This is a genomic window from Paenibacillus rhizolycopersici, from assembly GCF_014947195.2.
Lineage (GTDB): Bacteria > Bacillota > Bacilli > Paenibacillales > Paenibacillaceae > Fontibacillus > Fontibacillus rhizolycopersici.
In genome coordinates this window covers 171,162-226,451 of sequence record NZ_JADCNN020000007.1, presented here as the reverse complement: position 1 = coordinate 226,451, position 55,290 = coordinate 171,162, and the positions used below count along the sequence as shown (strand labels likewise).

The window sequence follows — 55,290 nt, the reverse complement described above, 5'->3', positions numbered from 1 at the left end:
TAAAACAAAAAAGACCCGCTTTACCGGGTCTTTAGTTAGTTGGCTATTCGTACAGTACGAGTTGTAACACCAATTTGCACCATCTTATCTGCATCGCAAAAACCGGGCATTCGCCCATGGTATTCGATTTTTCGCATACAGAACGGTGCCTACGGCCAAAAATCCGAATTCTATTCGGTTAATCCTACACCTTCTCCCGTTATGCCCCCTGAGCGGCGAATAGATATGAAAATTCAGATCCATTCGGATGAAATTACCGAAATGGCCCGATTGTATTCGGTTCTTCATATACAATACCGCCTTGCGGACGGATCCTATGTTACCCTCCGGTTTCTACGATGGGGAAGATACGTAGTCGGTGAACCGACCCGGTTCAGTTCTTTATGCTGCGACGGCTTGCGGTTGGAGTCTTAGCCTCAGCATTCCCGGCGCGAACGATGTTCACCCAACGGTCCGCAACGTGCTCCCAGCGGTAATGGCGGCGAACGATCTCTCGGCCGGCGCGGCCCAAAACTTGGCTAACCTCCTCATCTTGCAGCAGCAGAACGATCCGGTCCATTAAACTCGCATCTGGCCCTCCTGCAAGGAGGCCGTCAGCCGCAAACTCGACCACCGGGGAGTCGCTGGCATCCAGCGTCGGAACGCCTGCGGCCATCGCCTCAAGACGGGTTAACATCGACGTCGTTTCATCGCCAGGCAACAGAACCAGACAATCCCCCAAGAGATATCCATCCGCTAGCGTGCAGGTTGGGGCGGCCGGTAGACGAACGATCCGTTCCGGGAAATATGCGGCAAGCTCATGAATGGCTCGCGGCGAACTGGGGACGTCGGAAGCAAGAAACATCAGCATGGCCTCCGGCATACGATTCAAAACGTCGGAGAGCGCCGAGACAATTCGGTTCTCTTCGCCAATCGATGGCAAGCAACCGGCCAACAGGATGATCTTCCGGTCCGACCACCCCAGCTCCGCCAGCCGATGCCGGCGTTGCCGTTCCCCGTCCGGCGTCCAGCGCGGTACGTGATCCTCCAAGTTGGCCCCCGGCAGATTTACCCAAACCGGGGTGAGCAGAGAGGGGAAATGCGTTAGTAGCTCCACCTTGGCTCGTTCGCTGTTGACGATCAGGCCGTCCACGCTTTCCAGGACATGTGGGGTGCACGCTTTGGGGTGACAGGAGGGGGAGAAGACCGGAGCGGAGGGCATGGTCAACAATACGCGAGAAAGCGGAAGCCGCCCCTTCAACTGGCAGGCTAGCATCGGCCGGCCGTGTACGTCCACCGTGTCCGGACGCCACTTGCGCAGATGCCGCAGCAGCGACTCCAGGTAGTTCCGCCCCCCCGGCAGACGGTAAAAGGGGACGCTGCCGATCCAGCCTTGGGACGGCAAATGTCCGTCCGCGATGCCGAAGATGCGAATGTGCAACTGCTCCGCCGCATGAGGAATCATCCGCTCAAGCACCCTCTCCACCGGCCGGTGTTTTCCTGAAGTTGCTGCAAGGGCGCCGGGTGCGATGACCGCGACTTTTTCCCGATCCATGTGAAGTCTCCCTTCTTCCCGTTACGCTAATTTCATTACCCTAAATATACGAAACCGATCCGGCAAATGTGACACCTTTACGGAAGAAGAGCCCAATTTGCCACAGACGCGCCTCTCCCGGTGATCGCCCGAAAACAGGCGGCTGTCGCAGCACAGTCGTCCACTCTTTTTACCCGGGACAACATACATTGGAGGAAGAAGCACGGGAAGGAGGACACCCACTTGAGTCAGGACACTGTCGGAATCTTGCTGAACTCCAGCATGTACCGAGGGATCCCAACGCACAGAACCGGCCAAGAGTGGATCGCAGGGTATGAAGAAACCGCGCGGGAATACGGATTAATCCCCATTTTCTTGCGTCTTGGGGGCATCGATTCGGCAGGGGATCGCTGTGTCGCGTATGTATACAACGGTATCGAATATGTAGAACAAGAGCTGCCTTTGCCGTCGGTGATCCATAATCGAGCGCTCTATCCCAGACTCGCGGCTCACAAAAAACTCCAATCCCTAAAGGACCGGGGGATCACGGTCTTTAACGTGAACAATCGTTACGGAAAAGACTTCATCCACCGCCTGCTCTGGAATGCTCCCCATCTGCGGGCGTACCTTCCGGCGGCGATGCCGCTGACCTCCGAAAACTTGCGGAGGATGATGTCTCGGCATCCTGATCTCATCTTAAAGCCGATCCGCGGCTCCGTCGGTCACGGCGTCATGCGATTGCAGTACGCACGGTCGACCGGTTGGGAACTTACTTACGCTTCGCCTATAGGCAAGAGGAGATGGAACACGGTACGGCTCCACCAAAGGGAACTGCCGGCATGGACTCGGCGTATGCTCCGGCGCACGCCTTATCTGGTGCAGGAGCGTATTCCGCTGGCGGAGTACGAAGGGCGCCCCATCGATCTGCGGATCACCGTACAGCGAGGGAGCGGAGGCGACTGGGGTGTCACGGGACGTTTCGCCAAAGTCGCCGCCGCAGGGAGCTTCGTTTGCAACATCGCCAAAGGCGGAGAGGCCCTGCCCGCCGAAGAACTGCTAGCCAAGGCTCTCCCGGAGGGGAGCGTTCCTTCGGCATTGGCTCACGTTGAGAACCTGGCCTTGGCGATCTCGCACCACCTGGGCGGCCGACTGCCGCTCCTCGCCGACCTGGGGCTAGACATCGGTCTAACCGAAAGCGGGCGTCCTTACTTTATCGAATGCAACGGGCGTGATCAGCGTTACGGCTTTCGCAAAGCCGGACTGCCCGAGATTTGGAAAGATTCCTATCGCCAACCCATGGCCTACGCTCGTTATTTGCTCGGGCAGCCCGAGCAGCGGAACGTTACACCTCAACGTTCATCCGAATAAGTAGGTGTTGGAGCATACCAAAGGGGCTTATACCTCGGAACCGGTCATGAGTGGTTCTCGGGAATAAGCCCCTTCGATTCATTGCATGATGATTAACGGTAACGTACATCCGCGATGCCAAACGGCGGGTAAACGACCGCAAGCGTATATGCCGCAACGGCAACGATGGCCAAGAGCAAGAGCACCAGCACATCGTACCGCGAGTAAGCAGTGCGGTAATAATAGGTGCGAGGCCGATTTCCGCTGAATGCCTTGGCTTCCATCGCAACGGCGACACGATGCGCCCGGCGAATGCTCTGAGATAACAGCGGCACGGCGTAAAGCTTGGCTTGGACGACGAGTCCGGGCAGCCCGTGCGGCCTGCGAACGCCGCGGATCAGCAACGCATTGCGACGGACAAGCAGCTCCTCCCATACCATGGGGAGTAACCGGACCGAGGCCATAAAGCTGTACGCATATTTCGGCGGCAGTTTCGCCTGTTGCATCAGCGCGTAAAACAAGGAAACCGACGGCGTAGTCAACACAAACAGCAGCCCTTCGGCGGCAAATGCCACCGCTTTGAACCCGATATGGATCCCTCGGAAGAAGCTTTCCTCGGAGATCCGGAACAATCCCCATGCCCACCAAACCTGTTCGCCTTTGCCGAACAGGATCATCGTTGCCGCCGAGGAAGCGAAGATCAACGCGAAGGGGAGAATAAGCAGGGCGATTTTCCAAAGCTCATACCCGCTAAACAGGAATAACAGCACCGTAAACAAGATCGCCTGATAAAAGATGAAGTCCAGCCGATGGGTGAATAACGTTAGCAGAAACAACAAGATCATCAAAGCCAGCTTGGCAGCCGGGTTCGCCCGGTGCAGCCACGTCTGCCGCTTCGGCGTTAGGAACCGCCTCATTTCGCCATCACCGCCTCAGTCTCGGATGGTCCAATCGGTCCGGTCGGTGTACCCGCGTTCGCCAGACGGTTCGCGGCCCGCGGGGTGATCCGCTGCGATAGGATCCGCCCCTCCCGCACCTCCCAATGTTGGGTTGCGACTCGTTCGGCGATCCGTTCCTCGTGCGTGACCATGAGGATGGCTATTCCACGGCGGCGCAGCTCTTCGCATAACTGCAGGATGGCGAACGTGTTTGCTGCGTCCTGGCCGAAGGTCGGCTCATCGAGCAACAGCAGCCGCTGCTCGCGCACCGCCGCCGCGGCCACGCTGAGGCGCCGTTTCTGGCCCAGCGACAACTGATAAGGATGACGACCCTCCAAGCCGGTTAGGCCAAATCGATTCAAGCACTCCGCCACCCGTTCGCGGATGGCTTCAACACCAAGTCCGTCTTCCCGTAGGGAAAAGGCCACTTCATCCGCCACCCGATCCGCGACGAACTGGAATTCGGGATTTTGGAAAACGAATCCGATCTCGCGAGCAGACCGCTCCAGCTGCCGTTTACGGGAACGGCGGCGCAGCTTCCCCGTCTCCATCCGCTTTCCCTGGAGCACGTACGTGCCCTCTGCCGGAAGCAGACCGATCAGGCTAAGCAGCAACGAGCTCTTCCCTGCACCATTGGGTCCCGTGACCGCGATCCAATCGCCGGGATACACGGCAGCTTGCCCGACTTCAATGACCGGACGTCCTTGCCGAAATCCGCGAAAATCCTTCAACTCCACCATGACGGGCCCATTCGCCTCCCGGACATTCTCCGTCGGCTCAAGCAAGCGACGGCCGCCTTCCGAGGCCAAGTATTCCTCCCACACGCCAGGATACCAAATCCCAAACTCCACAAGAGCGGAACGATACGTGTCAAACACCACCTCCGGTGCGCCTTCGCCGAGTACCCGTCCGTCCGGTCCGAATAACACGACCCGGTCAACAAGTCCTTGCGCCGTCAATTCTTCGATCCGATGCTCCACGATCATTAAGGTCCGCCCCTCGGCTACCTTGGCGATCGCTTGCCAGATTTGCTCGCGCCCCAGCGGGTCCAGCAGGGCGGAAGGCTCGTCGAGCAGCAGCACCTCCGGATCGCCCAACAGGATCGAAGCGAGCGCTAATCGCTGTTTCATCCCCTGGGACAGCGAATCGATCGACACGTGGAGCTCGGGCAAATCGAGGCCCACCTCAGCCAAGGCGGCTTCCATCCGCGCGGACATCTCGGGCTGCGGTATGCCGAGGTTTTCCAGGGCAAAGGCTAGCTCCTCGTCAACATAAGGCATACAGAATTGGGTCTCGGGGTCCTGAAACAGGAAGCGCCACGATGTCGGGAGCTGCTGCGCGGACGTCCGCATCGGGATTTCCACCAAGTCCGGGATGATGCCGGACAAGACCTGAAGCAGCGTCGATTTCCCGCATCCGCTGGGGCCCAATAGCAGCACATGTTCTCCGCGCACAACCGAGAAATCCAAATCCTTGAACACGAAATCGGCTTCACCGGGGAACTTCAACCGCAGCCCCTGCACCTCTGCGGCCGCCATGTCCTTCCGCATCAGTCGTTCAGCGCCGCGTAGTCCTTCGGATCAACCGGCCGCAGCAGGGTGGTGACTCCTGTCGCTTCTACGGCTTTTACCACGGCGTAAGCGAAGTAACCGCAGATCAGCGCAGAGCTGACCGCGCGCATGGCATATTTGGCAGTCAAGAGCCAAGGCTCATAATCCTGCACGTAGCCATAGAAGAAATCCGGAATCACCGATCCAACAGCGGCCCCAATTCCGGCCAGCGCTGCGACGGAGCCGGAGAACTTCCGGTATCGGAACGCGGCGAATACCAGTTCCGCTCCCAAGCCTTGCAGCACGCTGTATAGAACGAGCTGAATGCCCCATTCGCTGCCGAACAGAATCTCCACATGGGCCGCCGCAATCTCGGCAATCAACGCTACCCCCGGTTTACGAATCAGCAGGAATACCAGTGTTGCGGCCAGGAACCACATCCCGTACACCAGTTCATCCGCCTGGAAGAACAGGGGCGAGAACAAATTGTACACCGAACTCCAGAAGTGGTACACCACGCCAAGCACAAGCGAGACCAACACCGTTACCAACAAGTCGCTTAGCTTCAAACCGCGGCCCATTTTTTTCTGAATAACCTCCGACATTTCCATCTCTCCTCTTGATTCCTCAATTTAAATTCCCATCGCATACGTAAAAAAACCGCCTGAATAAGCTCAGACGGTGGTCAGGTCACGAGGTGCGTAAAAAACGCAAGACATCCCGGACGATCGATTCTCTACGCTGGCATTATCCAGATCAGATTAACGGTCCGCGGCGCCATATGCCGCTATCTCAGCCTGATTTGCTCAAGCCCCCGTATCCCTATGCGATTGTTATTAACATACACCAACCTAGCCTCGGCATCAAGCATCAATTTGTACAAATTTGTCATCCGGGGTTACAGGCCGCTGTATTGATTTCGGCCCTGTTCTGTGTCAAGATTAGCGGAAGTGGCAACGAATTCATCAAACCAACGCAGCACTAACGGACAGACTAGGAGGATGCTATTTGGCCGCGAAATGGATGAAATGGATGACGGAACTCTCCTCCCGAAAATGGCTATCCCGATGGATGGGCAAGTTCTCCCATTCGGGCTTGAGCCGGGCGATGATTCCTTTTTTCGCCAAATCCTACGGCATTCCGCTCCATGAAGCGGAGAAGGAGCTTCGGGAATACCGGACACTGAATGAGTTCTTCACCCGAAAATTAAAACCAGGCATGCGCCCGCTGCACGCGGAGCCAGGGACGATGATCAGTCCGGTGGACGCCCTAATTACCTTTATGGGCGAGGTCCAAACCGGCACGATTCTGAACGTCAAAGGACAGGATTACACACTTGACGAGCTGCTGTCGCGCTCCCCCCGCGTAGAAACGTACAAACACGGTTATGCCCTTGTCCTTTATCTTAGTCCTACTGATTATCACCGAATTCATGCGCCCGTGACCGGGAAAAAGTTGGAAAGCGAGCATGTGAAGGGCCGGGTCTACCCCGTGAACGACTTCGGCATGCGCCACATGAAGAAGGTCTTATGCCGGAATGAACGCCTGATTACTTATATTTCCCACAGTTGCGGAGAGATCGCCCTCATCAAAGTGGGAGCCATGAACGTCAGCAGCATCCAATACACGGACCCCTCGGCCAAAAGCTGGGAACAAGGCGACGATCTTGCTTACTTTGAATTTGGATCCACTGTCGTCCTTCTCACCCAGAATGGAACCTTCACCCCTCTGCCCGGTCTCGAGCCCGGTCGGAAGGTAAGGATGGGTGAAGCGCTAGGCCACTTCAAACCCGCAGGAAAATGCTAATGGCTTGCTGAAGCCGCCGGTTTCTCTCCCGGCGGCTTTTCTCCGTTATTGCACCGTGATGCTGCCGATGGATGTCTCTAACGCGACCAGCGGCCCTCCGCCGCCCCTCTCACTGCTTCCTTCCGGCACCCCATGAATTGCCCCAAGTTCGCTTCTCGTTTCCAGATCGCAGGCTACTGATGGATCCAGCGTCGCTGTGATGCTGCCGACATCGGCTCTAGCCTGTAACCGGCTGCCGGAGTCCATCGCGAGAATACCTAGATTCAAGCTGCCGGTTGCCGTAGTGATCGAGGATTCGCCCGACAAACGGGCGTCTTCGACCTTGATTGACCCGACATCGCCAGTCAGCCGATACGTTCCCGTCAGCCCGCTCGCCGTGATTTCGCCGACATTGTTCGTAACTTCGAACTCTTGGATCCCGGCAGGGACCTCTACGACATAATCGATGCGGAATTCGGTAAAATGCAGCTCCTTCTGAGCCCAATCCCACAGGTTTTGATCGGATTTACCCTTGGCGTGTACGCGCACCTGGGCAACGTTCCCCTGAGGGATGACCGAAACCTCACTCTGTTCGAACAACCGATCCAGCTTTTCCGAGCGTGCGGGCAGGTCAGCTGCCTGGATGGTCGCTCTCACCACGATTTGATCGGAAGTACCCTTCTTTATCTCGAGACGACCCACGGCATTCTCCAACTGCAATTTACCGGTGGTGCCGATTTCCCCTGTCGTCGAAAGCTCGTGTGAGCGTCCCGTAAACGTCAGATCGTCCTTCCACTCCCCGGCGGCCAACGCCACCGACTGCTGTACGGATGCCGCAGTATCGCTGAGCGATTGACTCACCGAATCGACGGTGTTTCCCACCGTCTGCTCCCATTGCTGCTGCAGCGTTTGTTTCTCGGCCGGGCCGCAGCCAGCGGCTAGGGCCAACAGCACGGCCGATGCCGCTAACCACGCGATTTTGGATGTAGGTTTCATGAAATAGGTTTCCTCCTTAAATTTCCACCTATCCTGAATTATACCGAGTTGATCCGGAACAACCACAGGCGTGGGACCGGTTCGCTTCCTAGACTTTGGTCAAGGAAAGTTCAGCTTTACGTACGCAGTTAAGCAAAAAGCCGCCGAAGCTTAAGCTCGGCGGTGAACGGAAACGGAATTCGTAAGTGTTGGGTTGTTGGGCATATCCCGACTAACGAATTTCCGATGGGCTTTTTCCCGTATATTGTTTGAACTGACGGCTGAAGAAAAAGATGTCCCGGTAACCCAACGCGTCGGCAACCTCGGTTACATTCATGCCGGCATGCAGCAGCAGATGCTGTGCCCGGTCGATTCTGGACTTGATAATGTAGGACTGTACCGACATCCCGATGATTTCCTTAAACTTGATGGAGAAATACCGCGGGGACAAGCCTGCCCGAGCGGCTAAATCCTGCACCTTGTGCGGCAACCCCGGGTGCTGCAAGACGTAATTGGCCACCTCATGGATGACTTCATGCAACTGGTTGCTGACCTTCTTCTCCATCGGCACCTGGCGTTCTTCACGCAGCAAATGGATCAACAGCTGCTTGAGAATCAGCTGCGCCTCTTCTTCGGCAGCATACGCCTTCATTAAGAATAAACGGACGTAGCGAGACAGCATGTATTCGAAATCCAACGTATCCTCCAGCACACGATAAGAGCCTGGGACTTCCATCACGGACTCATGGACGTCGAAATGGATATACGTCAGCACCAGCGGACGCTGCGGATTATGCGTGGCACTCGTATGATCCCCTTTGCGAAACAGAAAACAACTGCCTTTGCTGACCGGAATAGGCTGGTCGTTCAGGACAACCGTACCTTCTCCACTCCAAACATAGAACAGGTCGTAGTTCTGCAGCGGCTTCTCCCGTTTGTGCCATTTCCACCCGGGTTCGCAGACGATTTTGGCGAATGCCGGCTTCAATTCGAATGAAGACGGTGAAACGTGAAGCATTGTCCTTCCCTCCCAAAAAAAATTCCTAACGGCACCTTTTTCTGCCTCATCCATGCAAGGTTCGCGCTACACCTCAATCAAAGACAAGCTATTCACCTCTATTATACCCTTAAAGCCTATGGGTTTGAATATCTTCCCAAGCCGCTTTCATTCGAAATACACCTTCAATGAGCATCTTATCGTCCAAATGGGAAAAAGCAAAGCAGGCCGCAGGCGCTCCTGGCGTGATTTGGTAGGCGGCAGCATCTCGAAAATGGACGCCACGGGCAGCGGCGGCCTCGCGAAAAGCGTTGTAATCCTCCGGTGTGCGGCGCCATTCGGCGTACAGCAGCAATCCGGCATCGGCAGGGCGGAGGCGGAAGACTCCGCCCAGCTCGCGTTCCAGGCAGCGGCGGAACGCCTCCTGTTTGGCGCCGTAGTGGCGCCGCATCCGGCGCAGATGGCGCTCGTAGCCGCCCGTGCGCATGAACCGGGCGAGCGCCCGTTGCTCCTGCCGCGCCGGCGGCACCGGCTCGTAGAGCGCCTTTGCGCTCGCGACGGGCCGGACCAGGGCGCGCGGCAGCACAGCATAGCCGACCCGCAGGGCGGCGAACATCGTCTTGGAGAAGGAGCCGACGTACACGACGCGCTCCTCGCGGTCCAGCGCCTTGAGCGGCTCCAGCGGGCGGCCGCCCCAGCGGAACTCGCTGTCATAGTCGTCCTCGACGATGACCGCGTTCCGCCGCGAGGCCCACGCCAGCAGCTCGCGCCGCCGGGCGTGGGAGAGCACGGCGCCGGTCGGGAACTGCCGACCCGGCGTGACGAACAGAAGCCGCGCCTCCCAGTCGCGCGGCACGATGCCGTCTACGTCCAGCGCAGCCGGGACGACGACGCCCCCGCAGGCGGCCACCGCCCGCGAGATCCCGTAGTAACACGGGTTCTCCAGCGCCGCGGGCTCGCCTTCCCCCAGCAGCAGTTGGGTCAGCAGCGTAATCGCCTGCATCGAGCCGTTAAAGAGGCAGATGTGCTCCGCCTCTGCCGCAATGCCGCGGCTGCGCCGCAAATGCGCGGCGATCGCCGCGCGCAGCTCCGGCTCGCCGGCCGGGTCCGCGCCTTCGCCCGAGCCGGTGCCGGGCTTGCTGCGCGCCGCCCAGGCGAGGGCGCTGTTCCATTCCGCCTCCGGGAACAGCGCCTCCCACGGCCCGCCGTCCCGGTATGAGATCGGGACGGCGGCGGCTTCCGGCGGCGGTGCGGTGCGCGCTCCGCCCAGCCCGTCCGCTGCGGCGAGCGGCGCTTCGCCTGCATCTCCACCGATGGCCATCGCGGCTGACACGCGCTGCCCCCAGCGGGACAGCGCGATCGGCGCCTTCGGGCCATCGTCTGCTTGCGGCGGCTGCAGGCCGCCAGCGACAAACGTACCGCTACCGACCGCGGTCCGCACATAGCCGTCGGCATGCAGCATGTCATACGCCTGCGAAACGCTCCCGCGGGAGAGGCCGTATAATTCGGCCAGCTCCCGGGTTGCCGGCAGGCGTGTGCCCTCCGGCAGCGTGCCGTCGAGGATCGCCGCACGAAGGGCATGGTACACCGCTAAGTATTTGTAGCGGTATTTCTCGCCAAACGACGCCAACGGGATCGTAAAATCCGGCAACCCCATCCCTCCCTTTTTCGTACAGGTTCGTCCCTTATAAATGGACCATTAAAATTAATGTAAATTGGTTCTTTTTTATTGTCAATTTCCGGCGTAAGCTGGGAGTCAATCAAACGGAGGGGGAAGCGGCAATGCGTAGAAGAGAATTTGGAATGACGGAAGAAAGCGAAATTCGCGAGTTTTTGCAGGAGATGACCTTCGGGTTCCTTGGTACGGTGGGCGAGGATGGTTGGAGCCGGGTCACGCCGCTAAATTTCGTATATGATGGCGAGGTTTTCTATTTTCATGGCAGCCTCGCTGGAGAAAAAATGAAGCACCTCGCCCGCGATCCTCGAGTTAGCTTCACCGTGGCCAAGGAGTATGCGATCATTCCGTCGTATTTCACCGATCCCAAACAGGCCTGCCCGGCTTCAGCTTATTTCAAAAGCGTAATGGTGCGCGGCCTGGTCGAGAAGGTAGATGATCTGGAAGAAAAGTCCAAGGCATTCACTCTGTTTATGGAGAAGCTGCAGCCCGAGGGCGGCTATGCGCCGATTACACCGCAGGACCCCACTTACGCCGGAGAGCTAAAAGCGGTGGCGTTATGCCGGATCGTACCGGAAGCGATCAGCGCCAAATTTAAGTTCGGACAAAACCTGAAGGAACCGAAGTTGTCCGCGGTTACCTCCGGTCTGGAACAGCGGGGCGGTGAGCTTGATACGGAGACGATCGCTCTCATGAAGAAATACTGTCCAGCTCATCATGAAAGTTAGGCGGAAAACCTCGCGATTTCACCGTGACGCGCCCCGATCGAAATGATATAATGTTAGGCAGTTTAAGACGGTACTGTCCTAAAATATCAAACCGATTTGGAAGGATGAATGAGATGAACCCACTCGCGGAGCAGTTAAACGAGAGCGTCAAATCCGGCAACAGGCACGTGTATGACATGCTGTCGACGCTGGGCAAGGAAATTTATTTCCCGAAGGAAGGCATTTTGAGCCAATCTGCCGAAGCTTCGGCCCACGCCAAAAAATACAACGCCACGATCGGCATTGCCATCGAAAACGGCGGTCCGATGCATCTGGCGGCTATTCAGGACACGCTGTCCGCCTATAAACCGCAGGATTTGTACCCTTATGCCCCGCCCGCCGGTAAACCCGAGCTACGTAGCGTTTGGCGCGAAAAAATGATCCAGGAGAACCCGTCGCTGACCGGTAAGAGCTTCGGCCAACCGATCGTGACGAACGCGCTGACCCACGGGCTCAGCATCGTCGCCGACCTGTTCGTCGATGAAGGCGATGTCGTCATTTATCCGGACAAAAACTGGGAGAATTACGAGCTCACCTTCGGCATCCGTCGTCATGCTGACATCGTTAATTTCCCGCTATTCACGGATGACATGACCTTCAATAGCGCCGGGTTGCAGGAAGCCCTGCTCGCTCAGAAAGGGAAAGGCAAGGCCGTCGTCATCTTGAACTTCCCGAATAATCCGACCGGTTATACTCCGGGCGCCAAGGAAGGCGGCGAGATCGTCGCGGCGATTCAAGCGGCTGCGGAAGAAGGGATTAATGTAGTCGTCGTCACCGACGATGCCTATTACGGCTTGTTCTTCGAAGACTCGCTCAAGGAATCATTATTCGGCAAAATGGCCGGCCTGCATCCGCGCATTTTGCCGATTAAGGTGGACGGTGCGACGAAGGAAGAATATGTTTGGGGGTTCCGTGTCGGATTTATCACCTATGCGGCAGAGGATCAGGCTTTGCTGGCCGCACTGGAACAAAAAACGCTGGGGATCATCCGCGCCACCATATCCAGCGGCGCTCACCCCTCGCAGACGTTCGTGCTGCATGCATTAAAATCAGCGGAATTCGCCGTTCAAAAAGAAGAAAAATTCCGGATCATGAAAGGCCGGGCCAACAAGGTTAAAGCCTTGCTGGACAGCGGCAAGTACGGGGACGTTTGGGAATACTATCCGTTCAATTCCGGCTATTTCATGTGTCTCAAGCTCAAGACCGTTGCAGCCGAGTCGCTCCGTCTGCATCTGATCCAACAGTACGGCATCGGTACGATCGCACTCGGCGATACCGACCTGCGGATTGCCTTCTCCTGCATCTCGGAGGAGAATCTGGAGGAATTGTTTGATCTGATATACCAAGGCGTACAAGACCTGCAAGGCAAATAGGCGCCTTCCCCTTCGGGAAAAGGCACGATGGCCCACGCACGCGGACGCCCCTTCTCATACTATACGGTGTACGATCACACTACGCCTGAATGGGAAAGGGGAATGAAAATGAGCGGAGTTGAAGATACAAGAGGCGGCTACGGCGGCCTGTTCACGAGCACGGGCGTGATCCTGGTTCTCTTTATCCTGTTGGTTATCGTTAGCCGTTCCATCCTGTTATAAGAAAATAAATTAAACGTCTTCAATCCAAAACGGACCGTTTCCCTTGTCGGGAATCGGTCCGTTTTGTTATTCGTCATCATTCTCGTCACGCCATTTCCGCGTCCAGGCGGAACGCATGCCAAATGCCAGCAAGAGGCCTGCGGCCAAGGAGCCAAACGTCAAGATGGCATCCCCGCCCGGAATTACCGCCATCGGCAGCCACAGCAGCACGGTTACCGCAAGCAGTAGGCGCGAGCTAAGGCGCAGCGCAGCCGTCTTCCTGGCGCCGACGGGCAGCGGGTAGAAGGAGGCGGCCGGCGAATCGCGATGTTCCTGGCGTAAGGAAGCCAGCTGCGTACCTGCCAGGAACACAAATAGCAAATAGAGTGCCGGCCCCAACCAGGACTTGTCGTTCCAACCGGCGAGCACCATGCCGAGCAGCGTCAGGCGTAGCACGATGCCGAGCAGCTCGCTGCGAACGAACGTCTTGACCAGCAGATACCGATAGGCCTCTGCTGGCTTCCAGGGGATCCCGTTTCCGATGCCGGACAACCAGCGGCGGCGGATCACTTTCTGGCCTTCTGCCGGCACGTCCACGAACCAACCAAGCACCAGCATCACCCGGGCAGCCGCCGAGCGTTCAGCGGCAATGAGGTTGTCCCAGGGGATCTTATGTTTCATCGGAAACCGTAAAACTAAAGCGTAATTGAGTCCGACCAACACCATAAACAAGGCGCTTTTCCAAGCCGGCTGCCAGATCCAGGCTGCGGTCATCAACAGGATAAAGCACCATCGGAGGAAGCGATACCCGGCTCTGGCCCGTGCCCCCGCAATTCGCAGTTCCTGCCAAGCCCCATAGGAGCTTAATGCCTTGAGGAGCAGCAATGCGAGCATCATCAGCCACAAGGGGTGGATGATCCCGCCGCTTCGCTGATATAGCGGCCAAGCCAGCAACACCACGATATAGAGTCCAATCAGCTTATAAATCAGTCCGTTCCGAAAAGCCGGAGCTAAATACGCAGAGATTTTGGTCTCTTGCGGCAGCAGGAAAATGACATCCGCCGGCTGCGCGTAGGTTCGAAACCCAGCGTACACGGTCAGGGGGCCCCATAGCGCGAGCAAAATCCAACGAATCGGCAAGCCGGGCGGTATCTGCTGAAGAAACGCCGTATACCAAGCCGAAAAGGCAATCATGAGCAGGAGCAACAGCACGGCGACGCCGCTCTGAAACACATAGGGCAAAAACGGGAGCACTTTGCCCCAGAAGGCCGCTTTTCGCCGACTCCGCAGCGTTCGAAGCTCCATCGTTATTCGCCGTCCTTCACTAAGGCGTAGAAAATCTGCTCCAGCGAAACTCCCGACGCTTGGGCCCGCTCCCCGATATCAGCCAACGTTCCTTGGGCTAGCACCTTCCCCCGATGCAGGACGATAAAGCGATCGCAGTAATTTTCGATCGTCGACAGAATATGCGAGCTTAACAGGATCGACGCGCCGCCTTGCTTCATCTCCAACATGAAATCCAGCAGCGACCGGATGCCAAGCGGGTCCAATCCCAAAAAGGGTTCATCGATGACATAAAGCGGCGGCCTAGCGACGAATGCACACATGATCATCACCTTCTGCTTCATCCCCTTGGAGAGATGAGCCGATAGGCTGTCCGCCTTCTCCTCCATATGGAACAGCTTCAGCAGACGGTCCGCCCTCTCCCGATAGGCTCCCGGCTCCACGCCGTATGCCCGGGCGGCGAATTCCAGATGCTCCCGAACGGTGAGTTCCTCATAAAGCAGCGGCGACTCCGGAACGAAAGCCAGTTGCGACTGGTAAGCCTCCGGTGCTTCGCTGCGCGAGTTACCGGAGATCCGAATTTCGCCATGATGCGGTGTCATCAGCCCAAGGATATGCTTCATGGTCGTGCTTTTACCAGCCCCGTTCAACCCGATCAGCCCCACCATTTCACCCGGCTTCACCTCGAAAGTGATATCGTGAAGCACAGGCCGCCCCAAGCTGTAACCTCCGCTCAGTTCCTCGACCTGCAAAACGGGCAATTCACTGTCATTCAAACCAAACGCCTCCCACGATCCGCCTAACTCCGCGGCGGCTTATTTTTCAACCATTTCGGAGCCCCTTTATTCTTCCGGTCCTGGAGGCGCTCCTTCTTCCGTTCGGCGGTCGGTGAAGCCTTCCGTGGTCCGCCGCTGTCTGAAGCCGCACGGCTTCCAAGCTTGCCGGAAATTTGAGCGGGCTTGCCAGCCCGTCCGCCATCCGCTTCCCCAGCAACGCGGCGTGTGGACTCCGGCGAGCTTGCGCGACGGGTTGTTTCGTCAGCCCCCGTCTTACCACTGCCAGGCGGACGAGTTCGCTTGCCAGGGATAACCGCCCCGGCATCTGCCAGCTTGCCGCCATACAGCGCCTTAGGTTCAATTGCAATGCCAAGCTCTCGGGAGAACTTACGCATGATGAACTCCTCCTGCGGGGCGATAATCGACACCGCTAGCCCCTTGCGGCCCATCCGGCCGGTACGGCCGACTCGGTGAACGTAATGTTCGGCATCGATCGGCGGATCGAGATTTACGACCAAGGTCAGCTCCTCAATGTCCAGTCCGCGCGCAGCGACGTCGCTCGCCACGAGCACGCGGATCTTGCCTTCGCGGAATCGCTTCAGCGTCAGGCTGCGAGCGGTTTTGTCGGCATCGCCGTACAAGGCTCCGGCGCTCAGGCCGACAAAATTCATCTTCCCTTCGACCTCAGCGATTTGATCGGTATTGTTAATGAATGCGATCGTACGCTCCGGTTCGAAGTGACGCACAATCCGCCGCAGCATATCGATTTTGTCCCGTGCTTCGCAAACGAAGTAAAGATGCTCTAAGGTTTTGGACGTGCGCTGCTCCGGTTCGATCCCGACCTCCAGCGGCTCCTTCATCTCTTTCGCCGCCAACGCCCGAATTTCCGGATTGATCGTCGCCGAAAGAAACATCAGCTGGCGATCCCGTAATGTCCCGCGCAGGATATGTTCCACATCCGCCGTACCACCGAGCTGGAACATTTGGTCCACCTCGTCAACGACGACGGTGCGCAGTGTGTGCAGCTTCAGCTTACGGAGTGCCAAAATTTCGCGGATGCGTCCCGGTGTGCCCACGACGAGCTGTGGATGCAGCTTGAGCTTCTCCAACTGCCTTTTGATGGCCGCGCCGCCGATCAGCGCCTGGGTTTGGATGCCTAGCGGTTCTCCGTATTTTTCTGCTTCCCGCTGGATTTGCATCGCGAGCTCCTGGGTAGGGGCCAAAATCAACCCCTGCAGCGTTTTATCCGCGGGAGTCACCCGCTGCAGCAAAGGCAGCAGATAAGCTAGTGTTTTCCCGGTTCCCGTTTGCGACTGAGCCAGGACGTCCCGGCCTTCCAACGCCGCGGGAATACACTCGGCTTGAACCGGCGACGGCTCCGATATTCCGTAGTCCAGCAAAGCTGCCGCCAACTGCTCCCCGATTCCAAGACCGGCAAATGTTGTTTTTGTCATTTCAAATTTCATCCTTTATTTTCATATTACGTGTTGTCCCATACCAATATTTTCATTATATGCGATAAGTATGAGTCACAACAAATCAATACCTCAATTTAGCGAGGTCCGGAAATGGGTTGCCCCTCTTTTTCCGAATGGTTGTTTACAACCAACATTTTTTAGCGATTAACGGCCCATCTCCCAAGAGTACCGATCCGCAAACAAAAAGCCTGCCTTCGCAGGCAGGCTATTTCTTATTCATCATCCGATAGCTTAAGCGGTCCGCCAAGCGGGGGAACATCTGGTACCACTTGGCCCCTACCCCGGCGATCCAAGGCAGGTTGACCTCTGTTGTGCCTTTCTCCGCCGCCTTCACCATTGCTTTAGCGACACGCTCCGGCTTCAGCATCATCCATTGCACATTCTTGACGTAACCCCCGCTGGGATCCGCAATTTCAAAAAATGGCGTATCGATCGGTCCCGGATTGATCGTGGATACTGTGATTCCGTACTCCCGGACCTCCTGACGCAACGCGCTGCCGAAGCCAACGACCGCATGCTTGGTAGCGGTATAAGCCGTCGATTTGGCCGTGCCGATCTTGCCGGCTATCGAAGCGACATTAACGATACGTCCGGCACGGGCTGCCTTCATGGAAGGAAGAACGGCCTTCGTGCATCGAACCATCCCTATGTAGTTCACGTTCATCATCTCGGTAAATTCGGTAACCGGCATTTGGTCCAGCGATTCAAACTTGCCGTATCCCGCATTATTCAGCAGGACATCGACCCTTCCAAACTCGGTCAGGATCTGTTCGAATCCTTCCTTTACGGAAGCATCGCTGCCAACGTCCATCTCGATCACCCGATAAGGCCCAGTCATCCTTGCGGCAACTTGTTTCAGCTTGTCCGCACTTCGGGCGGCCAAGACGACCACTGCGCCGCGCTCGGACAGCATCTGCGCCGCCAGCGCGCCAATCCCGCTGGATGCGCCGGTGACGACGACAACCTTGCCCTCTAACGACATTTCCCTAACATCCCCTCAGAGGTAGTTCAAAAAGACATCTTCAGATCACGAGGCAATTTCAGAGCAGCTAAGCGACATCGAATCTAGAACTCAGCCGGTCCTTCCGTTGCTCACGTAGGTTTCCCTACGCTCCGCTACTCACTCCCTAGCTTCATCCAATCTTCTCGGTGCTCCAAACCTGCCTTTTTGAACCTTAATTTAAGCGGTAATTCAAAAAGTCATCTTCGGATCACGAAGCCGTCTCAGGGAAGTTAATCAACATCGAATCTTGAACTCAGCCGGTCCCTCCGTTGCTCACGTAGGTTTCCCTACGCTCCGCTACTCACTCCCTAGCTTCATCCAATCTTCTCGGTGCTCCAAACCTGCCTTTTTGAACCTTTATGTAAATAGTAGTTCAAAAGTCATCCTCGGATCACGAAGCAAATTCAAGAACTGCCCCTATCTTAAGAGATCATCACCTGAATGTCCAGTTCGCCGATCCCATCCATCAACAGCGGAATGCAAAGCGCCTTGCGCGGTCCCATTCCGGTTGCATTCTCCGTCTTAATGATCTGCGGCGGCGTGATATCCACGGCAAATCCCTGGTTGGACAGAATCGTGCTGGCATTGCCGCTGATCATGTTGCCCAGCTCGGAAATTGCGCTTTGTCCCATCTCATCCATTTCCGTCAGGACGAAACCGCCCATCATCGCCGAAACGATGCGAAGTGCTACGGCTTCCTGCAATCCGAACACAACCATACCACTAAAGTGGCCGGTCATGCCGATTTGAATCCATATATGATCCTGCACAGGTATTACGTCTTTGACCCCCATACTCCCGGTGGAAGGAGAAACTTGAACAACCTGTTGTATGACCGAACGCGCGGATTCAAGAAAAGGATTTATGACTTCTGCTTTCAAAATTATGCGCCCCTTTTCACTAGGAGAATAACTTTACGATACATTAGACCCAGCTTTTAGTTAAATCATATTATACTTTATTCCTATTCATAAGTCATTAAAAATCGAATGATGGCGATCGAGCGAACTCTACGCTGTAAGTATTGTCGAAGAAAGCCAAACGACGCATCATTGATTTAGTAAAGGAACATCCCCTATAATTATTAGATCACGAGGAAACTGCCGGATCCGGCGATTTCCCAAGGAACGGGAAGAAAGGAGGCCTTCTGGTGAATATTAGTCAGTTGGAGACGCTGATCACCATATCTAAAACGAAAAGCTTCCGAAAGGCCGGGGAGTTGCTCAACTTAACCCAGCCAGCCGTATCGGCCCAAATCAAAAGCCTCGAGGACGAGTTCCGCACCGTATTGGTCGACCGCAACCAACCGGTCACCCTGACGGATCGGGGACAGGTGTTTCTTGATCAGGCGGAGCGTATCTTGGATATCGTCGAGGAGCTCAAGCAGAAGCTATCCGACATGGAACATACCCCGCAAGGCCATATCGTGCTAGGGACCACCACATCCATCGCGATTCAGATTTTGCCGCGAATTCTGTCCTATTTTCAAGACCAGTTCCCTCTGATCAAAACCACCATTCAATCCATGCCCTCCAGCTTAATTTATCAAAACGTAGAGCAGGGACTTGTCGATATCGGCATCGGGTATTTAATTGAAAACAACCCTCAAGTGCTTTCGTCGGTGTTATATTACGATATTTTCGAATTTGTCGTCTCGCCGCTGCACCCTTTAGCGGGCAACCCATCACCCACCCTCGAGTCGCTGCGCGACGTTCCCCTCATCATGTTATCGCCCGATACGGTCGGGCGTCGTTTTATCGACGAGGTCTTCCGACAGCACGACATTGAGCCGCACATCGTCATGGAGCTTTCCAGCAGCGAAGAAGTCAAACGGATGGTGGAAATTAATCTGGGCGCCGCGATCATCTCGCGTCAATCGATATTGCGGGAGCTGAAACAGGGTACGCTAAAGGTGGTACCGATTCCTGAGCTTGAAGTGACACATCCGGTTGGTGTCATATACAAATCGAGCCGTTACATCAATTCGGCGATGCAGCAGTTTCTCGGTGACCTGAAAGGCATGCCGGAAACGCATTTCATCAGCTCCGAATAAGCCGCGGGCAGAAGTATGCGACAAGTCCTCACTACCAGAAAGGAGCAGACACCCGATGAAATTCGATCTTCATACTCATCACTTCCGTTGTGGCCATGCCGACGGGAACATCCGCGAATATATCGAAGCCGGCCTCGCCGCCGGACTAGCGGTGATCGGCATCAGTGACCATACGCCTTACTTCGGCCATGAGGAAGACCAGCCTTTTCCCCGGATCGCCATGGGTAAACAAGCTTTTGCCGGATACGTTGAAGAAGTGTTGAAGCTCAAGCAAGAATATGCCGGCCGAATCGACGTTTTATTGGGAATCGAATCGGATTTCTTCCCGGAACACGTGGGCGCATACCGGAATACGCTAAACCAGTATCCCTTTGATTACGTGATTGGGTCGGTGCACAGCGTCGGAGAGGTAAGCATCTTCAACAAGAATCGTTGGAAGGGCCTTAGCCGCGAGGAGAAAGTGGCCAGCAAGGAAACCTATTACGATCTGATCCGCCAGTCGGCGCGCAGCGGGTTGTTTCAAATTCTGGGCCATATCGATGCGATGAAGGGCAACTACCCGGCATTTACCGACATTCCGGCCGCGCAGGCGATTGACGAGACGTTGAGAACGATTGCGGAGCACCAAATCGCCATCGAGATTAATACCTCCGGGAAAACAAAGCTAAGCGGCGGTTGGTATCCGGACGATTCGATCCTCGAGCGGGCGCTGCATTTTGGCGTTTCCGTGACCTTCGGTTCCGACGCACACACCCCTTTGCGGGTTGGCGATGAATGGGAACAAGTCGCCCGTCGCCTCAAGGAAATCGGCTTTCACGAATGGGTGTATTTCAAGAACAAACAGAAAATCACCGTTCCTCTATAAGCAAAAAAAAGAGAACCCGACGTCTCACGCTCCGGGTTCCAAGAGAAAATATATATTCAAAAGGGGGTCATGTAATAAGTGTACCCCCTTTCTATTAGGGTTTGATCACAGCTATATTTCATTTGTGTAACAAAAGCTATCACTTCCGTTTCAAAGAAACTTCCTTTCAAAGAGATACCTCTTCAGCGGCGTCCCCTCACTCCTTCTTCCTGGCGTAGCGAGGTGACCCGACTCCCGCAGGCCGCATTTCTTCAGGACGCGTTCCGATGCCGGATTATCCGCACTGCAGCGGGCTTCGAGGCAACTAATCCCCAACGTGTCGATAGCGAAATTCATTACGCATTTCACCGCTTCGGTCGCATACCCCTGGTTCCAGTGAGCCGGGGAGATCAGATAGCCGAGCCGAGCCTTATGCCCCTCTACATCCCAATATTGCAGCGAACAGAGTCCGATCCAGTCTCCTTCTCCTTTGCGGATCACGGCAAAATGCAAGTCCCGCAGAAATCGGTACGAGTCTTCGAAATAGCGGTACAAGCGACCCGGGAACAGCAGTTTACCCGGATTGATCTCCGTAAATGCGCGTACCACCGGATCGGACATGCAGCGGTGTAACGCCGCCGTATCTTCCGGCAGAAGCTTCCGCAGGATCAACCGCTCGCTCTCCAGCACTGGAAACCGCTGCAGCAGCTGCTCTTTCATGTCCGTCATGTCCCCTCCCCTTGGGTCCGCTCCGATAAGCAATGTACTCTCCCATACCCGTAAAGCACCACATAACAGAATAACGTGATCAGAAAAATCCATTTACAAAACGCCAGCGCATGCTCCACGTTAGCGGCATCGGTAAAATAAGCAGCCGTTTCCCGAAGCACAAATCCCGGATGCCTTAGCAAATCCCAACTGTTCCAGCGGATAAAGCGGCCCAGATAAATGCCGAAGCTGCTAAGCAATAGTACGGTAACGGCAAACGCCCAGCCCACCAACCGGCCAGCCGCTTTTCGTACCAACTGATGCACGGATGCCAGAGATACCGAAGCCAGCGCCAATCCCAGTAATCCAGTAAACAGCAGGGTAAAGAGATGGTCCCAGAACGAAATGTCTTCCCAAAACCGGGTACCCGCTGCAATCGGATAGCGGTTAAACGGGTGCAGCAAATCGGTGATTAAATAGGCGGCATTCGGATAAAAAAACAGCCACAATAACCCCGCCGGCACGCTTAAAGCAAGCTTAGCCGTCCGCGAGGTTAACAAGCTGATCAGATCGAGCAGCACCGCCAGACCCAGCGGAATCCAGGCCAAAAAGGCGTTCCAAATCAGGAACAGGTAAGGCGGGCGTCCGCCTTCGGGCAGCCGCGTGCTTATGACGTATTTCATTCCGATCATTGTAAAGATGAACAAGATTACATATAAGATCCATTTGTCCGGATAACCAAGATTTTTCCACCGTTGCAAACTCATTCCTCCCGTCTGCCTTATGGTCAGTATACGATTCAGGCTGGCGGATAGTTACCGTCGCAGCGAGCTCTAAGCTCCAGTCTTCATTGTATGGAGACTGGAACTTGTCTCGTCGGCGTGGTATAAAAACGGTATAGATCCTATCGTTTGAATAAGGAGTTTTCGCCCATGCAGCCGTTCACCGCACGAACCATCGAAATTATCTCCGCCATCCCGCAAGGACAAGTGATGACCTACGGTCAGATCGCCGCCGCCGCAGGAAGTCCCCGCGCGGCCAGGCAGGTCGTCCGTATCCTTCACAGCATGAGTGTCAAATACGGTTTACCTTGGTACCGGGTAGTCAACGGGAAGGGAGAAATCGCCTTGCAGGAGGAAGCAGCGGTGCAGGAACAGACTTGGAATCTGGAAGCGGAAGGCGTAGAAGTTCTGCCGGGCGGCCGGATTGACTTGAACCGGTACCAGTACCACCCGGAAAGTGTTAAGGATCATAATCCGTAAGGCTTCAAGGTATTGGCGATATCACGATTCAACTGTTCCGTATCAGGCCCCGGCGCTGAATCATTAATGAGGGCATACTTCTCCTTCAGCTTCAGTACGTTGTAAACCCGTTCGTCCAACGTTTCCGCCGATATCTTACCGGAGTTGACCGCATCACGGAGCGCCTGGATCACCTGCTTCTCCTTCTCATGATCATGGCCGACCAGCACGATATTCCCGCCAGCCTGAACGAACTGCACGGCAGCGTCAGCGATATCGTAATGTTCGACGATGGCGCCCATCGTCATATCATCGGAAATGATTGTCCCCTCGTATCCAAGCTCCTTCCGCAGCAAATCATCAATCACCGCCTTGGAAAAGGAAGCCGGGTGCTCAGAATCCAGCTTCGGCATGAGCAGATGAGCGATCATGACGACGTCAGCCCCTTCTTGAATGGCCTGCTTAAAGGGCACGAGCTCCAGCTTCCGCAGCCGGGCCAAATCATGTTCAACGACCGGCAACCCGAGATGTGAATCCACGGAAGTATCGCCATGCCCCGGAAAATGCTTCACGACCGGAATGACGTCCTGCTCCCGAATCCCCTTCATAACAGCAATGCCCATACGGCTGACGATCTCCGGCTTCGTGCCGAATGCCCGATCCCCGATCACCGGATTATCCGGGTTGCTGTTAACGTCAAGCACCGGGGCGAAGTCCAGGTTCAGGCCGAAGCCTGCCAGCTCACGGCCCAGGATGCCGCCAATTTGTCCGGCCAATTCTTCGCTGCCTGTGTTCCCGATCTTACGTGCGGTCGGCAGTTTCGCTAGTTCTCCCGGCATTCGGCTAACCCGCCCGCCTTCCTCGTCAACGCTCATAAACAGCGGCACCGGCTGCTTCGCATTCGCGGCTTTCAAGCCGTTAAACAATTCGAGCGCCTGCGTTGTGTCCTGGATATTGTCCTTATAAAAAATAAAGCCCCCAACGTGGTACTCTTCGATAAGTGAGCGGGTCACGTCGTCCGGCTTCGTCCCCTCCATGCCCACCAGAACCAGCTGGCCGATTTTCTCATCGGTGCTTAGCTGGGCAAGCAGCTCGGCTGTTGGATCGGGCGGCGTCTCCGGTGTGTCCGGCGCTTCAGGAGTGGATGGTGACGCCTCCCCCTGGTTTGCCCCCGGACCGCCACTTCCATTACCTTCGCTAGCGGAAGGCGCAGGATGGTCCGCCGCTCCCTGCCTAGCGGAGCATCCCGCGATCAAGAGAACAGCCAGCAGGAGCAGGCTGGCGACTTTCCAGATGCTTCTACTCTTAGGCTGTGTGTTCATCCTGTCCATTCGTCCGCCTCCGTTCGTTATATGAGTGTACTTCCTTCGTTCGCAGATTTCAGCCCTGCTTCCATTTCTTCTCCGCAATGGACGGCACGAAGCTCTCCATTTGGGACAATAACTCCCCCGGATCCTCGGCTAGATTGAGCAAGGATTCATGCCCGGGGTGTACAAACCCCGCCCGGACGCAAGAATTCACCAGCTCCATCAGCGGTTCGTAATAACCCTGTACATTAAGGACGCCGACCGGCTTCTGGTGAATCCCGATTTGCAGCCAGCATAGAACCTCAAACAGCTCCTCCAGCGTACCAAAACCGCCAGGTAAGGCGATAAATCCGTCGGCCATTTCGCTCATTTTCGCCTTGCGGGCATGCATCCCTTCAACTTCGATAAACTGCGTCAGCCCCGGATGGGCCATTTCACCGTGGATCAAACCGGAGGGCATGATACCAACCGCTTCCCCGCCAGTTGACAAGACCGCATCCGCTACCGTACCCATCAGACCGTGCCTGGATCCCCCAAAGATTAAGCGGTATCCCCTTTGTGCCATAACAATCCCCAGTTGTTCCGCCTTCAAGCGGAATTGCTCATCTTCGCCAAACCGCGAGCCGGCAAATACGCAAATCGATTTCATCCTCTTCCCTCCTGCAAGATGAATAAGAACTACTCCCTATCAAGCGAATCCAAATGCCCGCCGGCAAGATCCCAACGATGGCTGAATTTTGCCAGCCGTGGGTGCGGATGACCCGGCTCAGCTGCAAGCAGAAGCCGGATCTTGACGATCCATTCCTCAAAAGAGGAGAAGGAGGCAAACTGGTTCGCCATCTCCGGCGTGAGATATAGAAAATGTGGCGCTGGATAGACCTCGGTCAAATGACGAAGGGCGGCGTCGATGGGCGTGTACTTTTTTCGCTTCCCTTCCCAACCCTCTACAGCGATGGGCAGCCGGGTTCCCTCCTGGTCCCGTCTCCATTCATGAAGCCGATCTTCCCTTCGATAGAAGGGGCCCACCGGTTCTTTGGCCATCCGTCTCACCGTTTCTTCATGCAGCGGGTAGAGAACCAACTTTTTAAACTTACGGTTCTCCGCCTCTTCGGCAGCCCGCGTGAGCCCTTCGTCCGAAATATGCTCAAAGGAATCGTAAAAGATCAGTGTGCCTTTCCGGCTCGGGGCCGGGGGCTCGTAACCATAAGGCACCTGAATGTTCTGTCTCAAGCCGCTTCCTCCTCGGTGCGTAAATTGGGATATATGGATTAGATTGCCCTATTTTGAGAAAAGCTATCGAATTCCCCGGTTGATAAAATTAGGCGAGACTGGCGTCATTCCCAATTCCCGAGACCAAACGGACAACTGCCCGATATGATGGATTTCGTGGGCGATGACATGGCGAAGGATTTCGCCTTGCGTAAACTCTCTCCCCCATGGATCGGTGATAAGCAATCCGTCCATTTCGTTGGTCCAAGTTTGAAGAAATGCCTCAACTTCCGTATGAAAGGAGTCCGAAAGCTTTTTTACCAATTCTAAGGACATAAAAGATTTAAAATCCTCCTGGAAATCCGGTTTCCCTTGGATAGAGCGGATCCAGCTCCACTCCACGTCGGCGATGTGAAACAGCGTCTGCAGGATATTCCCAACACCACCCACTCGCTTGCGCAACAGTTCTTCTTCTGAGACGTTCTCGCACCAGACAAACCATTCGTCCCGGACCTGCCAGTTATATTGAAACATCTTTAGCATCGATCTGACTCCTCTCCTGTAAAGGCTGCCTCGAAACTTCTTCATTTCTCGGCGGTAACCTGATTTTACCATAAGTATCTGGACCAATTCAGCCCGCGAAATGTAAAATAAGCCCCCGGACATGCTGTCGCGGGAGCTTTTGGGGTTCACACATGAAATTAGCGCTATCGATCCTTTCCGACTTCCGGAGAATTGGCGGCATAGGCTTCGGCCGCAGCCAACAAATAATACGCCAACCCGGTTTGTTGTCCTTCCAGCATCGCGCGGTGGAATTCGTCACTGAGGAAAAATCGAGCTTGGGCTGCGAAATCCGCAGGAGTTGCGGGATGGTCGTGCTTCTTCATAAAAGCTAGATGGTCGTCGATGAAATGCCGGATTCCCTCATCCTGGTGGGATATTCCGGAACGTAAGGCCTCCGCTACTTTGCTTGTAAATTCCATTGCCTCCTTGGCCTGCTCGTTCAGTTCCGGCACATCGATGGGTTGAGGCCCCGGGACCTCCACTCCGTAGGTATGGCTCAAATACTCCTCCTGCTCTCGCAAGGCCTCACGCCACTCCGCTTCATCGGCAAAACCAACAAACAATTCCTCGCCTGTTAGCTCTTCTCCTGAAGCTGTACTCTCTATCGACTTCTCCAGCGTCTGCAGAATGGAGTCCAGCCTCCGCTTTCGGCTGCGCAACAGTTCCCGCTGCTCCGCCAAAATGTCTCCGCGTTTCCGCTCTTCTTCCAGCAGCGACTGGATCTGCGCCAGTGGCAGCTCCAGTTCCCGGTAGAACAGGATCTCCTGAAGCCGCTTCAGTTCCCGTTCGCCATATAACCGATAGCCGGCTTCACTGATATCCTGCGGCTTCAATAAGCCAATCTTGTGGTAATGATGTAGCGTCTTGATCGTCACTCCCGAAAGATCGGATACCTCTTTGACGGTGTACAACATCGAACATCTCCTCCTTATTCTTGACGGTCTCGTCGTTGTTCCGCATCGGCCTCACGACGTCCGCTTATTGAGCGTAAGGCCTCCTCAAAGGGGAGAGTCAACAGGCGGACGGCCTAGTAAATAAATGGAAATCTAACATCTATTTTTCGCGAAAGGTGGTATGAGGGCATCACTAGTTGGAAAAAAGGCAGTTAATATAGGAAAAGTTAGCGCTCCAAGGTCAATTGGCGCAAATTAGTTGTAGGATTTCCAATTAAAGTGAAACGTTGACGCAGGATAGAGTCATGAAGTGGAAGATATCCAATTAGCCGCTCCAGTTCCTCTTCCAGCCAAGCTTACAAAAAAGAGAGGCCTCATGGCCTCTCTCTGCCTTCTCCATTCACATACCGGCGTTATTCCAAGCCGATCGCCTGGTCGGTTTTGCCTTGCAGCTTCACCAATCTCATGAGGATAGAGGCGGCTTCGGCTTTGGTGACAGGGCGCTGCGGGTTGAATTTGCCGTTTTGCCCCTGCAGCAAACCAAGTCGTACCGCGATGGCGACTTCGCCAGGCCGGGTGATTTTCTCCGCATCGCTAAACTGAGGGTTCAATACGTCTTTCTCATAGAAGTTGGCCAGCCGATCGTATTTGACGATCGAAGTCAGCAAGACGGCCAGTTGTTCCCGCGTCAGCACCTTATCCAATTGCGAAGGGTCAATGGTATCAATCCATCCTAGCTCGGCTGCATAACTCACCACCTGATAATACGGATGGTCTACCGGTATACCGGCCTTTGCTGCGGTAGAGGAAGCCTGCACGTAACCGGTATAATAAGGATTTGCCGCCTTGACGGTATAGGTTAGCCAATCGCCTACCGTAATCGATTGATCCGGATTCAGGTTCCCTTGATCGTCCGGTTCAAGAATTCGATATTGGACCAAAGTCTTAATATCCGCTTCCGCCCAATGTCCTTTCAGATCTTTCGGTTCTACGTTGCCCCCCATTTGTTCCGCACGGAGGTCCTCAAAGGTGGTCACCCATTTCCCGGTCACGGCATTCAACACCTGATAAGCCTTCGATGCCTCCTTGGACTGCGGGGAATACACCAGGTAAACCTTCGGCTCTACGTAAGTATTATCGATGGTATACCCGCCGATTTGGGAATATTGCAATTCCAATTCATAATTGTCCATATACGATTTGAGCGCTTGCTCGGCAGTCACGGTCACGGCCTTGCCGTCAGGCATATTCGCCGGAACTTCGCCGCGGTTAATCGAATAGAAGAACAATCGGCCGTAGGCGTCGACCGTAATCGATACTCCTCCGCTGAGCACCGGAATGTCGTTCACGTAACGATTCAGCTCGAAGCGGTATTGCTCCCCGTTCGAGAGACGGCTCCAAGTCTCCCCACGTTCCATCAGCTTTAAATCCCGACTCGCTTGCGGATACAGCTGATTCACCCACTCCAGGGCACGCTGCTTCGCTTGGTCGTAGTTTAATTTAGCTGCTCCCGAAGGGGCTGCCAACGGCTCGCGCGGCTCTCCGTAATTATAAGATTCAATCTGGAATTCCAGGAATTGTCCGGTCAAGGCATCGACCGTTGCGGAAGTCTGCGCGGGGAAATAGAAAGGTCCCGCCATGTTCTGGCGATCCTCTTCCCATCTTAAGCGCCACGTATTCCGCTCCGGATTCTGATAATCCTTGCCTAGGTTCGGATAACTGAGCTTCCGTCCTTCCGGAATAAAGACGATTTGTTCCACCAACTTGGCGGCCTCGTCGGATGTCAACTCCGTCGTGGACGTCCGTGGCTGGAACAGCTTGGTCCCCATCGGCACGTCGCTGTAGGTTACCTTTGTGGCGGTGATCTCTTCGCCTTCGCTGTTAATCTTATGTCCGGTCAGCGCGTTGATGGGCTGGGTAGCGTCTGAGGCTGGCCCCCAGGCTAGGACCCAATCCGATATGGCGCCGTTCTTGTACACCGGGACATAGCCCAGCTCAACCTGGAACTCTTCCCGGAGCTTCTTCTCTGCATCGGCTTTCGATACCGTCGGCATGGAGGAGGGATAATCCAGCTTCTCCCCTGGCCGGCTGAATTGCGTCACTTCTCCATCGCCGGTAATCGTGATATTGATCGATTCAAAACCGGAAGGCAGACCGTTCTTCATAATACTGAAATTGAAGTAATAATTCACGGGACCAAATAAAGTCTGTGCATCCGAGTAAAACATCGAATCGCTTTCCTTCACCTCGTCCACAGATAACGATGGAACAACTTTGGCGATAAAAGCCTTCGCCTTCTCCAAGGCCTGCTCTCTCGTGATTTTCGGAGGATAATACGACTTGTTGCCTTCCCGCGGAAAACTGATGTATGTATGAATCAAGTCCCCCGTGATCGCGTCGACTTGGCTGCTAAAGCCATAGCTTCCATTCCCTACTTCTACTTGCCATTGGATGGTCCATACATTTTGATTACTTGGAGCCGGGTACACATTATTCACGCCATAATCCACCTGCGATACTGTGGCGGCTTCCAAAGCCGGAAACCACTCCCGAACCTTAGCAATGGCCAGTTCTTTTGTGACTTTCGCTTTGGACGGATCTGCTGCCGTGTTCCCCGATTTGGACGAGCCGGTACCTGCATTTCCCGAATCTACGACGACCGTAGTGGTTGATGTTGAGGATGCCGCTGCATCCTCCGCGAACGCCGCACCTTGCGGCAAAGCTACTGAAAGCGCAACCAATCCAACGAATGCTAGTTTGGCCGACGACTTCCTGCCAGCTGCCTTGCCGACTTTATTAACCTGTTGCTTCAACCGTTTCACCTTCCCACTTTTCCCAATATTTTCTTCTTCTCTATTGTAAAGCCGATTGTCTGCATTTTCCATCCCCAAAACGATGCCGCCAAAAAAAACATCTCGCAGAACCATCTGCGAGATGTTTCGGAACCAAATTCAAACTGGATTAGGCAATAACCGTTCCGCCTCCGTGACCGCCTCATCGACCGAGCCCGCACGAATCACTGTAAAATCAGCGTCTTCGTATTGATTCTCCGTGTGAGCGTATCTTGGATCATAATAGTAAATCAGCAGCAGTTCAACCGCCCGGTCGTAACGGCTTGAGAGCAAGCTTTGTTCGATTTCCGCAGCAATTGGCGTGTGAATCTTCGATTTGATCTTGCGGAACGCCTGCAGGCAGGCCTCTGGATTGTTCCAGGGCTCGTAATCCTCCAAAATGATCTGCACGCGGACGTCCGTCGGCAGATCGATACGAATGTGACGGCCCCGTTCTTTCTTCGCCATGAGAAAATCGGGTACGACCACCTTACCGATCCGTTTGCTTTCCGCTTCCATTAGCACATAAGGAGCTTCGCGGTAACGCAGCAGGTCCTCCAGCAGCAAGGAGTCGAACATCTTCTGGTTACGGGCTTGCAGCCCGATTTGGCCAAATACCGATCCCCGATGCCCGGCCATCCCTTCCAGATCCATAACGGGATACCCTTGTTCCTGAAGTTTTCGCAGCAGCAGCGTCTTACCGCTTCCTGTATTCCCGTGGATCACCGTCAAATCGGGAGCAAATTCCATTCCCTCCAGCGTGCTGACGACCCACTGGCGATAAGCCCGATACCCGCCCGCCAGTCGGTACGTGTGAATGTCCATGAGGCTGAGCAGCGTAGCCGTCGTACGGCTACGCATGCCTCCGCGCCAGCAAAACACCGCTTTTCGCCCGGAAATTTCCGCAAACTTTCGAACAAAGTCCGGTAGCTTGGCCGAAACGACTTCAAGCCCGCGTTGTTTGGCGACATCCACGCTCACTTGCTTATATAAAGTTCCGATTTCCGCCCGTTCCTGATCGTCAAAGAGCGGAATATTCAAGCTGCCCGGAATCGTTGATTCAGCAAATTCGGAAGGAGATCTCACGTCGATCATCGTGATGGCTTTGCTCTCCCGTTGTTCCGCCCATTCCTCCAGGCCTAGATCCTGAAACATATCCAATGCTGCAAACCCCTTCCTACGCTTCCACCACGATACGACCCGGGTGTTCTTCGGTGACCTTACCGATCAAGCTTGCCTCGACGCCGGCTTTCCGCAGTTCAGCCAACAGTTGTTCGCTTTGGTCCGGGTTCACCGAGATCAGCAATCCACCGGACGTAACCGCATCGCACAAAATATAGCGGTCGGTCTGGTCCAACGAATCCGGGAACGTGATGTCCGCCTCCACGTGGGCATAATTGTTTTTGGTCCCCCCAGGGACAAACCCTTGCTCCGCCAATTCGCGCACGCGCGGAAGCACGGGTACGCTTCCTTGCGAGATGGTGATCCCCGTGCCGCTGCCCTTCGCCATTTCCAGGGCATGGCCCATTAAGCCAAAACCGGTCACATCCGTACAAGCATGCACGTCATACGGCTCCATCACTTCAGCAGCCGTCTTGTTCAGCGTAGCCATGACCGTGGTGACCCGCTGCGTCTCTTCTGCCGTCAACTGATCCTTCTTGATCGAGGTGGTCATAATGCCGACGCCGATCGGTTTCGTCAGGATCAGCTTGTCCCCCGGCTTGGCGCCGGCATTCGTTCTAACCTTATCCGGGTGCACAAGCCCCGTAACGGCTAAGCCGAATTTCGGCTCCTTATCGTCGATGGAATGGCCGCCTACCAGCGTTGCCCCAGCTTCCTGAACCTTGTCCCCCGCGCCGCGCAGGATGTCAGCCAGGATGCTTTTATCCAATGTAGAAATAGGAAATGCCACGATGTTCAGCACCGTGAGCGGCTTACCGCCCATGGCGTAAATATCGCTGAGCGCATTGGCTGCGGCGATTTGCCCGAACGAATACGGATCGTCAACGATCGGCGTAAAGAAATCGACGGTCTGCACTAGCGCCAGTTCATCGTTTAACCGGTAAACCCCGGCATCATCGCTTGTATCGAGGCCCACCAACAAATCGGGATTCGGCACCGTAGGCGGGAGGCTCCGAATGACCTGCATCAGGTCAGCCGGGCCGATTTTGCAGCCGCAGCCTCCTTTGCTGGATAAAGACGTTAATTTTATCGGTTCAGCTGTAGACATGCTTGATCACAATCCTTCCCTATATCTTTAATAGGATCCCCTAGTTCATGCTATATTTAAGCGTACTCCAGTTGCGGTACAAAAGGCAACCTGTTCGGTCGTAGCAACGGCACGTATCCGAATATAGTCCGCTTGCCATCGTGTGATATACTATATTTCGTGCTCTAGCTCAAATCTAAACGTTCGTGGAGGGAAACAAAACATATGGTTTCGTCATCAAGTGGCAACTACCCGCAGCAACAGCCGCATGGATTTCATAAAGGCAGAACTGCGTTATTCATCATTCTGTTCCTCATCATAGCCATCGCCGGCTTAAGTTATGTCAAGTGGTGGCCTTACTACGGAAAAGCGTTCAAGGCCGTCACCGAGCATACGATTGGCTCTTCCATTCTCGGAGCGGACGCTTCCGGCCCGATTTCGTGGAGTGGAGCGCTCGATTACGCGGCAGCCTACTTCAAATCGGTATGGAAGGCAGCGGTACTGGGCATTTTGCTCGGCTCGCTCGTTCAAGTATTGCTGCCGGCTCAGTGGCTTTATAAAGTACTCGGCAGCAGCCGGTTTAAGAGTACCTTCCTCGGCGGCCTCGTCTCCTTGCCGGGGATGATGTGCACCTGCTGCGCGGCGCCGATTGCTGCCGGCCTGCGCAAACGCAACGTGTCCGTAGGTGCGAGTCTGGCCTTCTGGATCGGCAATCCGGTGCTCAACCCGGCCACGCTGATCTTCATGACCTTCGTGTTGTCCTGGAAGTTCACCTTGCTTCGTCTCGCCTTCGGTATCGTGCTCACGTTTGGTGTCAGTTATTTCGCCAACCGGCTAGCTAAAGGCCAGCAAGTCCCCGCTCCGGCGGAAATGGAGCAAGCGGAGGCCGCAGCCGAGCTGAAGGAAGAGGGACCGTTTGCCTTGCGTTGGCTGAAAAGCCTTGGGATGATGATCCTGAATGTCGTTCCGGCGTATCTATTGTCCGTCTTGTTGCTTGGCGCTTTCCAAGGCGTCCTGTTCCCGGTGGAACTCGGAGGCGGCATTCTGGCCATCCTGTTGTTCGCCCTCGTTGGCACGTTGTTCGTCATCCCGACAGCGGCGGAAATTCCGATCATTCAATCGTTCACCGCGCTTGGACTCGGTGCAGGCCCGGCGGCAGCCCTGCTGCTTACGCTGCCAACCATTAGCCTGCCGTCCTTGCTGATGGTCTCGCGCTCGTTCCCGCGCAAGGTGCTGGGCTTCGTGTTCGCCTCGGTGGTCATCCTTGGTATCGTTGCTGGGGTCGTAGGAGCCTGGGTGTTGTAAAAAGATAAAGGGAGCCGTGAATGAATCACGGCTCCCTTTTTTTATTGATCTTTCCCGCCCCCCGCAACGGGAACGAGCTTATACAGTTTGGACTCGGCCCCTTGCAGAAAGGCATGCAGCTCGGTCTTCGCCCGCGTCTCCTCGCCGGTCCACAGATCCGTCACGCGGAAGCCGGAGCGGCCTTTGTTGTCCATCGCAGCCCGTTCGAAGTTAATCGTGCGCTCCGCTGGCTCGTTCGTGAAGTTAAACAACGCGAGGTAGTACACGCCACCATCCTTCAGGATATAGGCGTCAGCCGCTGCGGTTCCGGTATTGCCTTCGATCGGACGGAACGCTTGCCCCATCTTGGCTACCGCGTTAATGGCCGGATTGACCAGCAGCTTCTCCATGTAATCACGAGCAAGCGGATCAGCAACATCATCCGAGTTCAGGAACACGGTACCGGAAATCGCCGCCGCGCTCACGCGAGTTTGCGCACCGAGCAGTGAGCCGCCTTTCACCAGCGTCATGTAGTCCGGATCCGTGTAGGGGTAGATCGTGCCGTTCTGCCACCAGCCATAGGTCAAGTTATTCAACTGGTATTCGGTGCTGCCCAGCGAACCATCTACGTCGCAGGAGATCCGCCGGCTATGCGCGTATTGACTCGGGAAGAGTGGAGCGATCGAAGCGCTGATAAACATCGAACCGTCCAAGGCATTCACGATATAGGCCATGCCTTCATGGTAAGCCTGGATGCCTGTAGACGCCTGGGAGTTGTAGTGCTGGCCTTCCAATGAGCCGTGGCTCAGGAAATCCAGCTTAATATACTCGAACCCATGCTCCTTAAAGCGATTCACGTAATAGTCGATCCGTTGCTTCGTGCCCGGATGGGTCGGATCGACGGCGTAGGCGCCGTCCAGCTTCGGCAGCGGATTCCCTTGCGCATCGCGCAGCACGATGTCGCCATAGGTGTACTTACCGTCCGTCCCCTCCACCGGTTGGTTCAAATTATCGCCCCAGTAGACGAAAGGGCCATAATAGATGCCGGCTTTTTGACCGTTAGCCTGAATATGTTTGACCAGTTGGCCTAGCTGCTCCTCGTTCATGTTGTCCCAATAAGAATCGAGATTGATATAAAGCTGGCCGTCGTTATTATACGAATTCCCTTGTAAATTCTCCTTAAAGTAATCAGAGGTCTCGATGGCCTTGTCGTAGGTTAAGTTGCTGCCGACGGCTCCCCAACTGTTCCAGCCGACTGGAACCCCTTGCGGAACCTCCGGACCGAAAGCGAGCGGCGGCGTTTCCGCAGCATTTGCCTTCCCGTACGTCTCCATCCCGTCCCGATAGTCGGCAAAGTAACCGACAAACACTTTTGGGGAAGCTATCGTCGTCCCGTTGACCTTGGCATGAGGCAACGAATCGTGTGTTGAGGCCAGGGAGGAGAAGCCGCCATAAACGTTCAGCTTATTCAGCCGATCGTTCGAGCCGCTCCAATAAATGCCCGTTTTCCACGTATCGTGGCTGACCGAACCCACCACAAAACCGCGGCGGCTGTCATTATCGAAGATCGCCGTCAGTTCCGAGCTTTCGTAATTTTGATTGTTCAAATCCGTATTGATCGTCTTGGACAGATACCGCGACCACGCATCGTTATCGAATGGGGTCACCAGCACCCGGTTATCGCCGTACTGGCCGATATCCACCCCGCCGCGTCGATCCACGATGAGCGGTGCGATATAGTTCGTCTCCATCGGCGTGGACTGCTCTGCAATGACTTGAGTGAGCAGGTAATCTTTTTGTTCATAAATATAATAGATTTGCTTAAGTAGCGGCAGGCCGTCTTGCTTATTGCTCACCGTCACTTTGACTCCTTTGCCGCCCCGATCCTGGAACCGTTCTACCTCTTCCATCTTAAACTCGTGTTTAGCATAATCTTTGCTGGTTAAATAACGATCCAACTGCAAGGAGCTATACGCCCCCTGGATCTTCGCTTCTTCTCCCCGTGCTTTCCAGCTATACGCCGACAGGCCGGTTTCCGTATTGTATAGCAGCTTTAGACTGCCGCTCGAAACGCTCATCCCTTTGGTGTGCCGAGTGACCGAGATCGAGCCATATTTCTCCGTTTTCACCGGAGCGCCAAGATTCAGGTCTTCGTTATCCCCCGGGCCCGTTCCCGGATCTGAAGGCGATACGAAGGCCAAGTCGATCTTGTCCAAATCCGGAGCATACCCTCCATCATCGTCAAAAGATAACGTATTGGCGCCCGCCTGCAAACGAACTTCGAAATCGAAAACGCCAACCGTATTCCAATCCTTCGTGGCCGGCGGCGTGAATCGCTCCCGTTCTCCGCCATTGACACTGATCATAAACGAGCGGGTGTCTCCGGATATATAGGACAAGCTTAGTTTGTAAACGCCAGCTTCCGCTACGCGGACGTCATTAAACTGCATCGCCGAGCCCTGGTAGAGATTGCCTACTTTAACTCCGCCGGAGCAGGGGTCGCATGAGACCGGCCCGGCTTTGCCAGAATAGGAATTTGCCGACGCCTCCGCCTCAAACGAATAAACCGCCCCCGCTTCTTGTGGGCTCGCCGCCTCGGCGGCAGCCCGCATTGGGGCCTCCGCACCTCCGGTCATCGAACATGCCAGTATCGCGATCAGCAGGTATCGCAACACCGTCTGCAACTTCCACTTCTTCGCTGTCTCAGCCTTCACGAATCATCCATCCTTTCGTCGGGTAAGTTCGATTACGAACCTCATGTTAGAATAGACAGCGCTTTCTATCTATACCTCAAAATGCCGATTTATAGCTGAAAGTAAAGTTCTTTTCCAATTGAAGGTCTACAGACGCAACAAAAAAACAGCCCGACGTCCCACTCGGGACTTTCGGGCTGTTATTACGGAAATACGCTTGGAACTAAAGGTCCAGCTTCGTTCTTAAGGCGGTAATATGCGCGAGATGATGATTTCCGTGCCAGGCGTAATTGCCGAGGGTATAGGCCAAGCGGGTCGTCTCGCCCGATTCGGGGTGATGGAACTTGCGCTCATAATCGGCGTCGCCCAGCGATTTCAACAGGTTAGTCCAGCGGCGGTGCAGCGCTTCGAGCAGAAGCAGCGAAACCTCAATTTCTCCCTCGTAGTCTGCCAGCGTCGCCCAGCGGTCTTCGAAGTAAGGCCGGATCGTCGGCGTCTCTTCGGTTAAGGCCAGTTTAAAACGGGTATAGGCATTGATGTGGCTGTCGGCCAGATGATGCACGACCTGGCGCAAGGTCCAGCCTCCCTCGCGGTAGGGCAGGTTCAGTTGATCTTCGCTCAAACCCGCTACGGCTTGCCTTAATCGCGCCGGCAGCGACTCGATTTCGCGAATCCACTGCTCCCGCTGCGCTGCGGTAATATCGCCTTCGAATGCAAATTTGCCTATAGGGTATCTAGGGTCCATCTCTAGGTTCGCCTCCTGTTCAGGAATAAACTGCCACTTTCTTGTTGATTCATTTATACCTGATCAAGATCGCCTTGTCGATATCCTATTCCGTAGAGAAGAAGATCCCCTCCTTTTTAATTTGGGCCGAAGGATCAAAATCGGCAACAACCAGAATGTCCATATACCTCGCCTGGCGGAGTAATAGTGAGACCACGTCGCCCCTCCACAACCGCTGCCAACGGTTTCTTCCCGATTGGCCAAGGATCATTTGCGTACTTCCGAGTTCGTCGGCCTTGCGGACAAGCGCTTCCCCAAGCTTTCTTGTACGGGGTCCCTTCTGCATCTCGAAGGTTCCGCCCAGCCGGCGGGTAAGCCTCTCGATCGCCTGAAGCCGTTCCTGCTCCTGCGGCGTGAATCCACTCCCGTTATGCCGGTAAAAAACATGCCAACTTGCCTTCAGCCGGTAGGCAATCCGGAAGCCGCGCCGAATTAAACGCTCAGCTCCGGAACTCAACGTAACCCCTACGAAGATCATTTCTTCCCGGTTTGCGCCTCCCCGCAGCGGGCTGCGGCGCTGCCAGGATTCCAGCCGTTCGTCGACGTCGTCGGCGAGTTCCCGAAGCGCAAGTTCGCGCAGGGCGATCAAATTGCCGGTTTTGAAAAAATTCCCGAGCGCCTGGTCCACTTTGTCCATCGCGTAGATTTTGCCTTCCCGCATCCGTTGCTGCAAGGCTTTGGGGGCAACGTCGATCAGTTCGACTTCATCGGCTTGGCGAAGGATGAAATCCGGTACGGTCTCCCGGACCCGAACGCCGGTGATCTGTTCGACCGCGTCGTTCAGACTTTCGAGATGCTGAATATTCATGGTCGAAATCACCGAAATGCCTGCCTCCAAAATTTCCAAAACGTCTTCGTACCGCTTCTTATGCTTGCTTCCGGGCATGTTCGTATGAGCTAGCTCGTCAACCAGCACGACTTCCGGATTCCGGGCAAGGATTGACGCCGTATCCATCTCTTCCAGTTGGGTCCCGCGATAATCAAGTACAGCGCGGGAGAACGACGGCAACGCCCCGACCTGGGCCGTGGTTTCGTCACGTCCATGGGTTTCGAGCAGTCCGATGCGTACGTCGATCCCTTTTTTGCGCAAATCGTTGCCCTCCCGAAGCATCGTATACGTCTTGCCGACGCCGGGAGCAGCCCCGATGTATACCTTGAACCTGCCGCGGCGAATCCGGCCGATTTGCTGCTCCACTTCCGCTTCGCTCAACCGGCGGTACGGCTCGGCGGCTCCGTGTTCCTCGCGGGTTTTCGCCGGAAGGATGCGTTCTCCCTCCGTTTCAGCCCGGTCCGCCACTACGAAGATGTCCACGTTTTTCGTTTGCTTCAGGATATCCCCAACGATCGAGCCTTGCCATAATTCCTGCATCCGGGTTTGCTTGGAGTGGCCCAACACGATCCGGGTGACCCGATGCTCCAAAGCGTAACGGACCAGTGCCTGCGGCAGCATCCTCCTGGTGGGAAGGGGGAGTTCGGCAAATTTGGCTCCCACCTTCTCCGACAACTGCGTCAGCGAGCGTTTGAAGGTCGCAGCTTCCGGCGACAGCTTGCGACGCGGGTTCACGAACGTGACCACGAGCATATCGCCGTTTAACCGTCTCGCAATTTGTTGTCCCCTTCGCACATAGATCGATCCGTTCCAGTGATATTGGGCCGACACCAAAATCCGTTCCGCCACGCCCGCCGCCCCGATCAAGCCCTGCTCCTCGCGGTGTTTCTCCAGCGTATCGTTGACGCCTTCGGCCATCCAGCGTAGGGCCAGCTCGCGCAACACGCCGAGATTCCCGCGATTGAACACCGCCTTGTCCGGGATGTTACGCAAATGTCCCGCGGCGAGCCGCTGGAGCAGCGTCTCCGGAGATACGTCGATCAGCCGCACCTCGTCGGCTAACTCCAGGGTCCCCTCCGGGACGGTATCTTTGACGTCAATGCCGATGAGCTTCTGCACCAGCTCCGTCATCCCGCGAAGCTCATAAATGTTCACCGTCGTAATGATGCTGATGCCGTGGCCGAGCAAATAATGAATATCCTCTAAACGCGTCGGAAACGACGCCCCTTCGCGGTTCGCATGCGCCAAGCCGTCTACCAGCACCACCTCCGGGTTGCGTCGAACCAAGGCGTCGAGATTCAAATCCTTTTTCTCCATACCATCCTGCTTCCAGTGGATGCTGGGAACCCGCTCCAACCCAGCCAATTGCTCCACGGTCTCCGGCCTTTGAAGTGTCGATACGGCGCATATGACCACGTCGATGCCCTCCGCCTTCAGCATTTGCCCTTCTCTCAGCATGTGGTACGTTTTTCCCGATCCGTTGACGGCTCCAACATACACCTTCAAGCGCCCCCGATGCAGCTCGTAAATCGACTTTAGGATTTCTTCGGGCGATTTTCGTTTAAAGCTTTGCAAAATGCAATGCCCCCCACCGCAAAACGTAAGATCCCTGCTTGAAAATCGCTTTTCAAGCAGGGGATTGGTTATTGCGCAATTCTTTGCTGAACTTCGATATTGAGCTGCAAAACGTTCACTCCCGGTTCGCCTAAAAACCCGAGATCCCGTCCCCGGGTATGGTCTCGGACCATCCGTTCCAGTTCTTCCGCTGCGATTCCCGTGGCTTGGCTGACTCGCGGGATTTGCGCTCGGGCCGCTTCCGGACTGATCTCCGGATCAAGGCCGGAACCGGAGTTCGTGATCAAGTCGATCGGCAGCTCGTTCAACGGGACGTTCGGATTTTCTTGCTTCCATGCTTCCACCGCGTCCGTCATCCGTTGAAGCAGATCCGGGTTGGACGGCGCATAGTTTGGCGTTCCCGAGGCCCCCGCGTCATATTCGATGCTGGACACCCGACCGTGAAAAAACGAAGGATCCGTAAAGCTTTGGCCAATCAGCCGCGAGCCGACGACTTCTTGGCTTTCATTATAAATCAGGCTTCCATTTGCCTTATCCGGCATTGCCGCCTGGGCAATCCCCAGCACCGCCAACTGATACAGCAAAATTACCGCCATCAACACGACGCTGGCGCGCAGCATCATCCAAATCGTTCGCATGGCTTACCATCCCTTCGAGAAATATCAAATCCATAAGTGGACAAGCATATCGATGATTTTGATCCCCGCAAACGGAGCAATCACGCCGCCTACTCCGTAAATGAACAGGTTGCGCGCCAACAGCTTGGAGGAACTCATCGGCTTGTAAGCAATCCCTTTCATGGCGAGCGGGATCAACAGCGGAATAATGATCGCATTAAAAATCAACGCCGAAATGATCGCCGAATCGGGAGAACCCAGCCGCATGACATTGAGAACCCCCATCTCGGGGATCGCCAGCATAAACATGGCCGGGATAATCGCAAAATACTTGGCAACGTCATTGGCGATGCTGAACGTGGTTAAGGCGCCGCGGGTCATCAGCAGCTGTTTGCCGATCGACACGACCTCGATGATCTTCGACGGGTCGGAGTCCAGATCGACCATATTGGCTGCTTCCTTCGCGGCTACGGTGCCGCTGTTCATGGCGATTCCGACATCCGCTTGGGCCAGCGCCGGGGCATCGTTCGTCCCGTCGCCCGTCATCGCCACAAGCTTTCCTTCGGCTTGCTCCTTACGGATGACAGCGATCTTATCCTCCGGCTTGCTCTCCGCGATATAGCCGTCCACGCCGGCCTCCCGCGCGATCGTCGCTGCCGTAAGCGGGTTATCGCCCGTGCACATGATCGTTTTGATCCCCATCTCCCGCATCTGTTCGAACCGCTCCCGCATCCCGGGTTTCACGGTATCCTTCAAATAAATCAGACCGTAGACGAAGTGATCGACCGCTACCGCTAATGGAGTGCCCCCCGCCGTCGCAATCGCATCGCTGTTTAGATCTAGATCGTCGGGGATTTGCCCGCCTTGGGCGATGACCCATTTCTTGACGGCATCCACCGCCCCTTTCCGTACCTTCCGGCCGTCCCTCAAATCGATGCCGCTCATCCGGGTTTCCGCTTTGAAATCAATGAATTCCCCGCCGTCCGCAAGGGCAGCGTCATAACCCAAGCCTTGTTTTCTCATCAACTCCAACACCGAACGCCCCTCCGGCGTATCATCCTTGACGGAACTGATCGCCGCCCAGGCGGAGACATCCGCCAGGCCTGCCCCGCCAACCGGCACAAATTCGCTGGCCATCCGGTTCCCGTACGTGATCGTCCCGGTTTTATCCAATATAATCGTATTGATGTCCCCGGCCGCTTCGACGGCTTTCCCGGACATCGCCAGGACGTTGAATTGCGTTACGCGATCCATTCCCGCAATCCCGATGGCCGACAGCAAGCCGCCGATGGTCGTTGGTATCAAGCAAACCAGCAAGGCGATCAATATGGGGACTTCGATCCGGATACCCAGGTAATTCCCAAAGAACGGCAGCGTGACCACCACGATCAAGAAGATCAAGGTCAAGCTAATCAAAACGGTATTCAATGCGATTTCGTTCGGCGTCTTTTGGCGTTTCGCCCCTTCGACCAACGAGATCATCCGGTCGAGGAAGGACTCGCCGGGGTCACTGGAGATCCTCACCTTGATTTGGTCGCTGATCACCTTCGTGCCGCCGGTTACGGAACTGAAGTCTCCGCCGGCCTCCTTGATCACCGGCGCCGATTCTCCGGTGATGGCCGACTCGTCGACAGAAGCCAGTCCCTCCACCACTTCGCCGTCCCCCGGAATCATTTCGCTTTGGGAAACGATGACGAGGTCTCCTTTGCGCAGCTCGGTCGAAGGAACTTGCTTCACTTGCTGGCCCACGAGTTTATTGGCCGTGATTTCTTTCTTCGTTTGTTTAAGCGAATCCGCTTGTGCCTTGCCGCGCCCCTCCGCGAGAGCCTCCGCGAAATTCGCGAACAGCACGGTCACGAGCAAAATCAGCGATACCGTCAAATTGAACCCGCGCGACACCCCGCCACCGAAGGCATCGGGCACAAATATCAATATCAACGTGATGAGAAATCCGAGTTCGACCACGAACATGATCGGGTTACGGACCATCAGCCTTGGATCCAGCTTCATAAACGATTCCTTGACCGCATGACTGACGATCGTGCGAGATAACATCGTTTTCTTGTTACGCATGTCCGTTCCACTCCTTCTTTCTTTCAACCTATGGCAGTAAAGTCAGATGCTCGGCGATCGGCCCCAATACGAGAGCCGGGAAGTAAGTCAACGCGCCGACGAGGATCACAATGATGAGAAAGACACCGCCGAACAGAGCCGTATCCGTACGGAACGTGCCGCTCGTGACGGGTACCGATTTCTTGGCGGCCAAGGAGCCCGCCACCGCCAGCAAGACGACGATCGAGAAATAGCGGCCCAAGAACATCACGACGCCCGTGGCGATGTTCCAGAACGGCGTATTATCGCCAAGCCCTTCGAAACCCGAGCCGTTGTTGTTCGCGGACGAAGTAAATTCATACATCGCTTGCGTTAAGCCGTGGAAACCGGAATTGGATATCGTATCCGGGTAAGCCAACAAAGCCAGAGCGGTGGGTGCCAGTATCAGGAACGGGGTAACCAGCAAATTAACGGCGATCAGCTTCATCTCTTTGCCTTCGAGCTTCTTGCCGAGAAATTCCGGCGTGCGCCCAACCATCAGACCGGACAAGAACACCGCAATCATCGCATACATCAACACGTTCATGATTCCGACGCCCGCTCCGCCGAAGACCGTATTCAGCATCATGTTCGCCAGCGGAACCAGCCCGCCGATCGGCGTCAGCGTATCGTGCATCGTATTGACCGCTCCCGTCTCCGTCGCGGTTGTGACCGTCGCGAACAAGGCCGACTGGGCTAGGCCAAAACGAACCTCCTTGCCCTCCATGCTGCCTTGGCCATGCGCGATGCCAAGGGCGTTGAATGCCGGATTGCCGGCGCTTTCGGCCGAAAGCAATACGCCAAGCATGACGATGAACATCATCAGCATCGATACGAACAACACCCGGCCTTGTTTGGCATTCCCGACCATTTTCCCATAAGCGAAAGGAAGGGAAGTCCCGATCAGCATCATCAATAGGATTTGCAGCATATTGCTGAATCCCCCCGGATTTTCAAACGGATGGGCCGAGTTCACGCCCACGAATCCGCCGCCGTTGTTGCCGAACTGCTTAATCGACAAGAACGAGGCAATCGGCCCCCGGGCGATAGGTTGCTCTGTCCCCTGAAGGGTATGGGCGATCGCCGTTGATGCCATAGTTTGCGGTACGCCCAACGCTACGAATATTAAAGCCGAAATGAACGATACCGGCAGCAGAACCCGGGTGATCGCACGAACCAGATCCACGAAGAAACTGCCGATCGGTTTGCCGGCCAAGCCGCGAATAAATGCCATCGCCGCGGCGACGCCGGTCGCCGTCGAAGTGAACATCATGAATACGATCCCGATCATCTGCGAAAGGTAAGACAGTCCGCTTTCCCCGCTGTAATGCTGCAGATCCGTATTGGTCATGAAGGCAATCACCGTATTGAAGGCGAGCGTCGGCTCCATGTTTGAAACCCCGCTCGGATTCAGCGGCAGGAACCCTTGCAGCCGAAAAATCAGATAGACGATAAGCATCATCGCCAAATTGCTCAGCACCGCGGATAAAGCATACTTCTTCCAGGACTGATTCTCCTGACGGATGCCGCTGGCATGGAATATTACTCTTTCAATAGGTCCGAACCACCGGTCCAGACCGTTCTTTTCATAGTCAAACGCTTTGGCCAAGTATAGACCGGCCGGTCTGGCGACGATTACCGCGAGGCCCAAAGTAACGAGTATGGCAATCCAACTGTAGATAGTCACGTCTTATCCCTCCGAAAGGCAAATGTTAAAACTTCTCCGGGTTCAGCAGCGCATACCCCAAATAAACAAAAACCGCCACGATTAAGATGCCAAGTCCCCACATCATCGCTGATCTCCACCCTCCGAAATCGCTTTGGAAGCCCAAGTTGCCAGACCTGCCATCATGCAAACCATGACGATAATTAAGCCGATCATGAAAATGTCCATCATCGTCGATCGGATCCTCCTTTACTCATTGTGCAGAATAAACGATACGTCTTTTCCCTTCGTATAAATCACATAGTTAGCGCCAAGCTTTTTATAAACCGCGCCAGGATGCATCTTTTGCGTAATGACATAAATCGGCTTCGACGTCCATGGACGGCAGAATTGCAAATATCGGCAGGTTAGTGTCAGAGATTCTTCGAAGATATACACCGTCCCGATGGGGATATCAGGTACGACCTTGTTTTTGCGTTTAGTAGTATCCACTAGAATGACGTGCTCTATCCCACGGTCTATCGCCTCCTGGCGGCTTCTATCATTGTTGACCATCAGTGCAAACGGGATTTCGCGGTACTTCATCGTTCTGATGAAATCTACCGCCAATGGATTCGTAAGCGTCACCAGCGCGTATTCAAAAGTGCCCACTTCTTGTATTCCTCCTGATTCAGAAATTAGGCATCAAAAAAGAAGCCTGGGAAGAGGGAATCTTCGCGGGCTTCCAGCATGAATGTATTCTATGCTTTAGGAATCGCGCTATAAGGTTTCCTCTCTCGTCTGCACTTACGAGGTTAGCTGACGGGCTCGGGCGCGAGAGACGCCCTACCTCGCGATACGCAACTATCGCCAGGATTCGCCCCATAGGCGGTAAGCGCGACCTGCGCTCCGCCCGAATGGGTCCCCCGTTCCTTCGCATCGGAAGGATTCAGTGTGATGCAAATAGATTGTTAATTTTCTTCTTAATTGTTAATGTAACACTTTCTTCCCTTTCATGAATGGGCATAAGAAAACCACAGAGGATATCCCTGCGGCTCGCCATGACAAGTCCATCATCCTCTCTCCCTACGCTGACGAGGTTAGCTGTCGGATTCGGGCGGTGAGAGTCGCCCTACCCCTGCGGCATAGGCTTGCCGCAGGGGATTCACCCCGGACCGTTCCGCCGACTCTCACATCGGCAGCGATCATTGGTTCCCCCGTTTTCCTGATCGGAAATTAAGCGATACTGATTGTTTTATTGGAATCATTTCATGAGTCGAATATTACGCTTGCGCTTGTTCTTTGTAAAGCTAGACCAAACGCAAATTTGAGATAAAAAACCTTATAATTTCGTCATTTTTAGCGTTTTCAAGGGATAAAAAACGTCTTTCTCTACGATTACCTCTACCGCAGACCCTTACTTGAAATCCGGCTAGGACTTGTCCTCCGCCCCTTTCTTTGCTACGATTTTGCGCAGATAAACTAAGCTTGAACAACGAGGAGGAGATTACATGAAACAAACGAACGCATCCGGCCTGATGCCGCTGCCGCTAAACCTGAACTTGCCGAATGGGAACCAGATGCCGGTCCATGCGGTTCTGTTATGGGGGACCGATCATCTCGTCCTCGTTGACACCGGGGTTCCCGGTCAATTGGACGTGATCCGCAAAGGGTTGGAGCAAGGAGGGTTCTCCCTGGAACAGTTGACGCATGTGATCATCACGCATCAAGACAGGGATCATATCGGTAGCTTGCCGGAGCTGGTCCAGGCGAAGGCGGGGAAGTTGGAAGTATTGGCCCATGAAACGGGGATTCCTTACCTGGCATGGGAAATTCCGCTGATTAAAAGCGGAATCACCGCCGAACCGGTCGTAGTGGATACGGCGCTTCACGATGGCGACGAGCTGCCATTTGGCGGTGGCCTGCGGGTATTGCATACCCCGGGGCACACGCCGGATCATATCAGCTTATATCATGCTTCCAGCAAAACGTTGATCAGCGGGGACGTGCTCGTCTCGAGCGGCGGCAAGGTGTTGCCGCCCGATCCGAAGTTCACACCGGATTACGCCCAGGCCCTTCTATCGGTCGAAAAATTGGCCGCCCTGGATGTGGAAACGGTAATTACCTACCATGGCGGCGTATGTACCGGGGCGATCAAGGAACGGCTGAAGGAAATCGCTGCGGGGAAATAAGCATAGCAGTCCCGGCCAGCCGGTTAAATATCGCCTACCGGCGTAAATCCGCCCAGCCAATTTAATTCGCTGTCTTCCATGAATCGCGAGGGCCAGCTTCGTCCATCCTCACCCCAATCGGCGAACGTGCGGACCGACTGGTAAAACGCTTCGATATGCTCGGCCGTTGGTTCCTGCAGCATCCGTTCGATCAGCGGCAGGAAGCCTTCGGGCCGATCCGGAGCTTGTTCCAGAACATTAAGAAACCACTTATGGTACGGATACAGCATTTCATTATGCGCCAAGATCAGTCTTCCGCCGAACAAAACCAAATTATTGACGGCATGTCGCAATAGATAGAGGTTGTCATGCTTGAAGGCTTCGGCGGAATACCATTTCCACGCTTCGAACTGGGCCAAGAAACGGGAGATATTCTCCTGCTTACGTTCTGCCGGATAGCGAACGATATCTGCCAGCAGTTCCTCCACTCCCGTGATGTTTGAAAAAGCGAGGATCGCCCCTTCAAATGCAAAACGGGCCGGCTCGCTCCCTTTCTCGGCCACCTGCTTCATGAATCCGCAAGAGATATATTTTCCGTCCACGTAACCGGACTCATAGTCCGTCGATTCATTTTCCCAATACGTCGTCTCTCCGGTGCTTACCCGCCGGGCATAATCCTCCTCGGATATCACGATCATCACGTCTACATCCGAGGACGGTTTCGCGAATCCGTGGGCAATCGAACCGGAAACCAGTAAGGCCAGAATATCCTCCCGGGCGGCGAGCTTGGCCTTTAGTTTCTCGATCGACTTGGCATGATGTGCGTACATTCCTTATTCCCTTCCTTCTCTTGAAACCGACTTATTGCCGGTCCCTTTCATTTAAGCTAATACTCGGTCGCCCCGCGTATTTGGGCGTGAAATAACGAGAAATTCCACCGCTTCGTCCGATCGGTTCATGGCCTGATGCGGGGTGTTCGGCGGAATTTCGATTCCCTCATGGGAATGAAGCTCATGCTCGGTCCCGGCAATTTCGATATGCAGGCAGCCGGACAAGACAAAGAAAAATTGCTCCGCCGTTTGATGGAAATGCCGGACTTCCTGGCTATCCGGGGGCATTTTCTCATGAATAATGCTGCAGCCCTCCCGATCCACCAGCCGCCAGCCATCGCAATTCCCACCCCAAATATAGTGTTCCGCATTCTCTTTGCTGATCATTTCATTCCGTTCCTTTCTTCCATAAAATGATGCAGTCTCGCATCCTCCCAATCATACATAGCCAGCAGCGCTTCATAAGGGTCACCTTCCAACCGAAAAAACCTGCCGAAGGCCAGCTCCGTCTTCAGCCCCGCTGCCTTTAGCTTACGGATGGCATCCCATGCCTCCGGCCCTCCCATCTCTAGCAATCGGTGTTCAACAACCATATGTTGATAGGCATTTTGCTCGGTTACCGGCTTCGGCTGACCAAACACCTCAATCGCGAAACCGCGATGCGTAAAGTTCGCAACCGTTCGCAGGAGGCCGCCGACGGTTTTGCTGGAGCAGGCGTAGTTCGGGCATACCCCAAAATGAAGCTCCAGTTCCTGCTCAAACCGTTTGGCGTCGTAAACCTCACAGATGATGTCCAAGTCGCTTTCGGGCAAATCGATATCCAGCGGAATGGTTCCGGCCAAGACGGGATGATAGCAAGCCAGCTTGCCCACGATCTGAAGTTCTTCCATCGCCTCGTAAGCCTGTCGCTGACGCTCATTTCCCTGACACAAATAGGTAAGGTCGAAGAAATCGAGGATCATGTCTAGCCTCCAATCTAGGCAGTTCCGGGCTTCGCCCGAATCAATTGGACCATATCCATCCAATAGCTCTCCGCCGCGATGACGTTTAGCCCGGCCTGTTCGGCCAATTGCCGGATATCCCGCGTATGATGACAGCCATAAGCCCGGTATAACAGAGGATCCAGCGTCTTCTGCAGCGCGGCGACCAGCAGGCGGGAACTAATGCCATGTTCCAACAGCAAAATTTCACCTTCCGGCTTGCACCAACGACGAAGCTTCCCCATCAGCTCCAGCGGTCGTTCATAGCTGCAGAACGAAAGCGTGGAAACCACCGTATCAAACGAATGATCGGCAAAGTCCGCATTTTCCATATCCGTACACACGAATTCTGCGTTCACATGCAAATGCTTGGCCCTGCGCTGGGCTTTCTCCAGCATGGCCGGGCTGAAATCGACAGCCGTGACCTGCACGCCCAACGGATAGTAGGGGAAGTTCGCGCCCGCCCCAACCGCCAGTTCCAGAACATGCCCCCGAGCATGGCTCAGTAGCTGCTGACGCCAGCGGCTTTGGGCCGGATTTTCCGTACGGCGATCGTATTGATTGGCCTGCTTATCAAAAATACGAACCAACTTCTGCTTGTCCACCCAATCCCCCCCTTAACTTTGCTTTTGGAGCCGTTGCTTGATGCGAATCGCCTTGTTCAAATGCAGAAAGTTATGCCGAGTTGCGGGCATCAGAATTAATCCGGCCAACGTTTTCTTGCTCCAATACTCTAATAGCCATTCGGCTTCCGGCTTCACCGCGCTTTGGGCACGGAGCTTTTCGATGCCCGCCGTTGGCACCTTGCGCTTCATCTCCGCGGGCTCCATCCTGCGGACGATCTCCCGGGTGCGCCTGCCTACCTCGATCCGATAGTCCAGCAAGGCATCCATGTCGATCCCGGCACTCAGCTCAGCCGCTTCCTCCTCTGTCATGCCGTTCCCCGTATGGGTGCAAGAAATTCTCAGCTTGGGAAGCCAATCTCCCTCCTCAAAAATCTGCTCACGCCCTCCAATCAACACGTTCATCGTCATGTCCTCAATACGGGCGATATGCCACAAATGCCAAAGAATCGAGTTTTTCGTGTCAGGTGCCTTAACGGGGTACTGGCGAAGGGTCTCCTCCCTTGTCCCATCCAACAATTCGTCCTCCAGCGTGTTCATCGTGCCCATCGGACCCGCGTCCGCCATCTTCGAGACATACAACCAGGCATGCTGGTTAAGAAACAATGCCACCGCTTGCTCGTGCCCCTTCGGATTTTGCAAAAGTGTGGTTAACCGCTGATGATTGGCATTCCACTGCTTTCTTTCAGCCAACAACATCCTTATTCTCCTTTCAAATAAGCGTCTTGCGTCCCTCTAGGAAAGGCGGAATCCATCATGAGTGCATGAATCTCCGTGATGGGTTCGTCCGCAACCCGCTCATCTCCCAGCGTATACCTCTTCCATCCTACTTCGCGATGGTTTCGGCCTATACCTTCAAGACAAAAAGAAAACACACCAAATTTTGGTGTGTTTTCTCACCTGTTCGATCCGGTGGATCCGCATCTCGTTTCCGTACGATCCTATCTCGGCAGCGGTCTGGCCGCAACTCCTTCATGGGTCATTTGTACCGGCTGGATTCGCCCGTCCTCTTCAAATAACATCCGGTCCATGCAAACCACGCGATGATTCGCATCCGTTTCGCTTAGCGGACGGCGATGATAAACGATGTACCACTCGTCGCTGCCCGGAATTTGCAGGAATCCATGGTGACCGGCACCGGTGGCGATATCCGGATCCTGCTGCAGAATCTTCCCGACCCTCTGGAACGGTCCAACCGGCGAATCCGACATGGCATAGGCCACGGAATAGTCCGGCCCGGTCCATCCTCCCTCGGACCACATGAAATAGTAGATACCGCGGCGCTTGAACATGCACGGTCCTTCAATATAATGCTCCGGAGTGATCTCCTTAAAGGTGGCTCCATCTGCAAAAGTGTCCAGATGAACCATGTCCTCGGACAATTTCGCCACATTGCAATGTCCCCAACCCCCGTAGTAGAGATAGGCACACCCGTCATCATCGAGAAACACATGGGGATCGATAGGCTGTGCGCCAAAATGAAACCGATCGATCAGCGGCTTGCCAAGGGCGTCTCGAAACGGCCCTTCCGGCCGGTCGGCAACGGCCACGCCGATCCCACCAAGCTCATCGTCGTTCTGGATATCGTTCGCGGCAAAGTAATAATAGAATCTCCCATTTCGCTCCACCGGCGACGGAGCCCATAACGCTAACCTCGCCCAAGTGATGTCTTCCATTCTCAGGATGCGCTCCGCCTTCGTCCACTCCGTCAAATCCGTAGAATAGAACGCATCAAAAAACGTTTGCTTCTCGTACGGTGCCGAATACGTCGGGTAAATCCAATACCGATCCTGAAAAATCCTCGCTTCCGGGTCCGCATACCAGCCCGAAAATAAGGGATTACCGGATCTGTTGTTCCGCTCTTCGCTCATGGGGTGCCTCCTTCTTCTCATTGCATCAACGTATATGAACGCTTTATTCTCCGCCGCTGGCATCCATACCTGCATGAGCCTTGTTTTTTTGGCTTAACAAAAACCGCCCTGCAATTGGATTTGCAGAGCGGTTCTGTGGAAATTAAACCGTTTATTTCACACTCATGTAGCGGTCGTAAGCATCGGTGCGGATTTTCATCAGCTTCTCCAGCCCCATGTCGTTCAGCTTCTTCACGTAAGCGTCCCAGCCTTCATCGATGCCGCCTTTGGTTACCCACTGAGCACGCATCGTCGCCACGTAGGTGTCGATGTCCGTTGTCAGGGTCGGGAGTTCTTGGAACTCCTCGGCGGTGTACATGACATTCGGGAACGGCGTCGTCACGTATTCGCTGCCCATTTTGTCGATTTCCAGCTTCAGGCCGTCGCCGGCTTTCGGGTTAAGCACGATGTTCTTCTCAAAAGCAGGGCTTACGTATTTGGGTCCGAAATCCCGCAGCGACTGCTCCCAGTACCACGCGTCCGCGCTGGTGCCAGCCGGCGGATCCATCAGGGTATACGTGCCATCACCGTTCTTCTGGATAACCGTGCCGATCGCGCCCCAGAAGTTCTGGATGCTCGCTTCATTGGTATAGAACTGGTCCGCCCAGCGGGCGGCCACTTCCGGATACTTACAGGACGTCGTAATCAGCATCTCATTGCGGTTAAAGCTCATCCCGTTGGGATTCCCCGGATTGTAGCGATTGCCGTCCGGTCCTGCGATCGGCGGGATGGCGGCATACTGGTCGCTCCATTTGCCGAATACCGCATCCGGCGTCCATTGGTTCGTAAACCCGACGATCGGAGCGTCCGCATTTTGCTGTTTCGCCGACGTCATCGTTCCGTCCTGGGTGAACAGCTCTTTGTCGATTAGACCTTCGGCATACAGCTTGTTCGCAAATTTCAAGCCTTCCTTATATTCCTCGCTGGTCGGATAGTAGATGGGCTTCCCGTCCTTCACCAGCATGTTATTGGCATTGATGTCGGTAATGCCAAACGGATTCAGGAAATCCGGCGCCAGTCCGGTTTCGGTATATGGAATTTCATCCGCTTTCCCGTTGCCGTTTGGATCCTGCTCCTTAAACGCTTTCAACACATTGTGTAAATCGTCGATCGTGTCCGGGACCTGAAGCCCCAATTGATCCAGCCAGGTTTTGTTGATGACCGGCTGGTTTTTCGTCTTTGGACGCGACGGCAGCCTTGTCGGTAAGGAATAGATTTTGCCGTCCGGGAACGTGCTGATCTTCTTCAGCTCCGGCGTCTCGGCCATGGCAGCTTTGAGGTTCGGCATGTATTGATCGATATAATCGTCCAGCGGACGGAAGTAACTCAAGTTATTAACGATATCGGAATCGGAAAAGGTCTGGTCGCCCAGGATGATATCGGGCAGCGTGCCGCTGGCCAGCATGATCGATTTCTGCTCGCCCCAGTCGTTGGACGATACGACCTGCCATTCGATTTTGACATTGGTGTTCTTCTCCAAATCCTTCAACCATTGATTTTGCGTAAACGTATCGCCCATGTTCCCCCAGCGCATCGTCAAGACCTTCAACGTCACCGGTTCGTTAACGATCGGCAATCCTTCCTTGTTGAAGCTGCTCGTATCGCTTGGCGCCGGGTTGCCGGAGCCCTCGGAGGCTTTCCCGCCGCCGCAGCCTGCCAATCCAAAGACGAGCGCTCCCGCAAGAATCAGCGCCGTCCATTTCTTCATTGCGAACTTACCTGCCTGTTTGTTCATAGACAAGATCCCCCATTCCATGATTTTACCATGCTTTTTCAGATGGAATTAACTTTTGACCGCGCCGATCATCACCCCCTGATTGAAGTATTTTTGCAGGAAGGGATACACACACATGATCGGTACGGTTGCGACGATAATGACGGAATACCGCATCAGATTCGCAAGCCGAAGAGCGATTTGCGCCGCTTCTCCGGTGCCCATGCCGGACTGCATCTGGTTTGTGATCAGGATGTTGCGCAGGACGAGCTGCAGGGGATGCAGATCCGGATTTTTTAAATAAATCAATGCATTGAAGTAAGAGTTCCAGAAACCGACAGCGATCCATAACCCCAACACCGCGATGATCGCCTTGGACAGCGGCAGCACGACTTGAGCGAAATAACGAAGGTTGCCGCAGCCGTCAATTTGCGCCGCCTCCCACAAATCCTCGGGAATGCTCGATTGGAAGAACGTCCTTGCAACGATGATGTCGTATACGATCACGGAGAAGGGCAAGACCATAACCAGGAACGTATCGTACAGATGGAAATCCCGGATCGTTAAGAAGGTCGGGATGAGTCCGCCGCTGAAGAACATCGTAAAGATAAAGAACAAAGAAAGGAATTTTCGTCCGACGAGATCCTTCCGCGACAAGGCATACGCCGCCGACACGTTGACGATCAGGCCGATGGCCGTACCTACTACCGTATACAATATCGTGTTTCGGTAACCGATCCAAATATTTTCGTGCTTTAACAGCTCCTTATAGCCTTCCAAAGTAAATCCCTTAGGAACGAACCACACCTGCCCGTTCGCCACGGCCGACGGGTCGCTAAAGGAAGCGATGACGATAAAATACAGCGGATACATCAACACGATCAAAAACAAGACGGCGAAGACATAAAGCAACACTTCCATCACTTTATCGGACGATCGGTTGTTGATCGGCTGCGCCGCTGTATTTGTTGCCGGGCGGATTGCTTCTGCTTCCATCTCTTTCTCCCCCTTTCCCCTACCACAGGCTGTTCTCGCTGTATTTCTTCGAAATCTGGTTGACGAGAATCAGCAACAGGAAGTTAATGACGGTGTTAAACAAGTTGACGGCCGAGGAGAAGCTGTACTGGCTGCTCAGTAAGCCGATTTTGTAGATGTAGGTGGACAAGATTTCGCTGGCGGGAATGTTCAGGTCGTTTTGCATCAGATACACCTTCTCGAATCCAACTCCCAGCAGGCCGCCGACTCGCAAAATGAGCAGCGTGATCGCCGTTGGCATCAACATCGGAATATCAATGTAGCGGATTTTGTGCCAGCGACTGGCCCCATCGACCGTAGCCGCCTCGTACAAGCTTGGATCGACCGTAGATAATGCGGCGATGTAAATGATGCTGTCCCAGCCGACATGCTGCCACACATCCGACCAGACGTAAATACTGCTGAACCATCCCGCCGAGCCGATCAAGTCAGGCGCATCTCCGCCGAACAGTTTGTACAGATTGCCGACCAGGCCGGTGCTTGGGGAGAGCAAGATCAGCATCAACCCGACCATGACGACGGTAGAGATAAAATGCGGCACATACGAGACGGTTTGGAAGAAGCGGCGGAACCGGTTCGCCCGCATCTGATTGACCATTAATGCCAGCACGATCGGAATCGGGAACGTGGCGATGCTATATAAGCTGATAATAATGGTGTTCTTGATCGTCGTCGAAAATTGATATGAGTGAAAAAATTTCTCGAAATGCTTCAACCCCACCCATGGGCTGCCGTCAATGCCCAGCGCCGGGCTGTAATCCTTGAAGGCGATTAACACGCCATACATCGGTTTGTAGGCGAACAACAGCGACAGTATCACCGCAGGCACAAGCAGCAAATACAGCCCCCGGTTTCGATGGATTTGTCCGAGTGTTCGCCTGAAGCCGGCCACATCGGATTTCATGACATCCCCTCCTTCTTGTTCGTGTAGCGTCCGAGGCTCGCCTTCCGCATGTCCGGCGGCTTCCATGTCTTCAGTATAGAGCCCGCCCTGGTGCGTTTATCGGACCTCCTGCTGGCGGAAACCGGACTTTTGCCGCGGGTTCCTTTGGGGATCGTGGCTTGGAACTTCATCCAGAGGGAGAGGGGAATAACGGAATCCGGACCCGATTTGGCACTATCCGGACTTTCCGGTGGTGCTGGCTGGATAACGTATTCTTTTTCTAATGGAAGGATTTATAATAGGGGTAAACCGTATTGACAGCGCATTCATGAACGTTCAATTCGAACCAGTTTAGGCAGGAAGAGGCGTGAGGGACTATGGCCAATGACGCAGCAAAAAACAAACAATATCCGATCCGGCATTACGTGAACTTCATGTTCCTGATCTCCTTTATCGTCTTGATCCTGGATTTCGCCATCAGCCTAGCCGCGATATCCATCGTGAAGCAGCAATCCACGCGTTATCTGCAGGATACCGCGGACTTATACATCAACCGAATCAACCACGATTTCGCTTATATCAACCACTATACGGGTTGGACGCTGGCGAACGACGAGAACCTGAAGGCGATGAACGAGAACCCGATGAACAGTGCAGAGTTTTTTGAGGGCAATGAGAATCTGCATAAACGCTTTAATGAGTTGCAAAAAAACTACGGGCAGGAATACAACTTCTTCGTGTATTTGAAGAAACAGGACTTCTTCCTCAACTGCGCGCCGATCAGCATTCCGTATTCGGATTACCTGGAACTGAAGGAGCAGGTCATCGCCAACGTGGAGGCGGGCCAGGACGTGTACGAGAAAATTTACTCCAAGTGGATGCCGGTGGAGATCGGCGGCAGGTATTACATCACGAACATCGTTCCCTATCATGATAGTTACATGATTAGCCTGGTGTCCGCGGATCATTTGATCCGTCCATTACGGGAGCTGAACCTTGGCGAGAACGGGTTCGTCTCGCTGGTTGATGACCGCGGCCAGGTCGTGACCAGCCCGATTTCCAACAACGGCGAACAGCTGGGCGAGAATCCGCAGCCGTCATCCTTCCTGAAGTTGTTTAAGGGCGGAACTACGGTAAACGGAGAGTTCACGAACGCCTCTTTCTACGTCAAGCTGGTGATTCAGTTCGGGACATTTGAGAAAATCATGATTGCTCAGCTGCTGATTCTCCTGCTCGCCGTCATCATTACCTGCAGCCTCGGGTTCATTTTGCTCTATTTCCGGAATAAGGTCCTTCGTCCGATCAAGAGCTTCTCCTACAACCTGGCTTTTTGGACGGAGGAAGGCGAATTGCTGGAATTCGAAAGCAGTAAAATCATCGAACTGGAGAGGGCCAATAAGCAATTCATGAACCTGGTCGACCAGATCAAGAGATTCAAAATCGACCTGTACGAACGGGAGTTGGAGAAGCAGCGCATCCAACTGGATTATATGAAGCTGCAGATCAACCCGCATTTTTTCCTCAATTGCCTGACGAATATTTACAGCATGGCACAAATGCAGCTGTATCGGGAAATCGAACAGATGGCCTTGTCCACCTCGCGTTATTTCCGCTACATCTTCCAGAACGACGGCGATTTCGTAAAGTTAAGCGATGAAATTGAACATGTGCGGATCTATCTCGACATCCAGAAGCACCGCTATCCCAATGCTCTAGCCTATCGTATCGACGAGGGGGAGAATCTAGCAGCGGAGTTCAGGATCCCACCGCTCGTCCTGCAGACCTTTGTGGAAAATGCGGTCAAATACGCGGTGTCCCGCGTTTCGCAGGTGAACATTGAGCTGACGCTGCAGTTGCAGCAAGAAGATGGCGAGGGGCGCCTGACGATCCGGATCGCCGATACCGGACCCGGGTTCCCGCCGGAGATCCTGGAGGATTTGCGGAACGGGAGACCCTTGGATCAATCTGCGGGGAACCATATTGGAATTATGAACACGTTGCAGCGTTTGGCCTCCCTCTATAGCGGGCAAGCGGCCGTGTCGTTCTCCAACCGGGAGGATGGCGGGGCGTGCGTGATGATATCCCTCCCGGCTGTTGCCGGGGCG

At 54.7% G+C, this 55,290-nt stretch carries 50 protein-coding genes and 3 riboswitches (1 of these 53 cut by a window edge); of the genes, 11 read left to right on the top strand and 39 right to left on the bottom strand.

From position 1 onward, the window contains the following. Positions 1 to 373 precede the first annotated feature (373 nt). The gene (locus tag IM700_RS10505; protein ID WP_193417472.1) at positions 374 to 1,534 is read right to left on the bottom strand and encodes a glycosyltransferase family 4 protein; all 1,161 of its coding nucleotides are present in this window, start codon (positions 1,532 to 1,534) and stop codon (positions 374 to 376) included. A gap of 222 nt (positions 1,535 to 1,756) precedes the next feature. Between IM700_RS10505 and IM700_RS10500 the strand changes: the two genes are divergently transcribed. Continuing rightward, positions 1,757 to 2,881, top strand: coding sequence for a YheC/YheD family endospore coat-associated protein (locus IM700_RS10500; RefSeq protein ID WP_193417471.1), 1,125 nt, complete (start codon positions 1,757 to 1,759; stop codon positions 2,879 to 2,881). A gap of 92 nt (positions 2,882 to 2,973) precedes the next feature. Here IM700_RS10500 and IM700_RS10495 read toward each other — a convergent pair whose 3' ends face one another. Genes IM700_RS10495 through IM700_RS10485 form a run of 3 tightly spaced genes read right to left on the bottom strand, consistent with a single transcriptional unit; the run spans position 2,974 to position 5,953 of the window. Then, a complete protein-coding gene (locus IM700_RS10495; RefSeq protein WP_155606277.1) occupies positions 2,974 to 3,777 on the bottom strand; it encodes an energy-coupling factor transporter transmembrane component T family protein in 804 nt (267 codons plus the stop codon). Beyond that, complete coding sequence (locus IM700_RS10490) at positions 3,774 to 5,348, bottom strand: ABC transporter ATP-binding protein (RefSeq protein WP_193417470.1); 1,575 nt, start codon at positions 5,346 to 5,348, stop codon at positions 3,774 to 3,776. The genes IM700_RS10495 and IM700_RS10490 overlap by 4 nt, the downstream gene beginning before the upstream one ends. After that, on the bottom strand, positions 5,348 to 5,953 hold the full coding sequence (locus IM700_RS10485; RefSeq protein ID WP_155606275.1) for an ECF transporter S component: 606 nt from the start codon (positions 5,951 to 5,953) through the stop codon (positions 5,348 to 5,350). The genes IM700_RS10490 and IM700_RS10485 overlap by 1 nt, the downstream gene beginning before the upstream one ends. Positions 5,954 to 6,064: 111 nt before the next feature. After that, positions 6,065 to 6,176, bottom strand: a riboswitch (TPP riboswitch). Positions 6,177 to 6,356: 180 nt separating this feature from the next. Between IM700_RS10485 and asd the strand changes: the two genes are divergently transcribed. Further along, on the top strand, positions 6,357 to 7,154 hold the full coding sequence (gene asd, locus IM700_RS10480) for an archaetidylserine decarboxylase (RefSeq protein WP_155606274.1): 798 nt from the start codon (positions 6,357 to 6,359) through the stop codon (positions 7,152 to 7,154). Positions 7,155 to 7,199: 45 nt separating this feature from the next. On the opposite strand, the gene IM700_RS10475 is transcribed toward asd, so the two are convergent. The 3 genes from IM700_RS10475 to pdxR form a co-directional block, all read right to left on the bottom strand. Next, positions 7,200 to 8,129, bottom strand: coding sequence for a hypothetical protein (locus IM700_RS10475; RefSeq protein WP_155606273.1), 930 nt, complete (start codon positions 8,127 to 8,129; stop codon positions 7,200 to 7,202). A 211-nt stretch (positions 8,130 to 8,340) separates the two neighbouring features. Next, positions 8,341 to 9,126, bottom strand: coding sequence for a helix-turn-helix domain-containing protein (locus IM700_RS10470; protein WP_155606272.1), 786 nt, complete (start codon positions 9,124 to 9,126; stop codon positions 8,341 to 8,343). A gap of 109 nt (positions 9,127 to 9,235) precedes the next feature. Continuing rightward, positions 9,236 to 10,756 (bottom strand): MocR-like pyridoxine biosynthesis transcription factor PdxR, encoded by a 1,521-nt coding sequence (gene pdxR / locus IM700_RS10465; protein ID WP_418888774.1) that lies wholly within the window; start codon positions 10,754 to 10,756, stop codon positions 9,236 to 9,238. Between the two features lie 131 nt (positions 10,757 to 10,887). Between pdxR and IM700_RS10460 the strand changes: the two genes are divergently transcribed. The 3 genes from IM700_RS10460 to IM700_RS23165 all read left to right on the top strand — a co-directional run bounded on the left by IM700_RS10460 (position 10,888) and on the right by IM700_RS23165 (position 13,142). Further along, positions 10,888 to 11,508 carry a pyridoxamine 5'-phosphate oxidase family protein gene (locus tag IM700_RS10460; RefSeq protein ID WP_193417468.1) on the top strand — a complete coding sequence of 207 codons (621 nt, stop codon included), beginning with the start codon at positions 10,888 to 10,890 and terminating at the stop codon, positions 11,506 to 11,508. Positions 11,509 to 11,621: 113 nt separating this feature from the next. Further along, positions 11,622 to 12,920 carry an aminotransferase class I/II-fold pyridoxal phosphate-dependent enzyme gene (locus IM700_RS10455; RefSeq protein WP_193417467.1) on the top strand — a complete coding sequence of 433 codons (1,299 nt, stop codon included), beginning with the start codon at positions 11,622 to 11,624 and terminating at the stop codon, positions 12,918 to 12,920. A gap of 108 nt (positions 12,921 to 13,028) precedes the next feature. After that, positions 13,029 to 13,142 carry a YjcZ family sporulation protein gene (locus IM700_RS23165; protein ID WP_213623331.1) on the top strand — a complete coding sequence of 38 codons (114 nt, stop codon included), beginning with the start codon at positions 13,029 to 13,031 and terminating at the stop codon, positions 13,140 to 13,142. A 66-nt stretch (positions 13,143 to 13,208) separates the two neighbouring features. Here the strand turns inward: IM700_RS23165 and IM700_RS10450 are convergent, their stop codons facing one another. The 5 genes from IM700_RS10450 to IM700_RS10430 all read right to left on the bottom strand — a co-directional run bounded on the left by IM700_RS10450 (position 13,209) and on the right by IM700_RS10430 (position 18,543). After that, complete coding sequence (locus IM700_RS10450; protein ID WP_193417466.1) at positions 13,209 to 14,426, bottom strand: ABC transporter permease; 1,218 nt, start codon at positions 14,424 to 14,426, stop codon at positions 13,209 to 13,211. Between the two features lie 2 nt (positions 14,427 to 14,428). Next, complete coding sequence (locus tag IM700_RS10445; RefSeq protein WP_193417465.1) at positions 14,429 to 15,181, bottom strand: ABC transporter ATP-binding protein; 753 nt, start codon at positions 15,179 to 15,181, stop codon at positions 14,429 to 14,431. Between the two features lie 23 nt (positions 15,182 to 15,204). Beyond that, positions 15,205 to 16,635, bottom strand: coding sequence for a DEAD/DEAH box helicase (locus IM700_RS10440; RefSeq protein ID WP_193417464.1), 1,431 nt, complete (start codon positions 16,633 to 16,635; stop codon positions 15,205 to 15,207). 229 nt (positions 16,636 to 16,864) lie between these two features. Continuing rightward, complete coding sequence (locus IM700_RS10435; RefSeq protein ID WP_193417463.1) at positions 16,865 to 17,641, bottom strand: SDR family NAD(P)-dependent oxidoreductase; 777 nt, start codon at positions 17,639 to 17,641, stop codon at positions 16,865 to 16,867. A gap of 443 nt (positions 17,642 to 18,084) precedes the next feature. Next, positions 18,085 to 18,543, bottom strand: a complete 459-nt coding sequence (locus tag IM700_RS10430) for a chemotaxis protein CheX (protein WP_193417462.1) — start codon at positions 18,541 to 18,543, stop codon at positions 18,085 to 18,087. Positions 18,544 to 18,812: 269 nt separating this feature from the next. On the opposite strand from IM700_RS10430, the gene IM700_RS10425 reads away from it, so the two are divergent. Together IM700_RS10425 and IM700_RS10420 are read left to right on the top strand one after the other, a co-directional pair. After that, complete coding sequence (locus IM700_RS10425) at positions 18,813 to 19,715, top strand: LysR substrate-binding domain-containing protein (protein ID WP_193417461.1); 903 nt, start codon at positions 18,813 to 18,815, stop codon at positions 19,713 to 19,715. Between the two features lie 55 nt (positions 19,716 to 19,770). Continuing rightward, positions 19,771 to 20,580 carry a histidinol-phosphatase gene (locus IM700_RS10420; protein ID WP_193417460.1) on the top strand — a complete coding sequence of 270 codons (810 nt, stop codon included), beginning with the start codon at positions 19,771 to 19,773 and terminating at the stop codon, positions 20,578 to 20,580. 150 nt (positions 20,581 to 20,730) lie between these two features. On the opposite strand, the gene IM700_RS10415 is transcribed toward IM700_RS10420, so the two are convergent. After that, positions 20,731 to 21,288 (bottom strand): GNAT family N-acetyltransferase, encoded by a 558-nt coding sequence (locus tag IM700_RS10415; RefSeq protein ID WP_193417459.1) that lies wholly within the window; start codon positions 21,286 to 21,288, stop codon positions 20,731 to 20,733. After that, positions 21,285 to 22,028 carry a DUF1361 domain-containing protein gene (locus IM700_RS10410; RefSeq protein WP_193417458.1) on the bottom strand — a complete coding sequence of 248 codons (744 nt, stop codon included), beginning with the start codon at positions 22,026 to 22,028 and terminating at the stop codon, positions 21,285 to 21,287. Before IM700_RS10410 ends, IM700_RS10415 begins: the two co-directional genes overlap by 4 nt. 171 nt (positions 22,029 to 22,199) lie before the next feature. Between IM700_RS10410 and IM700_RS10405 the strand changes: the two genes are divergently transcribed. Continuing rightward, positions 22,200 to 22,529 (top strand): MGMT family protein, encoded by a 330-nt coding sequence (locus IM700_RS10405; protein WP_193417457.1) that lies wholly within the window; start codon positions 22,200 to 22,202, stop codon positions 22,527 to 22,529. Here IM700_RS10405 and nagZ read toward each other — a convergent pair. The 8 genes from nagZ to selD all read right to left on the bottom strand — a co-directional run bounded on the left by nagZ (position 22,517) and on the right by selD (position 31,542). After that, positions 22,517 to 23,839, bottom strand: a complete 1,323-nt coding sequence (gene nagZ / locus IM700_RS10400; RefSeq protein WP_239483770.1) for a beta-N-acetylhexosaminidase — start codon at positions 23,837 to 23,839, stop codon at positions 22,517 to 22,519. The two genes, IM700_RS10405 and nagZ, sit on opposite strands and share 13 nt — an antisense overlap. Before the next feature lie 49 nt (positions 23,840 to 23,888). Further along, on the bottom strand, positions 23,889 to 24,464 hold the full coding sequence (locus IM700_RS10395) for an LOG family protein (protein ID WP_193417456.1): 576 nt from the start codon (positions 24,462 to 24,464) through the stop codon (positions 23,889 to 23,891). Between the two features lie 29 nt (positions 24,465 to 24,493). After that, positions 24,494 to 25,045 carry a hypothetical protein gene (locus tag IM700_RS10390; RefSeq protein ID WP_193417455.1) on the bottom strand — a complete coding sequence of 184 codons (552 nt, stop codon included), beginning with the start codon at positions 25,043 to 25,045 and terminating at the stop codon, positions 24,494 to 24,496. Positions 25,046 to 25,108: 63 nt separating this feature from the next. Beyond that, a complete protein-coding gene (locus IM700_RS10385; protein ID WP_155606256.1) occupies positions 25,109 to 25,567 on the bottom strand; it encodes a DinB family protein in 459 nt (152 codons plus the stop codon). 164 nt (positions 25,568 to 25,731) lie between these two features. Next, positions 25,732 to 26,502 carry a MerR family transcriptional regulator gene (locus IM700_RS10380; RefSeq protein WP_193417454.1) on the bottom strand — a complete coding sequence of 257 codons (771 nt, stop codon included), beginning with the start codon at positions 26,500 to 26,502 and terminating at the stop codon, positions 25,732 to 25,734. A gap of 392 nt (positions 26,503 to 26,894) precedes the next feature. After that, positions 26,895 to 29,294 carry a YcdB/YcdC domain-containing protein gene (locus tag IM700_RS10375; protein WP_193417453.1) on the bottom strand — a complete coding sequence of 800 codons (2,400 nt, stop codon included), beginning with the start codon at positions 29,292 to 29,294 and terminating at the stop codon, positions 26,895 to 26,897. Positions 29,295 to 29,432: 138 nt separating this feature from the next. After that, complete coding sequence (mnmH, locus tag IM700_RS10370; RefSeq protein WP_193417491.1) at positions 29,433 to 30,467, bottom strand: tRNA 2-selenouridine(34) synthase MnmH; 1,035 nt, start codon at positions 30,465 to 30,467, stop codon at positions 29,433 to 29,435. 22 nt (positions 30,468 to 30,489) lie between these two features. Beyond that, positions 30,490 to 31,542 carry a selenide, water dikinase SelD gene (selD, locus tag IM700_RS10365; RefSeq protein ID WP_155606253.1) on the bottom strand — a complete coding sequence of 351 codons (1,053 nt, stop codon included), beginning with the start codon at positions 31,540 to 31,542 and terminating at the stop codon, positions 30,490 to 30,492. Between the two features lie 204 nt (positions 31,543 to 31,746). On the opposite strand from selD, the gene IM700_RS10360 reads away from it, so the two are divergent. Beyond that, positions 31,747 to 32,826 carry a permease gene (locus tag IM700_RS10360; protein WP_193417452.1) on the top strand — a complete coding sequence of 360 codons (1,080 nt, stop codon included), beginning with the start codon at positions 31,747 to 31,749 and terminating at the stop codon, positions 32,824 to 32,826. Positions 32,827 to 32,867: 41 nt separating this feature from the next. Here IM700_RS10360 and IM700_RS10355 read toward each other — a convergent pair whose 3' ends face one another. From IM700_RS10355 to IM700_RS10315, 8 genes are all read right to left on the bottom strand, one after another. Then, a complete protein-coding gene (locus IM700_RS10355) occupies positions 32,868 to 35,519 on the bottom strand; it encodes a carbohydrate-binding protein (RefSeq protein WP_193417451.1) in 2,652 nt (883 codons plus the stop codon). Positions 35,520 to 35,721: 202 nt separating this feature from the next. Then, positions 35,722 to 36,243, bottom strand: a complete 522-nt coding sequence (locus IM700_RS10350; protein ID WP_193417450.1) for a YfiT family bacillithiol transferase — start codon at positions 36,241 to 36,243, stop codon at positions 35,722 to 35,724. Positions 36,244 to 36,328: 85 nt separating this feature from the next. Continuing rightward, positions 36,329 to 38,686, bottom strand: coding sequence for a histidine kinase (locus tag IM700_RS10345; RefSeq protein ID WP_193417449.1), 2,358 nt, complete (start codon positions 38,684 to 38,686; stop codon positions 36,329 to 36,331). A 68-nt stretch (positions 38,687 to 38,754) separates the two neighbouring features. Further along, positions 38,755 to 39,324 (bottom strand): potassium-transporting ATPase subunit KdpC, encoded by a 570-nt coding sequence (gene kdpC, locus IM700_RS10340; RefSeq protein ID WP_193417448.1) that lies wholly within the window; start codon positions 39,322 to 39,324, stop codon positions 38,755 to 38,757. A gap of 24 nt (positions 39,325 to 39,348) precedes the next feature. Beyond that, positions 39,349 to 41,376 (bottom strand): potassium-transporting ATPase subunit KdpB, encoded by a 2,028-nt coding sequence (gene kdpB, locus IM700_RS10335; RefSeq protein ID WP_193417447.1) that lies wholly within the window; start codon positions 41,374 to 41,376, stop codon positions 39,349 to 39,351. A 28-nt stretch (positions 41,377 to 41,404) separates the two neighbouring features. Then, complete coding sequence (gene kdpA / locus IM700_RS10330) at positions 41,405 to 43,075, bottom strand: potassium-transporting ATPase subunit KdpA (protein ID WP_193417490.1); 1,671 nt, start codon at positions 43,073 to 43,075, stop codon at positions 41,405 to 41,407. A 31-nt stretch (positions 43,076 to 43,106) separates the two neighbouring features. Next, positions 43,107 to 43,184, bottom strand: a complete 78-nt coding sequence (kdpF, locus tag IM700_RS23495; protein ID WP_368858225.1) for a K(+)-transporting ATPase subunit F — start codon at positions 43,182 to 43,184, stop codon at positions 43,107 to 43,109. Positions 43,185 to 43,309: 125 nt separating this feature from the next. Continuing rightward, positions 43,310 to 43,711 (bottom strand): hypothetical protein, encoded by a 402-nt coding sequence (locus IM700_RS10315; protein WP_193417446.1) that lies wholly within the window; start codon positions 43,709 to 43,711, stop codon positions 43,310 to 43,312. A gap of 117 nt (positions 43,712 to 43,828) precedes the next feature. Then, positions 43,829 to 44,004: riboswitch (cyclic di-AMP (ydaO/yuaA leader) on the bottom strand. Between the two features lie 108 nt (positions 44,005 to 44,112). Further along, a riboswitch (cyclic di-AMP (ydaO/yuaA leader) is annotated at positions 44,113 to 44,292 on the bottom strand. 258 nt (positions 44,293 to 44,550) lie between these two features. Between IM700_RS10315 and IM700_RS10310 the strand changes: the two genes are divergently transcribed. Beyond that, on the top strand, positions 44,551 to 45,231 hold the full coding sequence (locus tag IM700_RS10310; protein ID WP_239483769.1) for an MBL fold metallo-hydrolase: 681 nt from the start codon (positions 44,551 to 44,553) through the stop codon (positions 45,229 to 45,231). A gap of 23 nt (positions 45,232 to 45,254) precedes the next feature. Here IM700_RS10310 and IM700_RS10305 read toward each other — a convergent pair whose 3' ends face one another. The 9 genes from IM700_RS10305 to IM700_RS10265 form a co-directional block, all read right to left on the bottom strand. Beyond that, the gene (locus IM700_RS10305; RefSeq protein ID WP_193417445.1) at positions 45,255 to 46,040 is read right to left on the bottom strand and encodes a nucleotidyltransferase domain-containing protein; all 786 of its coding nucleotides are present in this window, start codon (positions 46,038 to 46,040) and stop codon (positions 45,255 to 45,257) included. A gap of 51 nt (positions 46,041 to 46,091) precedes the next feature. Next, positions 46,092 to 46,427 carry a cupin domain-containing protein gene (locus IM700_RS10300; protein WP_193417444.1) on the bottom strand — a complete coding sequence of 112 codons (336 nt, stop codon included), beginning with the start codon at positions 46,425 to 46,427 and terminating at the stop codon, positions 46,092 to 46,094. Beyond that, the gene (locus IM700_RS10295) at positions 46,424 to 47,002 is read right to left on the bottom strand and encodes a DUF4269 domain-containing protein (protein ID WP_193417443.1); all 579 of its coding nucleotides are present in this window, start codon (positions 47,000 to 47,002) and stop codon (positions 46,424 to 46,426) included. Before IM700_RS10295 ends, IM700_RS10300 begins: the two co-directional genes overlap by 4 nt. Positions 47,003 to 47,016: 14 nt before the next feature. Further along, positions 47,017 to 47,625, bottom strand: coding sequence for a methyltransferase domain-containing protein (locus IM700_RS10290; RefSeq protein ID WP_193417442.1), 609 nt, complete (start codon positions 47,623 to 47,625; stop codon positions 47,017 to 47,019). Positions 47,626 to 47,637: 12 nt separating this feature from the next. Continuing rightward, positions 47,638 to 48,342, bottom strand: a complete 705-nt coding sequence (locus IM700_RS10285) for a DinB family protein (RefSeq protein ID WP_193417441.1) — start codon at positions 48,340 to 48,342, stop codon at positions 47,638 to 47,640. A 242-nt stretch (positions 48,343 to 48,584) separates the two neighbouring features. Next, positions 48,585 to 49,514, bottom strand: a complete 930-nt coding sequence (locus tag IM700_RS10280) for a glycoside hydrolase family 43 protein (RefSeq protein ID WP_193417440.1) — start codon at positions 49,512 to 49,514, stop codon at positions 48,585 to 48,587. A 151-nt stretch (positions 49,515 to 49,665) separates the two neighbouring features. Beyond that, positions 49,666 to 51,261 (bottom strand): extracellular solute-binding protein, encoded by a 1,596-nt coding sequence (locus IM700_RS10275; protein ID WP_418888778.1) that lies wholly within the window; start codon positions 51,259 to 51,261, stop codon positions 49,666 to 49,668. Positions 51,262 to 51,336: 75 nt separating this feature from the next. Then, the gene (locus tag IM700_RS10270; RefSeq protein WP_193417438.1) at positions 51,337 to 52,263 is read right to left on the bottom strand and encodes a carbohydrate ABC transporter permease; all 927 of its coding nucleotides are present in this window, start codon (positions 52,261 to 52,263) and stop codon (positions 51,337 to 51,339) included. Positions 52,264 to 52,282: 19 nt separating this feature from the next. After that, a complete protein-coding gene (locus IM700_RS10265; protein ID WP_193417437.1) occupies positions 52,283 to 53,206 on the bottom strand; it encodes an ABC transporter permease in 924 nt (307 codons plus the stop codon). Positions 53,207 to 53,562: 356 nt separating this feature from the next. Between IM700_RS10265 and IM700_RS10260 the strand changes: the two genes are divergently transcribed. Continuing rightward, a protein-coding gene (locus tag IM700_RS10260) for a cache domain-containing sensor histidine kinase (RefSeq protein WP_193417436.1) crosses the window boundary here: on the top strand, positions 53,563 to 55,290 show its 5' portion. 21 nt of this gene lie beyond the right edge of the window; 1,728 of the gene's 1,749 nt are visible here — the first part of the coding sequence; its start codon is at positions 53,563 to 53,565; the stop codon falls past the right edge of the window.

Coding starts and splice junctions, on each gene's coding strand:
- IM700_RS10450 (WP_193417466.1), bottom strand. CDS start 14,426: ATGGAGCTTCGAACGCTGCGGAGTCGGCGAAAAGCGGCCTTCTGGGGC.
- IM700_RS10455 (WP_193417467.1), top strand. CDS start 11,622: ATGAACCCACTCGCGGAGCAGTTAAACGAGAGCGTCAAATCCGGCAAC.
- nagZ (WP_239483770.1), bottom strand. CDS start 23,839: ATGGACAGGATGAACACACAGCCTAAGAGTAGAAGCATCTGGAAAGTC.
- IM700_RS10350 (WP_193417450.1), bottom strand. CDS start 36,243: ATGGACCCTAGATACCCTATAGGCAAATTTGCATTCGAAGGCGATATT.
- IM700_RS10505 (WP_193417472.1), bottom strand. CDS start 1,534: ATGGATCGGGAAAAAGTCGCGGTCATCGCACCCGGCGCCCTTGCAGCA.
- IM700_RS10485 (WP_155606275.1), bottom strand. CDS start 5,953: ATGTCGGAGGTTATTCAGAAAAAAATGGGCCGCGGTTTGAAGCTAAGC.
- IM700_RS10435 (WP_193417463.1), bottom strand. CDS start 17,641: ATGTCGTTAGAGGGCAAGGTTGTCGTCGTCACCGGCGCATCCAGCGGG.
- IM700_RS10305 (WP_193417445.1), bottom strand. CDS start 46,040: ATGTACGCACATCATGCCAAGTCGATCGAGAAACTAAAGGCCAAGCTC.
- IM700_RS10415 (WP_193417459.1), bottom strand. CDS start 21,288: ATGACGGACATGAAAGAGCAGCTGCTGCAGCGGTTTCCAGTGCTGGAG.
- IM700_RS10475 (WP_155606273.1), bottom strand. CDS start 8,129: ATGAAACCTACATCCAAAATCGCGTGGTTAGCGGCATCGGCCGTGCTG.
- IM700_RS10395 (WP_193417456.1), bottom strand. CDS start 24,464: ATGAAATCGATTTGCGTATTTGCCGGCTCGCGGTTTGGCGAAGATGAG.
- IM700_RS10270 (WP_193417438.1), bottom strand. CDS start 52,263: ATGGAAGCAGAAGCAATCCGCCCGGCAACAAATACAGCGGCGCAGCCG.
- mnmH (WP_193417491.1), bottom strand. CDS start 30,467: ATGTTTCAGGATCTAGGCCTGGAGGAATGGGCGGAACAACGGGAGAGC.
- IM700_RS10460 (WP_193417468.1), top strand. CDS start 10,888: ATGCGTAGAAGAGAATTTGGAATGACGGAAGAAAGCGAAATTCGCGAG.
- IM700_RS10420 (WP_193417460.1), top strand. CDS start 19,771: ATGAAATTCGATCTTCATACTCATCACTTCCGTTGTGGCCATGCCGAC.
- IM700_RS10495 (WP_155606277.1), bottom strand. CDS start 3,777: ATGAGGCGGTTCCTAACGCCGAAGCGGCAGACGTGGCTGCACCGGGCG.
- kdpC (WP_193417448.1), bottom strand. CDS start 39,324: ATGCGAACGATTTGGATGATGCTGCGCGCCAGCGTCGTGTTGATGGCG.
- kdpB (WP_193417447.1), bottom strand. CDS start 41,376: ATGCGTAACAAGAAAACGATGTTATCTCGCACGATCGTCAGTCATGCG.
- IM700_RS10405 (WP_193417457.1), top strand. CDS start 22,200: ATGCAGCCGTTCACCGCACGAACCATCGAAATTATCTCCGCCATCCCG.
- IM700_RS10275 (WP_418888778.1), bottom strand. CDS start 51,261: ATGAAGAAATGGACGGCGCTGATTCTTGCGGGAGCGCTCGTCTTTGGA.
- IM700_RS10295 (WP_193417443.1), bottom strand. CDS start 47,002: ATGATCCTCGATTTCTTCGACCTTACCTATTTGTGTCAGGGAAATGAG.
- IM700_RS10380 (WP_193417454.1), bottom strand. CDS start 26,502: ATGTTGTACACCGTCAAAGAGGTATCCGATCTTTCGGGAGTGACGATC.
- selD (WP_155606253.1), bottom strand. CDS start 31,542: ATGTCTACAGCTGAACCGATAAAATTAACGTCTTTATCCAGCAAAGGA.
- IM700_RS10490 (WP_193417470.1), bottom strand. CDS start 5,348: ATGCGGAAGGACATGGCGGCCGCAGAGGTGCAGGGGCTGCGGTTGAAG.
- IM700_RS23165 (WP_213623331.1), top strand. CDS start 13,029: ATGAGCGGAGTTGAAGATACAAGAGGCGGCTACGGCGGCCTGTTCACG.
- IM700_RS10265 (WP_193417437.1), bottom strand. CDS start 53,206: ATGAAATCCGATGTGGCCGGCTTCAGGCGAACACTCGGACAAATCCAT.
- IM700_RS10310 (WP_239483769.1), top strand. CDS start 44,551: ATGAAACAAACGAACGCATCCGGCCTGATGCCGCTGCCGCTAAACCTG.
- IM700_RS10440 (WP_193417464.1), bottom strand. CDS start 16,635: ATGACAAAAACAACATTTGCCGGTCTTGGAATCGGGGAGCAGTTGGCG.
- IM700_RS10360 (WP_193417452.1), top strand. CDS start 31,747: ATGGTTTCGTCATCAAGTGGCAACTACCCGCAGCAACAGCCGCATGGA.
- IM700_RS10385 (WP_155606256.1), bottom strand. CDS start 25,567: ATGCTAAAGATGTTTCAATATAACTGGCAGGTCCGGGACGAATGGTTT.
- kdpF (WP_368858225.1), bottom strand. CDS start 43,184: ATGTGGGGACTTGGCATCTTAATCGTGGCGGTTTTTGTTTATTTGGGG.
- IM700_RS10300 (WP_193417444.1), bottom strand. CDS start 46,427: ATGATCAGCAAAGAGAATGCGGAACACTATATTTGGGGTGGGAATTGC.
- IM700_RS10470 (WP_155606272.1), bottom strand. CDS start 9,126: ATGCTTCACGTTTCACCGTCTTCATTCGAATTGAAGCCGGCATTCGCC.
- IM700_RS10285 (WP_193417441.1), bottom strand. CDS start 48,342: ATGTTGTTGGCTGAAAGAAAGCAGTGGAATGCCAATCATCAGCGGTTA.
- IM700_RS10280 (WP_193417440.1), bottom strand. CDS start 49,514: ATGAGCGAAGAGCGGAACAACAGATCCGGTAATCCCTTATTTTCGGGC.